This is a genomic window from Streptomyces mabaensis (assembly GCF_053763515.1).
In genome coordinates this window covers 111,747-161,402 of the sequence record NZ_JBSOPZ010000017.1, presented here as the reverse complement: position 1 = coordinate 161,402, position 49,656 = coordinate 111,747, and the positions used below count along the sequence as shown (strand labels likewise).

Annotated in this window: 38 protein-coding genes, 1 tRNA gene and 3 pseudogenes (1 of these 42 cut by a window edge); 14 read left to right on the top strand and 28 right to left on the bottom strand. The window is 69.8% G+C overall.

Going from position 1 to position 49,656, the window contains the following annotated elements; all coding sequences use genetic code 11:
• Nucleotides 1–384: 384 nt before the first annotated feature.
• The 5 genes from ACWV17_RS17675 to ACWV17_RS17655 are packed head-to-tail and all read left to right on the top strand — an operon-like array spanning nt 385 to nt 3,265.
• The gene (locus ACWV17_RS17675; RefSeq protein ID WP_455360495.1) at nt 385–615 is read left to right on the top strand and encodes a hypothetical protein; all 231 of its coding nucleotides are present in this window, start codon (nt 385–387) and stop codon (nt 613–615) included.
• Entirely contained in the window at nt 572–847 is a 276-nt protein-coding gene (locus ACWV17_RS17670; RefSeq protein WP_455360505.1) for a tyrosine-type recombinase/integrase, read from the top strand. Before ACWV17_RS17675 ends, ACWV17_RS17670 begins: the two co-directional genes overlap by 44 nt.
• Nucleotides 847–1,179 (top strand): helix-turn-helix domain-containing protein, encoded by a 333-nt coding sequence (locus ACWV17_RS17665; RefSeq protein ID WP_455360494.1) that lies wholly within the window; start codon nt 847–849, stop codon nt 1,177–1,179. The genes ACWV17_RS17670 and ACWV17_RS17665 overlap by 1 nt, the downstream gene beginning before the upstream one ends.
• Before the next feature lie 23 nt (nt 1,180–1,202).
• On the top strand, nt 1,203–2,726 hold the full coding sequence (locus ACWV17_RS17660) for a hypothetical protein (protein WP_455360493.1): 1,524 nt from the start codon (nt 1,203–1,205) through the stop codon (nt 2,724–2,726).
• Nucleotides 2,723–3,265: an SUKH-4 family immunity protein gene (locus tag ACWV17_RS17655; RefSeq protein WP_455360492.1), complete on the top strand. Its 543-nt coding sequence runs from the start codon at nt 2,723–2,725 to the stop codon at nt 3,263–3,265. The genes ACWV17_RS17660 and ACWV17_RS17655 overlap by 4 nt, the downstream gene beginning before the upstream one ends.
• Nucleotides 3,266–3,369: 104 nt before the next feature.
• On the opposite strand, the pseudogene ACWV17_RS17650 reads toward ACWV17_RS17655, so the two are convergent.
• The 8 genes and pseudogenes from ACWV17_RS17650 to ACWV17_RS17615 all read right to left on the bottom strand — a co-directional run.
• Nucleotides 3,370–3,527 (bottom strand): annotated as a pseudogene (locus tag ACWV17_RS17650) (IS5/IS1182 family transposase); the annotation flags it as partial.
• Between the two features lie 109 nt (nt 3,528–3,636).
• Nucleotides 3,637–4,392, bottom strand: coding sequence for an amino acid ABC transporter ATP-binding protein (locus ACWV17_RS17645; protein ID WP_455360491.1), 756 nt, complete (start codon nt 4,390–4,392; stop codon nt 3,637–3,639).
• A gap of 7 nt (nt 4,393–4,399) precedes the next feature.
• Nucleotides 4,400–5,188 (bottom strand): amino acid ABC transporter permease, encoded by a 789-nt coding sequence (locus ACWV17_RS17640; RefSeq protein ID WP_455360504.1) that lies wholly within the window; start codon nt 5,186–5,188, stop codon nt 4,400–4,402.
• A 41-nt stretch (nt 5,189–5,229) separates the two neighbouring features.
• A complete protein-coding gene (locus tag ACWV17_RS17635) occupies nt 5,230–6,060 on the bottom strand; it encodes an ABC transporter substrate-binding protein (protein WP_455360490.1) in 831 nt (276 codons plus the stop codon).
• Between the two features lie 142 nt (nt 6,061–6,202).
• Nucleotides 6,203–7,624, bottom strand: coding sequence for an AAA family ATPase (locus tag ACWV17_RS17630; protein ID WP_455360503.1), 1,422 nt, complete (start codon nt 7,622–7,624; stop codon nt 6,203–6,205).
• Between the two features lie 155 nt (nt 7,625–7,779).
• On the bottom strand, nt 7,780–8,559 hold the full coding sequence (locus ACWV17_RS17625; RefSeq protein ID WP_455360489.1) for a hypothetical protein: 780 nt from the start codon (nt 8,557–8,559) through the stop codon (nt 7,780–7,782).
• 77 nt (nt 8,560–8,636) lie between these two features.
• Nucleotides 8,637–9,209 carry a hypothetical protein gene (locus ACWV17_RS17620; RefSeq protein WP_455360488.1) on the bottom strand — a complete coding sequence of 191 codons (573 nt, stop codon included), beginning with the start codon at nt 9,207–9,209 and terminating at the stop codon, nt 8,637–8,639.
• A 130-nt stretch (nt 9,210–9,339) separates the two neighbouring features.
• Complete coding sequence (locus ACWV17_RS17615; protein WP_455360487.1) at nt 9,340–10,566, bottom strand: DNA sulfur modification protein DndB; 1,227 nt, start codon at nt 10,564–10,566, stop codon at nt 9,340–9,342.
• A gap of 219 nt (nt 10,567–10,785) precedes the next feature.
• Here ACWV17_RS17615 and ACWV17_RS17610 point away from each other — a divergent pair, with 219 nt between their 5' ends.
• The 5 genes from ACWV17_RS17610 to ACWV17_RS17590 all read left to right on the top strand — a co-directional run bounded on the left by ACWV17_RS17610 (nt 10,786) and on the right by ACWV17_RS17590 (nt 19,921).
• A complete protein-coding gene (locus tag ACWV17_RS17610) occupies nt 10,786–12,939 on the top strand; it encodes an N-6 DNA methylase (RefSeq protein WP_455360486.1) in 2,154 nt (717 codons plus the stop codon).
• Between the two features lie 80 nt (nt 12,940–13,019).
• Nucleotides 13,020–15,137 carry a type I restriction-modification system subunit M gene (locus ACWV17_RS17605; protein ID WP_455360485.1) on the top strand — a complete coding sequence of 706 codons (2,118 nt, stop codon included), beginning with the start codon at nt 13,020–13,022 and terminating at the stop codon, nt 15,135–15,137.
• A gap of 290 nt (nt 15,138–15,427) precedes the next feature.
• Entirely contained in the window at nt 15,428–16,420 is a 993-nt protein-coding gene (locus ACWV17_RS17600) for a restriction endonuclease subunit S (protein WP_455360484.1), read from the top strand.
• Nucleotides 16,417–16,689: an AAA family ATPase gene (locus tag ACWV17_RS17595; protein ID WP_455360483.1), complete on the top strand. Its 273-nt coding sequence runs from the start codon at nt 16,417–16,419 to the stop codon at nt 16,687–16,689. Before ACWV17_RS17600 ends, ACWV17_RS17595 begins: the two co-directional genes overlap by 4 nt.
• A 22-nt stretch (nt 16,690–16,711) precedes the next feature.
• Nucleotides 16,712–19,921: a type I restriction endonuclease subunit R gene (locus ACWV17_RS17590; RefSeq protein WP_455360482.1), complete on the top strand. Its 3,210-nt coding sequence runs from the start codon at nt 16,712–16,714 to the stop codon at nt 19,919–19,921.
• Nucleotides 19,922–19,996: 75 nt separating this feature from the next.
• On the opposite strand, the gene ACWV17_RS17585 is transcribed toward ACWV17_RS17590, so the two are convergent.
• Both ACWV17_RS17585 and ACWV17_RS17580 read right to left on the bottom strand, forming a co-directional pair.
• Nucleotides 19,997–20,185 (bottom strand): DUF397 domain-containing protein, encoded by a 189-nt coding sequence (locus tag ACWV17_RS17585; protein WP_455360502.1) that lies wholly within the window; start codon nt 20,183–20,185, stop codon nt 19,997–19,999.
• 20 nt (nt 20,186–20,205) lie between these two features.
• On the bottom strand, nt 20,206–21,087 hold the full coding sequence (locus ACWV17_RS17580) for a helix-turn-helix domain-containing protein (protein ID WP_455360481.1): 882 nt from the start codon (nt 21,085–21,087) through the stop codon (nt 20,206–20,208).
• Between the two features lie 114 nt (nt 21,088–21,201).
• Between ACWV17_RS17580 and ACWV17_RS17575 the strand changes: the two genes are divergently transcribed.
• The 3 genes from ACWV17_RS17575 to ACWV17_RS17565 all read left to right on the top strand — a co-directional run bounded on the left by ACWV17_RS17575 (nt 21,202) and on the right by ACWV17_RS17565 (nt 25,612).
• The gene (locus tag ACWV17_RS17575; protein WP_455360480.1) at nt 21,202–21,687 is read left to right on the top strand and encodes an ATP-binding protein; all 486 of its coding nucleotides are present in this window, start codon (nt 21,202–21,204) and stop codon (nt 21,685–21,687) included.
• A gap of 93 nt (nt 21,688–21,780) precedes the next feature.
• The gene (locus tag ACWV17_RS17570) at nt 21,781–23,388 is read left to right on the top strand and encodes a serine/threonine-protein kinase (protein WP_455360479.1); all 1,608 of its coding nucleotides are present in this window, start codon (nt 21,781–21,783) and stop codon (nt 23,386–23,388) included.
• An 85-nt stretch (nt 23,389–23,473) separates the two neighbouring features.
• Nucleotides 23,474–25,612, top strand: a complete 2,139-nt coding sequence (locus tag ACWV17_RS17565; protein WP_455360478.1) for a UvrD-helicase domain-containing protein — start codon at nt 23,474–23,476, stop codon at nt 25,610–25,612.
• A 79-nt stretch (nt 25,613–25,691) separates the two neighbouring features.
• On the opposite strand, the gene ACWV17_RS17560 is transcribed toward ACWV17_RS17565, so the two are convergent.
• Both ACWV17_RS17560 and ACWV17_RS17555 read right to left on the bottom strand, forming a co-directional pair.
• The gene (locus ACWV17_RS17560; RefSeq protein ID WP_455360477.1) at nt 25,692–27,752 is read right to left on the bottom strand and encodes a hypothetical protein; all 2,061 of its coding nucleotides are present in this window, start codon (nt 27,750–27,752) and stop codon (nt 25,692–25,694) included.
• Nucleotides 27,753–27,858: 106 nt separating this feature from the next.
• Nucleotides 27,859–27,943: transfer RNA gene (locus ACWV17_RS17555), tRNA-Leu, on the bottom strand.
• A gap of 190 nt (nt 27,944–28,133) precedes the next feature.
• Here ACWV17_RS17555 and ACWV17_RS17550 point away from each other — a divergent pair.
• Nucleotides 28,134–29,441, top strand: coding sequence for a DUF2254 domain-containing protein (locus tag ACWV17_RS17550; RefSeq protein WP_455360476.1), 1,308 nt, complete (start codon nt 28,134–28,136; stop codon nt 29,439–29,441).
• Nucleotides 29,442–29,460: 19 nt separating this feature from the next.
• Here ACWV17_RS17550 and ACWV17_RS17545 read toward each other — a convergent pair whose 3' ends face one another.
• The 16 genes and pseudogenes from ACWV17_RS17545 to ACWV17_RS17470 form a co-directional block, all read right to left on the bottom strand.
• Nucleotides 29,461–30,633 (bottom strand): sugar phosphate isomerase/epimerase family protein, encoded by a 1,173-nt coding sequence (locus ACWV17_RS17545; protein ID WP_455360475.1) that lies wholly within the window; start codon nt 30,631–30,633, stop codon nt 29,461–29,463.
• A 47-nt stretch (nt 30,634–30,680) separates the two neighbouring features.
• The gene (locus ACWV17_RS17540; RefSeq protein ID WP_455360474.1) at nt 30,681–32,108 is read right to left on the bottom strand and encodes an alkaline phosphatase family protein; all 1,428 of its coding nucleotides are present in this window, start codon (nt 32,106–32,108) and stop codon (nt 30,681–30,683) included.
• Nucleotides 32,105–32,665: pseudogene (locus ACWV17_RS17535) on the bottom strand (metabolite traffic protein EboE); the annotation flags it as partial. The pseudogene ACWV17_RS17535 and the gene ACWV17_RS17540, both read right to left, overlap by 4 nt.
• 216 nt (nt 32,666–32,881) lie before the next feature.
• Nucleotides 32,882–33,484, bottom strand: a pseudogene (locus ACWV17_RS17530) (metabolite traffic protein EboE); the annotation flags it as partial.
• A 3-nt stretch (nt 33,485–33,487) separates the two neighbouring features.
• Nucleotides 33,488–34,357, bottom strand: coding sequence for a TatD family hydrolase (locus tag ACWV17_RS17525; RefSeq protein ID WP_455360473.1), 870 nt, complete (start codon nt 34,355–34,357; stop codon nt 33,488–33,490).
• Nucleotides 34,357–34,959, bottom strand: coding sequence for an EboA domain-containing protein (locus tag ACWV17_RS17520; RefSeq protein WP_455360472.1), 603 nt, complete (start codon nt 34,957–34,959; stop codon nt 34,357–34,359). Before ACWV17_RS17520 ends, ACWV17_RS17525 begins: the two co-directional genes overlap by 1 nt.
• Nucleotides 34,953–35,822 carry a sugar phosphate isomerase/epimerase family protein gene (locus tag ACWV17_RS17515; protein WP_455360471.1) on the bottom strand — a complete coding sequence of 290 codons (870 nt, stop codon included), beginning with the start codon at nt 35,820–35,822 and terminating at the stop codon, nt 34,953–34,955. Before ACWV17_RS17515 ends, ACWV17_RS17520 begins: the two co-directional genes overlap by 7 nt.
• On the bottom strand, nt 35,819–37,150 hold the full coding sequence (locus ACWV17_RS17510) for a UbiA family prenyltransferase (protein ID WP_455360470.1): 1,332 nt from the start codon (nt 37,148–37,150) through the stop codon (nt 35,819–35,821). Before ACWV17_RS17510 ends, ACWV17_RS17515 begins: the two co-directional genes overlap by 4 nt.
• Before the next feature lie 35 nt (nt 37,151–37,185).
• Nucleotides 37,186–38,292: an inositol-3-phosphate synthase gene (locus tag ACWV17_RS17505; protein WP_455360469.1), complete on the bottom strand. Its 1,107-nt coding sequence runs from the start codon at nt 38,290–38,292 to the stop codon at nt 37,186–37,188.
• A 139-nt stretch (nt 38,293–38,431) separates the two neighbouring features.
• Entirely contained in the window at nt 38,432–42,136 is a 3,705-nt protein-coding gene (locus tag ACWV17_RS17500; RefSeq protein WP_455360468.1) for a ThuA domain-containing protein, read from the bottom strand.
• A 256-nt stretch (nt 42,137–42,392) separates the two neighbouring features.
• Nucleotides 42,393–43,397 (bottom strand): sugar phosphate isomerase/epimerase family protein, encoded by a 1,005-nt coding sequence (locus ACWV17_RS17495; RefSeq protein ID WP_455360467.1) that lies wholly within the window; start codon nt 43,395–43,397, stop codon nt 42,393–42,395.
• 21 nt (nt 43,398–43,418) lie between these two features.
• Nucleotides 43,419–44,693 (bottom strand): Gfo/Idh/MocA family protein, encoded by a 1,275-nt coding sequence (locus ACWV17_RS17490; RefSeq protein ID WP_455360466.1) that lies wholly within the window; start codon nt 44,691–44,693, stop codon nt 43,419–43,421.
• Nucleotides 44,694–44,778: 85 nt separating this feature from the next.
• On the bottom strand, nt 44,779–45,828 hold the full coding sequence (locus ACWV17_RS17485; RefSeq protein ID WP_455360465.1) for a substrate-binding domain-containing protein: 1,050 nt from the start codon (nt 45,826–45,828) through the stop codon (nt 44,779–44,781).
• Nucleotides 45,829–45,898: 70 nt separating this feature from the next.
• On the bottom strand, nt 45,899–46,960 hold the full coding sequence (locus tag ACWV17_RS17480) for an ABC transporter permease (protein ID WP_455360464.1): 1,062 nt from the start codon (nt 46,958–46,960) through the stop codon (nt 45,899–45,901).
• Nucleotides 46,957–48,510 (bottom strand): sugar ABC transporter ATP-binding protein, encoded by a 1,554-nt coding sequence (locus tag ACWV17_RS17475; protein WP_455360463.1) that lies wholly within the window; start codon nt 48,508–48,510, stop codon nt 46,957–46,959. Before ACWV17_RS17475 ends, ACWV17_RS17480 begins: the two co-directional genes overlap by 4 nt.
• 119 nt (nt 48,511–48,629) lie before the next feature.
• Nucleotides 48,630–49,656: the 3' portion of an ROK family protein gene (locus ACWV17_RS17470; protein ID WP_455351586.1), read on the bottom strand. Its footprint extends 155 nt past the window's final position; 1,027 of the gene's 1,182 nt are visible here — the last part of the coding sequence; its start codon lies beyond the right edge, outside the window — the gene reads right to left on this strand; it ends in the stop codon at nt 48,630–48,632.

Here is a 49,656-nt window from a genome sequence, read left to right as displayed (position 1 = left end):
CGAGAGACCGAAGTGGCCTGACGTCTGGGGACGTTCGTCTGTACACAACTGGGGAGCTAAGGCCGTACGCCGACACTCCACCTCGGACATGGGAGTCCGGCCCAGTGCCACCAGGTCTTCAAGGAGCAGATCAGCACCCGCGTCAAGATCCGGCCCGAGCTGGACAAGGCGCTCGCGCTCGCCCACCAGTTCAAGGAGGCCGCGCCCGACCGGCCCGCTCACCGGCATCTACGACCCGTCCGGCATGGGCGCCATGCTCTTCGCCGTCCTGGCCGTCGCCGCCCGGTTCGACCGCAACTACATCCGGGAGAAGACCCCGAAGGACAGGTCATCGCCGCGTCCAAGGGCAGCCACGGCGGACGCCCGAGAGTCATCGACGACGACATGCTCACCTTCGCACTCGCCCTCCAGGCCAAGGGCGCCCCCGTCCCCGAGATCGCGAAGAAGCTGATCATCAAGACCGGCAAGAACGCAGGGAGACCGCCCTCGGTCGCCTCGCTCTACCGAGCGCTGGCCGAAGCCGCCGAACAGCAGCAGGAGGAGAACGGCGCCGAGGTCATCGGGCCCGCGAATCGGGGTCCAGCGACTGGACTCCCGCTTCGCCGCCTACCGTGACGCCGCCGGCCTGGACCCCGCGCTGGAGTTCCACTCGCTACGCAGGTCCTACATCACCCATCTGATTGAGGACGGCCACGACCCGCTGTTCGTCCAACAGCAGGTCGGCCACGACCACGCCTCCACCACCGCGATCTACACCTGCGTCTCCTCCGACTTCCGCACCCGTTCTCTGCGTCGCGTCCTGGACGCCACCATCGAGGCCGCTCTGCGGCCGGGAAGGACCTCGTGATGTCACGCCAGATCAGCTACCGGTGGCGCCTGCGCGAGCTGATGGCCGCTCGTGGCACGTTCGCCGTTGCCGAGCTCATGCCACACCTGACCGAACGCGGCATCACGCTGTCCTCCTCCCAGGTCCACCGCCTGGTCTCCGGAACCCCGGAACGGCTCTCCCTCCCGGTACTTGCCACCCTCTGCGACATCCTCGACTGCACGCCCACCGACCTGATCACCACCTCGGCCCAGAACCTCCCGGCCCGCCGAGCCGCCGGCGAGGAAGCTCCGATCAACCTGGCCGCCCGGCGACCCACACGGGTCCGACTGACGCCTGAGGGTGAGCGGTGACGCCAGAGGAGTACGAGCGGTGGATGATCCGCGACTGCGCACGGTGCGGCCGTCGAGCCTCGAAGTCCGCAGAGTGGTCGGACGGCCCGATCTGCCGGACCTGCTACGAACAGGCGATGCGAGTCCGTGGCCGCTGCCCCTGTTGCGACACCGATCGGCTACTGCCGGGGCGAGACACCGGTGGCACACCGATCTGCCGGGACTGCGCGGGCATCGTCCGCGACTTCTTCTGCGATCGCTGTGGTTTCGAGGAGCTACTGCTTGGCGGACGTCTCTGCGAACACTGCACCCTCGCCGACACGCTCACCCGCCTCCTCGACGACGGCACCGGCCGTGTCGCCCCAGAGTTTCTGCCGCTGGTCAAGGTCCTGCTGGAGATGGACCGGCCCAAGAGCCGACTGATCTGGTTGCGCAACCCCAACGTCGTTCGTCTTCTCCAGGGCCTGGCCACCGGCAGCATCCCGCTCACTCACGACGGGCTGCACCAGGAAACCCCCTGGCGAACCGTTACTCACCTGCGCGACCTGCTGATGGACAGCGGCGTCCTCCCGCGAGTCGACCGGCAGCTCCTGCTCTACCAGCGGTGGCTGACCGAACGGCTCGCCACCATCGAGGAACCAGAACACCGTCAGCTTCTCCGGCACTTCGCCGCCTGGCACCAGATGCCGCGCCTGAGGGCAACGGCAGAGAAGGCACCGCTGGGACGCTCCCAGACCAACCACACCAAGCAGGAAGTCACCCAGGCCGGTGCCTTCCTCGCATGGCTCGCCAGCCAAGGCCGCGCCATCGGGCAGTGCCAGCAGGCCGACATCGACGCCTGGCACACCGAGAGCCTGGCCACCCGCCGTCCGTCCCAGTCATTCCTGCGGTGGTGCATGAAGACCGGCCGGATGCCCCGCCTTACGCTGCCGCCCGCCGTTATCACCCAGGACCCGGAACCGCTGCATCAGCACCGCCGGCTCGCGATGCTCCGCCGTGTCCTCAACGACGACTCCCTGCCCCTGCGAGCCTGGGTCGCCGCCGCGCTCGTTCTCCTCTATGCGCAACCCGTCAGCCGCATCGTTCGCCTCACCATCGACGACATCACCGACGACGAGACCAACGTCACCGTCCAGTTGGGAGACCCGCCGTCCCCGCTGCCGGAGCCCGTTGCCGACCTGATGCGGGCCTACATTCAATCCCGCCAACACCTGCCTTATGCCAGCAGCAGGAGTTCACAGTGGCTCTTCCCCGGGCGCCAGCCCGGACAGCCGATGAACCGGTCAGCCTTCAAGGCCATCTGCGTGAGATCGGCGTCCCGCCGCAGCGCGGCAGGACCTCCGCAATCCGCCAGCTCGTCCTCCAGGCCCCGGCCCCCGTCATCGCGAAGGCACTTGGCTATCACGACAAGACCACCACCCGCCTGGTCACCGAGGCCGGTGGAACCTGGAGCCGATACGCCCCCGGCGTCCACTGAGGAGTGTGTCGTCTCCGATGGGGCCACGTGTCTGTCAGCCCTGCTCGATAGGGTCCGCATCGCAGCCAGCCGCGGAAGGACTCTCACATGACAACGTTTGACGAGCTCACTGCCTGGGCCGGCGCCGGGAACGTTACAAGGGCAGACTCGGCAGTCGTGTCGGGCTGGCAGATCCCTGAGGAACAGAAGGCACTACTTGTTGATGTCGGGATTCCTATCGTTGATCAGTTGATCGAGTACGTATCATTCCAGGTGGAGGTGGCTCCCGCACTCCAGACGTCAGCTGGTAGGTCGCTCTACCTCCTCACCCAGAATCACCATGGCGACCTCGTACCGGGACTGCAATGGTCGTTCGGCGTCGAACCCGGTACAGGGACGGTCTACTACGTCCTTCCTCAAGGCGAGGCATGGTTCGCCAACTCCTCCATCGACCTGTGGCTGCGGACCCTGCACCACTACGGCCTGCACGTCAGCGAGTCCGAGATCCTGAGCGATCCGGATGACCGCGAGGACGAAGCCCTGGCCGAGCTCAGCATGCTCGCTGACGAACTCAAGCAGATCGATCCGCCTGCCTTCGATGGCTACCGCGGTTTCATCTGGGCCGAGTTCCTCGACCGCTGGCTCTGGTAGTTACCCGCGGCCGCCACGATCCCCAAGCGATCACTCACCGTGCCAAGCGCGTCGAGCGGCTCGCGAATACGCGACACCTCAACATGCGAGCCCACCAGTCCCCAAGGCCGGCCCAGGCGGGCGACGCGGATGCCTTCCATGACTGGAATAAACTGCGGTGCGTCGCCCCACTGCCCTGGTGTGATCACGAATGACAGCGGGCGGCGCTCACCTCACCGGCCAGATGGATCTTGCAGGTCAGTCCGCCCCGGGAGCGTCCGAGTCCCTCGTCGGGGCGGTGCTGTCGGGCCGTGTGTCTCTCCCCGGCACCAGTCACACGATTCGCCGGACAGGCCCCAACCAGTCGGCACAGGGTCTACTCGGCACCGGGACTACCCAACCCCTGGGTGGAGCACACGGGAGAGAAATGCCTGGGTGCGGGCGTGCTGCGGTCGGGCCAACACGTCTTCCGGGCTCCCCTCCTCCACCACTTGCCCGTCGTCCATGAAGACCACGCGGTCGGCGACGTCGCGGGCGAAGCCCATCTCGTGGGTGACGACCATCATCGTCATGCCCTCGTCGGCCAGCGTGCGCATGACGGCCAGTACGTCGCCCACCAGTTCGGGGTCCAGCGCGCTGGTCGGCTCGTCGAAGAGCATCAGCTCGGGCGCCATCGACAGCGCCCGCGCGATCGCGACCCGCTGCTGCTGGCCGCCGGAGAGCTGGGCGGGGAAGGCGGCTTCGCGGTCGGCCAGACCGACCTTGACGAGGTTCTCCCGCGCGATCCGGCCGGCCTCGTCCTTGCCGCGTCCGAGGACCCTACGCTGCGCGATCGTGAGATTCTCCAGGACACTCAGATGCGGGAAGAGGTTGAACTGCTGGAAGACCATGCCGATCCGGCGCCGTACCGCGTCCAGGTCGATGTCCGGATCGGTCATGTCGATGCCGCCGACGGTCACGGTGCCCCTGGTCGGCTCCTCCAGCAGGTTCACGCAGCGCAGGAGGGTCGACTTCCCCGACCCGGAGGGGCCGATGACGCACACGACCTCGCCGGGGGCAACGGTGAAGTCGATGCCGCGCAGCACCTCGACGTCGCCGAACGACTTGTGCAGCCCATGAATCTCGATCGCCGCGGCGGATGCACTCATCGGACTGTCACCTAGCCTTCGCATGACGGGCCTCGAGGCGCCGTACGAGATAGCCGAGCGGGATGGTGACCAGGAGGTAGCACAGGCCCGCGACGAAGATGGGGGTGGTGTTGGCCGTCGTACTGGCCAGGTCACGCCCGAACTTGGTGAGTTCGCGCTGCTGCAGCGTGACGCCCAGAAACAGCACCAGTGAGGAGTCCTTGAAGAGCAGGACCAGTTCGTTGGTGAGCGGCGGCACGATGATCCGGAAGGCCTGCGGGATCACGATCGACCGCATGGCTGTGGCGTGCGACATCCCCAGCGTGCGGGCCGCCTCCAGCTGACCGCGCGGCACGGCCTGGATGCCGGCCCGGATGGTCTCGGCCATGTACGCGGCGGAGACCAGGCCGAGGTTGCAGGCGACCTGTCCGTACGTACCTCCGGGGAAGACCACACCCGGGAAGGCGAGCGGAACGCCCACACCGACGAAGATGAAGATCAGCAGGGCGGGCAGTCCGCGGAAGAACTCGATGTACGCCATGGCCAGCCAGCGGTACGGCGCCACGGACGACAGCCGCATCAGCGCCACGAGCAGCCCCAGCACGAGACCGACGCCGAAGCCGGTCAGCGTATAGACCATGGTGTTCAGCAGCGCCACGGTGATGAGATCGGGGAACAACTGCTGGGCAACGGCCGGCTGTAGAAACTGCTCCTGAAGCCGCTTCCAGTCGGCCAGCGCCCCCACGGCCACCACGGCGACGACAAAGACGGCGTACTGCACCCCGCGGGAGACCCGCCGCCGCCGGCGCGGCGACATCCGCGACGGCGCGCGGGCCTCCTTTTCGCTGATGACGCTCGTCACTGGGCGTCAGCACCCTGCGGCATCGGCCCGATCCACTGCTCATACAGCTTCTTGTAGGTCCCGTCGGCCTTCGCGTCCTTGATGGCCTGGTCGATCATCTCCAGCAGCTTGGGATTGCCACCCTTGCGGACGGCGAAGCCGTACTGCTCGCCGGTGTCGAGGTTGCCGACGACTTCGAACTTGGCGGCGTTGGCCGGGTCCTTGAGCCAGTTCTGTACCACCGGATAGTCCTGCACGATGACATCGACCTGCCCGGTGCGCAGCCCGTTGAGCTCGGCGTCGGAACTCTCGAAGGACTGCGGGTCGGCGCCGTGCTTGCGCGCGAAGTCCTCGCCGGTGGTGGACGACTGCGAACCGAGCTTGAGCTTCTGCTTGGTGACGTCCTCGATGGTCGCCGCCTTGACCCCCTTGCGCGCCAGCAGCGCCTGCGTGGCGTCGAAGTAGGGAGCGGAGAAGTCCAGGTTCTTCTTGCGCTCGTCGGTGATCGTCATCCCAGCCGCGGCGACATCGCAGACACTGGCGTTCAGGTCGGCACCGGTCTTGATCGTCTCGAACGACTTGTCCACGATGACCTGCTCGACACCGAGGTCCTTCGCAACCAGATCAATCATCGACACATCAAAGCCAACGACCTTCCCATCCTTCTCGGACTGGAAGGGCGCGTAAGGCAGGTGCGTACAGGTGGTGATCTGCCCGGCCTTGACCAGCTTGGCACCCTTGACGGTCGCCCCTTCGCCGCTGCTACTGCAGGCACTGACCGAAAACACCAGCCCAACGGCTGTGCACAGCAAGGCGATCCGACGGGAGGGCAGGCGGGACGGGCTCATGAAGTTCCCCCTGTGCACGAGGACGGACGCGCGGATCGACGGAACGAACCGCGATCAAGGTGCGCACAGAATGTCGGAGCCCTGGCCGAAAGTCCATGGGGCGTCGAACGCCGGTCGGGCTCCGAGATCCTCGGGGCCGCTGTCACTGGCCGCCGAGTACCGGGCCGTCCCCGTACAGTGCCGCGAGGTCGACCAGCAGCAGGTCGCGGCGTTGGGCTGCGGCATGCTGTACGTCGGGGTGGAAGCCATGCAGGGAGTACAGGGCCAGCGCGGCGTCTTCGGTGTTGTGACCCAGGCCCGTCAGCAGGTCCCGGATGCGTTCCAGGCGTTCGACATCCTGCAGGCCTCGCGGCTGAATGGTGGCCTTGGCCTCGCCGATGAGGGCGATCCGGGCGTGGGCCGACTGAGGGCGCTCGCCCGGCGCGAGCGCGAGTACGTCCACCTCGTGCTTGGTCTTCGCCGAGGGGTCGGGCACGTCCGCGGAGCCCACAGCGCCGACCCGCAGCGTGGTTTCGTCAGGCGCGAAGGCCCGTGTCCAGCGACGGGCCAGCTCCTCGAAGTGGGGGCCGAGGATCTTGGAGTGGAAGGTGGGACGGGACTCCTGCCACGCCTGCTGGGCACGGCCGTGCTCGACCATGTCCACCAGGGGCAGGGTGATCAGCTGGTTGAAGCGGATCACTGGGTCGGCGACGGTGATCACCGGGTTGCGGGCCTTGAGCAGGTCCTGCTCCTTACGCAGGTAGCCGGTGGACTCCAGGACCTCGAGCGGAGCGACCACCGCCGAGCGCTGGCGCTCCAGCAGGCTTCCGATCCGGGCGGGGGTGGATGCGCCTTGGGCCACCACGGACAACAGGTCGTAGTAGAGCGTGCGATGGGTAATCCGCGGATCCTCGCGCAGCAGGAACTCCGCCTCGACCCGTGAGTACAGCGCACGGCCGGGATCAAGAAGCGTGCGCTGGACCCAGCCGTCGAACTCCGCCGCACTCTGCGGGCTGCTGCCTGGCGCGAGCGGCCGGTACCCGGGGGCGCCGCCCAGACAGGCGTCGACCAGTAGCGCCGTCCCGGGGTCGGCGACCTGCCAGTGGGTGCGGGCTGTGCGGTAGTCGAACGCCGGCAGGCGCAGGTCCAGCACGGCCCGGCCACGCAGCGGCTTGGTCCCCGACAGCAGCTCGCTCATCACACTCATCGCCGATCCGCACAGGACGATCCGCCCGCCCGGCGCCTTTCGGGACTGCGAGCGGTCGTAGAGGAGTTGCAGAAGACCCGGGATCTCCGGGGAGTGCTGCAGCAGGTAGGGGAGTTCGTCGATCACCAGCAGCGGGGCGCCGGGCGCACGGTTGACCACGTCCAGCGCGGTGGACAGCAGCTCCTCCCAACCGCCGAGCCGCAGCGCCCCTGCGGGCACCCCGGCATGGTCGGCGACCGCCTCACTGAACCGCTGCAGCGCGAGGACCCGCCCCTCCTCCTGCACCGCCGCCACGTACAGGCCCCCCACCGCCTCGGTGAGCGCCTCCAGCAGGAACGACTTGCCGTTGCGGCGACGCCCCGACCCATTTTCGTTCAGGTTGACCTATCGAGAAATCGTTCAGGTCAACCTGAACATAGTGCCCACCGACTCAATGCAGTACGGCGTACGCGACGAAGGCCAACCGGGCGGCGGTCGGCCGGCATCGAGCTGTGTGCTCTCTGCGAGAGGCGATGGGCTGCAGCTGGTACACGTCAGCGCAAGTAACCGATGCCTGCCGAAGTGATCCATCGGGCGCTGTCGGCACCAAGCTTCCAGGGATGCTGCAGGAGCGTGCGGCGCACGGTGTCGACGTCGCTCAGTTCCGCGGGCAACGGCGACAGGCGCTTCAGCCGGCCTCCGTCCCCACCCCAGTGCTCATGCTCGGGGTCGCCCACAGCCGTGAGGAACGTGTCGACAAGCTGCGGCCATCGCGGATGCCCCCACCAGTGCGTGCACGCGCCCGCTCCGTGCGCGGCCCCGCACATGAACGCGTACCGCACGCCACGTTGCTCGCCTCCGGCGAGGAAGCTCAGGAGCTGCTGTTCCGCATCGTCGGCATACGCCTCGACCGTGTCATCCGCGGCGCAGGCCAGCTCCGTCAACGTCATGCCGTTGGGGAGCATCCGGGAAGGCCGGGTGAGCCACTGGAAGAGCCGGGCAGCGAGCAACTCCAGGTCGTCGGCGTCGAGCGTGTCGAGCGCCGCCGTCCCTGCGTCCTTCTGAAGATCACGCTCTCGCAGCCAGCCCGTCAACCGCTGGCGAATGCCATGCGTAGTAGCCGAGTTGATGCGCATCATGTCGCCGTCGGACAGCGGGCCGTCGCCGGCGTGCCAGTTCTCGACACGCGTGTTGCGCCACGCGGAGTTGGCGAGGCCGAGCGCGACGAGCGTCGTCACATCGGAAAGGCTGGTCGGGTCGGCTGCGCCCCGTTCCCGGATCATCATCCCGATGACCTGGTTCTCCATCTCGGGGGTGAGTTCGGGCAGCTTCACAACGTGCTCCTGCTGGGGTTCTGGGGGGCTGATCCGGGATCTGTTGAGGTTTGGCGCGCTCTGGGCCTCTTCGTGGCTCAGCCGACCTTCTTCCACTCCTGACAGCGATTGGTCTCGAAGTACTCGCCCTTCCGCAGCGTCACGCGGCCCGGACCCTTCAGGTTGTTATTGGCGATGATCGCGTCGAACTCCCCGCTGGCGTCCTTCAGCCGGGCCCAGTAGCAGCCGAAGGAGCCGTCTGCGCCGGCGGTCTTGTAGGTGCCGGGCTTGATGTCCTCGCCGACCAGGTACTGGCCGTCTCCCGCGAAGCTCGCCGCAGGGCCGGCTTCCTCGGTCTTCGCCGGCTTGGCGGCTTCCGTCCTGGTCACGGTTTTGGTCACGGTCGGCGCGGGGGCTGCCCCCGCCTTCGCGGTGACCGTGACCGTGGGTCCCGGCTTCACGCCGGCGCCGGCCGAGTCGTCAGCGCCTCCCCCGCCGCCGGCCGACGCGGCGCCGATGACGAGGGCCACGAGGCCGACCGCGCCATGGGTGAGCCAGGCCTTCCGCCGCAGGGGCGACTTGGCGGGAGGGGGCGGTACGGATCCCCAGCCGCCCGGGGCGCCGAAGTGCGGGGCGGGCTGTCCGGGGTACTGGGGGTTCGGAGTGGTCATGGTCGTGCTCCAGTTCTGCTGCTGCGGGATCTCGCGGGAGTTGAACGGGTGTGAGGTGAGGCAGGAAGTGAGGTGAGGCAGCCGGGCCGACGGGTACAGCGGCGCGAGGGGCGGGGCGGGAGCCTCCCGGCTACTGGCCGCGGATCCTGCGGCCCGCCTCGGTGGCGGGGTAGAGGATCGCGTCGGCGACCCGGCCGCCCGAGTCCTTGACGCCGCCGCTGAAGTTGAGGCGCCCGGTGGCACCGGCCTTGGCGGCCACGCCGTCCCAGTAGCAAGCCTCTCGGTCCCACTGGATGCCGGCGAGGAGCCGGTGCAGGTCGTCGGCGCCGAGTGCGTTCATCGGGTCGGCCCACGGGGTGGTCTGATGCACGGCGATGCCGAGGCCCGCGAGCACGGCCGGTGCGGTGAGGGCACTGCGCGAGGCGAAGTGCGGGAAGTGGTCGGAGATCAGCCGGGCCAGCGTCGGGACGACGCTGCCCTCCACCTGCCCGGCGTTCGTCCCGGCGGGGAGCTCGTCCTCGTGGACGGTCTCCGCCGAGCGGGACAACCCGGCGCGCCCGTAGATCGCGGTGATGACGAGGGCGCGCAGCGCGGAGAGGGTGATGACCTCCGAGTCGGTCTTGCCGACCTGCCGCTTGCTGACGTTGACGAGCTTGGTGAACGGTACGAGCCTGCCGTCCACGTCGACCTTCACGGCATCGGCGACACGGTGCGCCAGCCGGGTCGCGAAGTCCCGCTGGTCCATCGACATGGCCAGGTTCTTGGCGACGACGACGCCCTGCACATTGCGGTCGTAGAAGATCTGCCGCGCGTCGGCGACGGACAGGTCCACGTACAGCTCGAAGGGGATGCGCACCTGGGCGAGTTCGGCGTACGTGAGCCCGTAGCGCTCCGGGTCGTCGGAGAGCTCGTGCCAGGCCGTCGTCTGCGTCTCGCCGTCGATGGCGACGACGCAGGTGCCGGGCGTGATGGTCAGGGTTCGCAGTCCGGTGCCCGGCAGCAGCTCGTCGCTGAGGGCGGCGAGCGGTCCGGCGTGCCAGAAGGTGATCGGCGGCGTGGACCAGCCGGCGCCCAGCTCTCCGTTCACACCGTCGGCGATGTACTCGGCGTACGAGCCGACGTTCTTCCCCTTCTGCGTCGACTTCAGGGCCCGCTGCACGAGTCCCCGCAGCTCGGCATGCCGCCGGACGGCGCCGGACGCGGCCTTGAGCGTCTTGGCGTCCTCCTCACGGCGGGGCGAGGGCACGAGCTGGACGAGCGTCGGCACGGACATGGTCCCGATCACGGCGTCCGCACGGAACGGCATGACGGTGAGCTGGATTCCTTCCACCACCGTGGTCGGCAGAGTGATGCGCATGGTGGGTCCCCCCTCGGGATCGGATGAGCGGCGCATGCCTCGGCGCCGCGCCCCTGGATGGTGGCAGCAAGGACCCCACAGGCTCACGCCTTGGCGAGTGCTGCCACCCGGAAGCTCAACCAGATAAGCATCATCATGAAAGCACTGTCAAACGTCTTGACGGATTTGACGGCCGCTGTAGGGTGTTTACTGTCCACTCCGGAGAGGTCCAGGAACCCCATGCCCCAGCCATCAGCCCAGGTGACCGCTGCCGAGATCTCCCGCATCGCGGGTGTCACGCGTGCCACCGTCAGCAACTGGCGCCGTCGGCACGAAGACTTCCCGGCCCCGTCCGGGGGTACTGAAACCAGTCCGCTCTACGACCTGGAGGCGGTGCGGGGATGGCTGGAGACGCGCGGGCAGTCGTCCGCCGCCACACCGTCCGAGGAGCTGCGTACGGTGCTGCGGCTCCACGGGCCGGGAACCGGGGTCGCGGCACGCCTGTTTCCGCTCGTACTCGCGGCTTCACGGCGCAGCGCGGACGAGCTCACCGCTCTTGACGCGCTGCCGGACTCCGACGTCCTCGCCCAGGCCGACAGCGCCGCGGCGGAGCTGGCCGGCTCGGTTCCCGAGGCGGACGCCGTTCAATTCCGCGCTGACGACGTCAGCGCTCTCCGCGCCTTGTTCCGCTGCGTACGTGACGACGGCGCCCAGACCACTCTCGACGTCCTCGCCGAACGCGAACTGGACGACACCGCCTCCAGCGGTACGTACCAGACACCTGTGGGGCTCGCGGACCTCATGGCACACCTTCTGCCGGCCCGCACGGTACGAGTCCTCGATCCGGCGTGCGGCAGCGGCAGTCTCCTCGCGGCAGCGGCCCGACGGGGCGCGACCGAGCTGTACGGCCAGGACTCGCTGCCTGTACAGGCCCAGCGCAGCGCCGTACGCCTACAGCTGTCGGCGCCGGATGCGCAGGTCACCGTACGCACGGGAGACACCCTGCGCGCCGACGCCTTCTCGGAGTTGAGGATCGGCGGCCTGCTCTGCAATCCGCCGTACGGCGACCGCGACTGGGGGCACGAGGAGCTCGCGTACGACCAGCGGTGGGCCTACGGTGTGCCGCCGCGGATCGAATCGGAGCTGGCCTGGACGCAGCACGCGCTGGCGCATCTGGAGCCCGGCGGATACGCGGTGATGGTGCTTCCGCCGGCCACCGCCGCCCGTGCCTCGGGCCGCCGTATCCGCGCCGAACTCGTACGCAGCGGTGCGCTGCGCGCCGTCGTCGGCCTTCCCGTCGGCGCCTCCGCGCCCCTGCACATCGGCCTGCACCTGTGGGTCCTCCAGCGCCCCGAGCCGGGGGAAACCGACAGCAAGTCCGTACTGTTCGTGGACGCGAGCGGAGACCAGCGCGAAGGCCCGCCGAACTCACCGCGCGACACGAACTCCCGGCTGCGGAACCGCCGCACGGGCGTGGACTGGAGCACGCTGGCCGACGAGATCCTCAGCCACTGGACCGCGTACACGGACGACCCGGGATCCTTCACCGACGTACCCGGTGTGGCGCGTGCCGTACAAACCATTGACCTGGTCGACGAACACGTCGACCTGACGCCCGCCCGACGGGTGCGTGCCGCGTCGGCCAACATCGATCCGGCGGAGGTGGCACAGCACGCGGCAGAACGGCGCGAACTCCTTGCCGAGTCCCTCAACGCCCTTGAGAGCGCGGCGGGTTACGGACCGTGGACGGCGGCCACGGAGTCCTCGCAGGTGTGGCGCACTGCCACCGTCTCCGACCTTGCCCGAGGCGGCGCGCTCTCCTTGCTGCGGGCGGCGGTCCCTGTCGGCCGGGGCGACTCGCGAAGCGGTGGCCCGGAGCGGGGCGGCGGCACGGAACGCCCGGTCCTCACCGCGTCCGACATCGGCAGCGGCGCACAGCCATCGGGCACGGCGGAGGACCTGCGTACCGATGCGGCGAACACCGTCCGCGCAGGCGATGTTCTCGTACGGGGCATCGCCGGCGGCAGCGGCGTCATGGCCCGCGTCGCGGACGAGGCGGATGCCGAAGCCCTGCTGGGCCACCACGTTCACCTGCTGCGGCCGGACCCGGCACGGCTCGACCCGTGGTTCCTGGCTGGCTTCCTCGGTGCCGAGGACAACATCGCCGGAGCGTCCACGGGCAGCACCATCGTGAATGTCTCGCCGGGCAGGCTGCGGGTACCGCTCCTGCCGCTGGAGGAGCAGCGTCGGTACGGGGCAGCGTTCCGCCGCGCGTACGAACTGCGTACCGCCGCCCGCCGGACGGCCGAGCTGGCCGAGGAGACAGCGCAGGCGTTGCTCACCGGCCTGACCGCCGGCGCGCTACTCCCTCCGTCCGAGGGCCCGTCGGCCTGAACGGCAACCACCGCCTTCACACATCCACCACACTGGATCCCAGCCGCCATCAGCCGGGCGGGTCCATCGAAGGGAACGCGTTGAACAGCAGTAAGCACACGGAGCTGGCGAACCACGCCTGGACCGTCGCCGACCTCCTGCGCGGGGACTACAAACAGTCCGACTACGGAAAGGTCATCCTGCCGTTCACCGTGCTGCGCCGCCTGGAGTGCGTTCTGGAGCCGACGCGCGAGAAGGTCGTCGATGTCGTCGCCGAGCTCGAAGGCCAGGACATCGACAAGGGACGCTTCCTGCGCCGGGCATCGGGCCACACCTTCTACAACACGACGTCCCTCACGTTGAAGAAGATCGCCCACGACCCGCAGAACGCGGCGAAGAACCTCCAGATCTACGTCGCGGGCTTCTCCGACAACGCCCGCGAGGTCCTGGAGAAGTACGAGTTCAACCAGCAGATCAAGAAGCTGGACTCGGCGAAGCTGCTGTACGACGTCATCGGCCGGTTCACCGACCTGGACCTGCGCCCCGAGATCGTGCCCAACCACAACATGGGTTATATCTTCGAGGAGTTGATCCGCCGGTTCGCCGAGCAGTCGAACGAGACCGCGGGTGAACACTTCACCCCGCGCGAGGTCATCAAGCTGATGGTCAACCTCCTCGTCGCGCCGGATGCGGACGCGCTGACCCTGCCCGGCTCGGTACGCACGGTGATGGACCCGGCCTGCGGCACGGGCGGCATGCTCAGTGCGGCCGACGACCACATCAAGTCGCTGAACCCGAAGGCCCGGGTGAAGGTGTACGGGCAGGAGCTCAACCCCGAGTCGTGGGCCATCTGCCGTTCCGACCTCATGATCAAGGGCCAGGACCCGGAGAACATCGCCTTCGGCAACTCCTTCTCCGACGACGGCCACGCGCGGGAGAAGTTCGACTATCTTCTCGCCAACCCGCCGTTCGGCGTGGACTGGAAGAAGGTCAAGGACGACGTCGAGGCGGAGTACGCGACGCTGGGTGACTCCGGCCGCTTCGGTGCGGGCCTGCCGCGCATCAACGACGGCTCGCTCCTCTTCCTCCAGCACATGCTCGCGAAGATGAAGCCGGTGGATGTGAACGGTGGGGGCGGCTCGCGCGTCGCCATCGTCTTCAACGGCTCGCCCTTGTTTACGGGTGCTGCTGAGTCCGGCGAGTCCAACATCCGCCGGTGGATCCTGGAGAACGACTGGCTGGAGGCGATCGTCGCCCTCCCGGACCAGCTCTTCTACAACACCGGCATCTCGACTTACTTCTGGATCCTGACGAACAGGAAGTCGACCGACCACAAGGGCAAGGTCGTCCTGCTGGATGCGCGTGATTATTGGTTGAAGATGCGGAAGTCGCTGGGTGACAAGCGCAAGGAGCTGGGCGACGGAAGCGGCAACCGCCCGAACCACATCGGCGAGATCACGAAGCTGTACGGGGAGGCGCTGCACGTAGCCGCTGACCCGGAGCATGCGGAGCACGGCAAGGTGAAGGTCTTCAAGAACGAGGACTTCGGCTACCACCGCATCACGGTGGAACGCCCGCTGAAGCTGCGGTTCGAGCTGACGGACGAGACCCTGGCGGCGCTGATTGCGTCCAAGCCGGTCCAGAAGTGGGCGGAGGAGCGGGCGCTTCCGCTCCACCCGGAGCTGGCCGCGGTGGTCAAGGCCCGCCGCAAGCTGACGGACGAGGAGGCGGCGCAGGTCCAGGAACTGGTGGACGCTGAGGCGGCGCTCTTCGCGGACGCGTTGCGCCGGCTGTTCGGTTCGACGTGGCCGACGAAATCGGAGGCGACGGTCGCACTCAAGGGTGCGGTGGTGGACGCCGGCCTGCTGTGGCCGACGAGCGCGCCGTTCGCGAAGGCGGTCAGGGACACGGTCGGGGTCCGCGACCCCGAGGGCGAGATCCAGAGGCTCAAGGGCGGCGCCCCGGAACCGGACACGGAACTGCGCGACTACGAGAACGTCCCGCTGGACGAGGACGTGGAGGACTACCTCAAGCGCGAGGTACTGCCGCACGTCCCCGACGCGTGGATCGACCACACGAAGACGAAGGTCGGCTACGAGATCCCGTTCACCCGCCACTTCTACGTGTACGAGCCGCCGAGGCCACTGGCGGAGATCGACGCGGAGTTGAAGTCGCTTGAAGCGGAGATCCAGGCGCTGCTGGGCGAGGTGACGGAATGACGTTCACTGCTGACCGTTGGATCCCCAGCGCGCCACCTCATTGGACGCGCGGACGCATCAAGAACCTCATTTCTTCGGCAGCAAACGGCACTTGGGGTAATGAACCTGCCGGAGACAAGAACGACGTCCGGTGCATCCGCGCTGCGGACTTCGAACGTGTTGGACGGCGAGCAAAGGTTGATAGTGCACCCTTGCGGAACATCGATGCATCGTCGCTACGACAGCATCGACTGCAGCCCGGGGACCTGATTCTAGAGAAGTCAGGAGGAGGCGAAAAGCAACCTGTTGGCATGGCCGTCCTATTCGAAGGCCATGAGGCGGCAGTGTGCTCCAACTTCTGTGCACGCGTCACTCCGGCTCCAGGAGTCGACTCGCGCTTCCTCACGTACGTGTTCTCTGCCGCCTACGGGCAAGGGCTAACACAGAGTGCCATCAAGCAGACCACTGGTATCCAGAACCTTGACGCTGCGGCACTTCTCTCCTCGAATTGGGCATACCCGAGCCTGGAGGAGCAGCGCCGCATCGCCGACTTTCTCGACACCGAGACCACCCGCATCGACAGGCTGGTGAGTGCGAGACGCTCACAGATGGCCTTGTTCGATGAACGCTTGGACTCCATCCGTGACCAGTTTTTCGGCAGTTCTGCGGCGCCTGCGGTGTCTAGACCGCTCATGCATCTCACCAACCCGTACCGGCCCATCGTCTACGGCATCGTGCAGGCGGGACCTGAGGTGTCCGGCGGCGTTCCATACATCAAGACCGGGGATCTAGGTAACCTGCGACCCGAGTTGCTCAGTCGGACGAGTCCTCAGATCCACGCCCAATTCCAGCGGGCTGCTGTCCATCCCGGCGACATCGTGATGGCCATGAGGGCGTCTATCGGCGCTGTTGCTGCCGTGCCCCCAGAGTTGCCCGAAGCAAACCTCACCCAAGGCACTGCAAGGATTGCACCTGCACAAGGTGTTGATGGGCGATGGCTGCTTCAGGCTCTCCAGACTCGGCAGGTCCGAGAGCAGTGCGCCTTGCGTGCAGTCGGTTCTACATTTCGCACACTCAACATCTGGGACCTTCGGCGTATCAACATCAACTCAGTACCCCCTGAGATGCAGGCATCAACGATCTCCAGGTTCGATTCCTATGCGACTACGCATGCTCGGATTCGGAATGGTTCACAACGCCAGGTAGAGCTGCTCACCGAGCGCCGCCGGGCGGTCATCATCGCCGCCGTAACCGGCCAGTTCGACGTATCCTCCGCCAGTGGGCAAGGAGTTGTCTCGCCATGACCACAGGCCCCACGCTTCGCTCCCACACCACCCCCTTCGTCACCCGCGTCCGCGTCGAGAACGACAAGTTCATCGCCCACTGCGACGTGCCCCTCGGCCTGCTCACCGGCCTCGCCGGGTACAACGCGGCCGGGAAGTCCAACTTCCTCGATGCCCTTCGCTTCGTGCGCGACGCGGTCGACAGCGGTCCGCGCGATGCCGTGGCGCCATGGCTTACACCAACTCACCCTCCGTCGACAAGTTCTGCCGAGACGTCGCCTAACTTCTGACCGGGAAACGGAGAGCATAGTCATGGCCGTTCACCACGAGTCCGCCTTCGGTGACGCCATAGTCGCCGCGATGAGCGAGCGCGGCTGGCGCGAGGCGAAGCCTCAGGACTATCAGGCTGAACTCGGCCTGGACACGAACGAGTTGTTCACCTTCATCGACGAGACCCAGATCGACGAGTGGAACGACCTCGTCGACACCTACTACCACCGTGACCCGAACGACGCCCAGCGCGGTTTCGCCAAGCGGCTCGGCCAGGCGCTCGCTGATCCCAAGCGCGGCGTCATCGACGTGCTGCGCAACGGGGTCAAAGACCAAGGCGTCCTGATCCGCGTCGCGTACTTCAAGCCGAACCTCGTCGCGGACGACTCCGTGCTCCACGGCTACCGGGCCAACCGGCTCACCGTCGTACGAGAGCTGAAGTACGCGACCAAGCAGGCCGGCCGCGACAACCGGCTCGACCTCACACTGTTCCTGAACGGAATCCCGCTCGCCACTGCTGAGTTGAAGAACCCGCTGACCCGGCAGGGCGTGGAAGAGGCCAAGGCGCAGTACCGCACGGACCGCGAACCCACCGAGCTGATCTTCCAGCACCGTGTGGTCGCGAACTTCGCGGTCGACCCGGACCTGGTCTTCGTCACCACGCGGCTGCGCGGCGACAAGACCCACTTCCTCCCCTTCAACACCGGCTCCGAAGGCCCCGGCCAGGCGGGCGGTGCGGGAAATCCGCCGCCGAGCGCGCCGGGCGCGTACTCCACCTCGTACCTGTGGGAGCAGGTATGGCAGCGGGACAACTGGCTCGACCTGCTGCACCGGTTCGTGCACATCCACAAGGAGAAGACTCCGGGCGGCGGCAGCACCAAGAAGACGATCTTCCCCCGCTACCAGCAGTGGGACGCCGTCAAGAAGCTCACCGCTCATGCCGCCGCGTACGGCGCCGGGCACAACTACCTGGTCATGGCCTCGGCCGGCTCGGGCAAGTCGAACACCATCGGCTGGCTCGCCCACCGTCTCAGCGATCTGCACACGCCCACCGATCCGCGCGAGCTGGCCACTGAGGCACTCACGGCCGGCGTACGGCCGGGGGTGCCGGTCTTCGACAAGGTCATCGTCATCACCGACCGCCGTAACCTCGACTCCCAGCTCCGCGAGACGATCGGCGGCTTCTCGCAGACCGAGGGCCTCGTCGTGAAGATCGACGAGCAGTACGGAGCGAAGGGTGCCCAGCTGGCGAAGGCGCTGTCGCGCGACACGGGCAAGATCGTCACGGTAACGCTGCACTCCTTCCCGGCGCTGCTTGATTACCTCAAGCGCAGTCCAACCGAGATCCAGGGCTCCAACTTCGCGATCATCGTGGACGAGGCGCACTCCTCACAGTCCGGCGGCGCCGCCACCGCCGTACGGGCCGCCCTCCGCGACCTCGGTCTGGACTCCGACTCCAACGACGCCGGCGCCACGGAAACGCAGGCCGAGGAGCCGAAGCTCAGCCTCGAAGAGCAGTTGGAGCGCGAGGCCAAGAACCGCTCCATGGCCGCGAACCTCTCATACTTCGCGTTCACCGCCACTCCCAAGGACAAAACCCTCCAGCTCTTCGGCACGCTCCAGGACGTCGATGGCGAGGCGAAGTACCGGCCGTTCCACACCTACTCCATGCGGCAGGCCATCGAGGAGGGCTTCATCCTCGACCCGCTGCGCAACTACGTCACGTATGAGACGTACTGGAAGCTCGTCAACAAGAACCCCGACGAGGTGGAGGTCGACCCGACCAAGGCGAACCCCCTGCTCGCCCGGTACGCGTTGATGCACGAGTACACCGTCGCCCAGCACGCGCAGGTGATCGTCGAGCACTTCGTCACGCACACCCGCGGCCGGCTCGGCGGGCGGACCAAGTCGATGGTGGTGACCGCCTCCCGGCAGTCCGCAGTGCAGATGGCCCGCGCGATCAAGAGCTACATCGAGGACCGCGATTACCACACCAAGTACCCGGACCTCGGCGTCCTTGTCGCCTTCTCTGGATCTCTCACCATCGACGGCGAGGAGACCACCGAGCCGAAGGAGAACGGCGGGATCGCAGAGAGCGCGCTGCCGAAGGCGTTCGCTTACACCCGCGCCGACGACAAGGCGACCCGCTCTGGCGGGAAAGGCCAGCAGGAGTACCGGATCCTGGTCGTCGCGGAGAAGTACCAGACCGGATTCGATCAGCCGCTCCTCACGACGATGTACGTCAACAAGACTCTGACCGGTATCGCAGCCGTGCAGACCCTGTCCCGACTCAACCGGACCGCTGAACGCAAGACCCAGGCGGACCTCGCGGTGCTGGACTTCGTCAACAAGGCGGAGGACGTCCAGGACGCCTTCCGCCCGTACTTCGAGGAGGCGATGACCCTCCCCTCCGACCCAAACCTCCTCTACCAGGCGCAGAGCCGGGTCATGTCCGCGCCGATCCTTACTGCCAAGGACATGGACGAGTTCGCCACGGCATACTTCGGCGCGCAGGAGAAGGCGGCCGGCTCGCAGGCCAAATGGGAGAAGCTGCACGCCGACCTGTACCGACTGCTCTCCCCCGCCGTCGCCCGCTTCACTGCCCTACAGGAGAGCGAAGACGAGGACGACCAGCAGACCGCCGAGGACTTCCGCGCCGACCTCAACGACTACGTCCGCAAGTACGGCTTCCTCGCGCAGATCGTCCCCTATCAGGACGCCGAGCTTGAGCGGCTGCACCTGTACGGCCGCCACCTCCTCAACCGGCTGCCTCGCAGCGCGGACGGCGGCGTCGACATAGGCGAGGTCGACCTCAGCCACCTCCGCGTGGAGCAGACCGGCGAGCACGACGTCAGCCTTTCCCCCGAGGGTCCGACCACGATGCCGGGCTTCGGTGACGGATCGGGCGGGGCAAAGGAGCCGGAGAAGTCTCTGCTGTCCGAGCTGATCGACAAGTTCAATAACAAGTTCGGCACCGACTTCACCGAACAAGACCTGCTGCCTGCCTTCAATGCGGCCATCGCCGACCGGGATGTGCGCGAGGTGGCACGCATCAACGACGAGGCGAACTTCGGCGAAGTCTTCGACGAGGTCTTCGCCAACAAGGTGGAGGAACACGTCGGCCTCATCACCGACCTCGGCAAGCGCTACTTCGCTCCGGACAAGGGCTTCCAGTCCTCCCTCAACCGCAGCGCACGCCGCGCGGCGTGGCGGATGATCCGCCGCGAAGAGGGCGTGGACGACGCGGCGTGACGGCCGACGGCCCGTATGGACGCGTGGGGGCCTGCCGCCGGCGGAGGCGGCAGGCCCCACGGGGTCGCGTACGGCTCAGGCCGGACGGCCGGCGGCCAGCCCCACGAACCCGGCCCACGCGTGGGGGGTGACGGTCAGGACCGGTCCAGCGGTGATCTTAGAGTCCCGGACACACACGATTCCCTCAGCCTCGGCGACCTCTACGCACTCACCGCCCCCGCCACTGCTGTAGCTGCTCTTGAACCATGCCGATTCCGGCACCATGGGTACGAAGCGCTGAACGGTCATCTCTCTCCCAGCAGTTTCTCAATGAAGGCCAGGGACTCACTTGGGGTGAGCGCCTGTGATCGCAGGATGTTATAGCGCGACTCAAGTTCGCGAACCTTCTGGTGGGCTGTGTAAAGGCGACTGTCGTCCTGAACCTCGGTGTACGCGATGCGTTGTCCCGTAGCAGTGTCGATCAGATTGAACGGCCCGCCGAGCCCCGCGTGATCCTCCCGATCGGTAGGCATCACCTGGATCTCGATGTTCCGGTTCTGTCCGACGAGAAGAAACTGCTCCAGCTGACCACGCAGAGCCGAACTCCCGCCGATCGGCTTGCGAAGGACTACCTCCTCGATGATGAAGCTCAGCAGCGGCGCGGGCCGTCGCGTGAGGATCTCTTGACGGGCGAGGCGCGCCTCCAGTCGCTGCTCGATCACCGCATCGTCCAGCAGTGGACGCTGCATCCGGAACACGGCACGCGCATACTCCTCCGTCTGCAACAGCCCCGGCGCCGCAAGTGCCGCGTACACACACAGCGCTACCGCTCCCGCCTCCAACCGCGCCATATCCCGGAAGAACGCCGGGTACTGCGCCCGCCCCACTTCCTCCTTCAGCGCCTTGAGGACACCACCCGCATCCAGCACCTCGTCAGCCCGGTCGATGAACCTCGGCGGCGGGATACGCCGGCCCTGCTCGAACGACGCGACCGACTGCCCCGCGTAGCCCACGCGCTTGCCGAACTCGGGCCGCTCCAGCCCCGCTCTGACCCGCAGCAGCTTCAACTGCCTCCCGAACGCGGTCACCACGCCCGATCCCGGTTCGTCCTCCGGCCGGGGCCCGCCGTCATCGCGTACGCCCAACTCGCCCTGTTCAACCTGCTCCATCGGTTCCGAAGAGTCCATCGGCCCCGCCTCCCGACCCGTGCCTCGTACACACCGCACGCCGTCGCGTACAACCAGCACCCGACTGCGCGTCACCACTGGTCACGCTACGCCACCAACGGGAGCGTTGGAGCCATGACCAGTGAGACCGACTCCCCCACCCGCATCAGCCAACACATCGCCCCCACGCACCACTTCGCCATGCGGTTCAGCTCCACCCCGCGCGGCGCCCGGCTCGCCCGACGCCTCGTCGGGCAGCGGCTCGACGCCTGGGGCATCCCGTACGACAGCGACGCGCACGACGCCCTCACGCTGATCGTCGCCGAGCTCGCGGCCAACGCCGTCCAGCACGGCCGGGTCCCCGGCCGCGACTTCCACCTCGCGCTCGCACTCACCCTCCCCCCGACCCCGGGCACCACGACCGTACGCGTTGAGGTCACCGACACCCGCAGCGAATGCGTCCCCGTCGTCCCCGCCCTCGCCGCGCCCTCCGACGACCGCGACACCGGCCGCGGGCTGCTCCTGGTGGAGTGCCTGGCCACTCGCTGGGACTGGCAGCCGCGCACGGACGGCCCCGGCAAGACGGTCTGGGCGGAGTACGTCCTGCCGACGAGCGGCTGAAGGGCTGAAGGCCCGACCGCTGGACGGACGATCAACACAGCGGCCACACTTGACCCCGTACCGTGACTGTTCATCACGCACAACGGGGGCAAGGTGCCGCAGCAGGTGATCTCTGGCCGCTACGAACTCCTGGAGCAGTTCAACGAGGGCGGCATGGGCGTCGTATGGCGCGGTTACGACGCCGTCCTCGACCGGCCCGTCGCCGTGAAGGTCATCCGGCAGGCGTCGATCACCTCCCCGCACCTGGCCGAGGAGTTCGCCAAGCGGTTCCGCCGCGAGGCCCGGATCACCGCGCGCATCCAGCACCCCGGCGTGCCGCAGGTGTACGACGCGGTCCTCGACGAGTCGTACGAGCGGCTGTTCCTGGTGATGGAGCTCGTCGACGGTATGTCGCTGTCCGCCTACCTCCACCCCGGCCATCCCCTGCCCATCAGCTGGGCGGCCGCCGTCGCCGCGCAGGTCGCGACCGTGCTGTCGTACGCGCACGAAGTGCCGGTGATCCACCGGGACCTCAAGCCGGGGAACATCCTGGTGGCCCGTGACGGCACGGTGAAGGTCCTCGACTTCGGCATCGCGGCAATCCTGCGCACCGACGTCACCAAGCTGACCGCGACCGGAAGCCCCGTCGGCACGTACCAGTACATGTCGCCCGAGCAGGTCCGGGGCGGGCGCATCACCCCGCAGACCGACCTGTACGCGCTGGGCTGCGTGCTGCACGAACTTCTCAGCGGGCGAGTCGTGTTCACGGCGGAGAGCGAGTACCTGCTGATGTTCCAGCACGTCAACGCCGCCCCCACCCCGCTGCGGCAGCTGCGGCCCGACGTCCCCGCGGCTCTGGAGGAGCTGGTGCTGCACCTGCTGCGCAAGGCCCCCGAGCAGCGGCCCGCCGACACGCAGGAGGTGTACGAGCGGCTGCTGCCGTTCCTGCCGCCACCCGGCCAGGAGCCCACCGCGGCTGAGGCCGGACCGGCCGGCGTACCCGACCCGACGGGCCTGTTCCGCCACCCGTACGCACCCCGCGCCCGCACCCGGGCGCCGGCGGCGGGGAGTCCGGCGCCCGCCGGCCCCGCCCCGCAGGCCCCGCCGGTACCTGTCCCCGCCCAGCTGCGCCAGGACATCAAGGAGGCGTACGACCATTCCGGCGCCCTGCTGGAAGAGGAACGCTTCGCGCAGGCCGCCGAGGTGCTCAGCGAGGTCATCGCACCCGCCGCACTCGCCCTCGGCTCCGAGAGCAAGCCGGTTCTGGCACTGCGCCGCCAGCGCGCCGCGATCCGTCTCCTCGGTGGCGACTACCGGGCCGCCCTGCCCGAGTTCGACAGCCTCGCCGACGCGTACGCCCGTATCACCGGCCCCACCGGTGAGCAGGCCCGGGCCTGCCGCGCGCAGGCCGCCCGCTGCCGCGCCGAACTGGGCCAGGTCACCGATGCGCTCGCCACGCTCCAGGACGTACTGAACGTCGTACGGACCCTCGACAGCGACGTCAGCGAGGAGGCCGTCGAGCTGCGGCACAACATCGGGATGCTGCTGCTCGCCCAGGGGCGGGCCGCCGAAGCCCGGCAGGTCCTCGAACCACTCCACCAGGACATGTGCGTGCTCATCGGCCCCGAGGACGAGATGAGCGTCGAGATCGCCGAGGCACTCGCCGTGATCCGCCTCGGCCTCGACGGCGACGGCACCGGCGCCGACCCCGACGCCGGATGAGCGACGCGTACACCGCGTACAGCCTGAACTCCCAGGACGCACGCAGCACGTACACGTACCCAGCACGTACCCAGAACGGAACACCATGCCGCACCTCGCCTTCGACATCGGCTTCTGCGCCCAGCTCGGCAAACTCCAAGGCACCGTCAAGCAGGGGGTCTTCGACGCCTGGGAGAAGTTCGAGCGCCTCACCCTGGACCAGCTCTTCAAGGACCAGGGTCTGAAGCTGGAGTCGCTGAAGCAGGCCAAGGATCCGCACATCCGCACCATCCGCATCGCCCAGGGCACCCGCGGCGTCGTCCTCGCCCCGGACCGTGGTGACACCTTCGTCCTGCTGCGGGTGATGCCCCACGACAAGGCCATCGCCTGGGCGATCAAGCAGAAGGCCAGCATCAACGCGGTCACCCGCGCCGTCGAGATCCGCGACATCGCGATGCTCGACGAGCTCACCCCCGCCTACGAGCGGATCGCCGCCGCACCCGACCGGCGGCTCTTCTCCAAGATCTCCGACGGCGACCTGACCGCCCTCGGCATCGACGGGACCACGCTTCGCCAGGTCCGCGCCCTCACCAGCAAGGAACAGCTGGAGGTCTTCGCGCCCTACTTCCCGCAGGACCAGCGTGAGGTGCTGGAGTACCTCGCCGAGGGCTTCAGCGTGGAGGAGGTCTGGCGCGACCTGGTGTCCGTCAATCTCCCCAGCGCCTCGGCCGATCCGGTGGACACGAGCGATTACGCGACCGCCATCGGGCACACCCGCACCCGTATCGCCCTCATCACCGCCTCCGACGAACTGCGCGAGATCCTCGACAAGCCGTTCGCCGCCTGGCGGGTCTTCCTGCACCCCTCCCAGCACAAGGTGGCCTACCGGGCCAGCTACTCCGGACCGGCACAGGTCACCGGCGGACCGGGCACAGGTAAGACCGTCGTCGCCCTGCACCGCGTACGGCACCTGCTGACGTTCCTGCGCGACGGCGAGCGCATCCTGCTGACCACGTACACCAACGCTCTCGTCGCCGCGCTGCGCAGCGGGCTCGCCGCCCTCGTCGAGGACGAGGAGCTGCGCGACCGCGTGGACATCACCACCGTCGACGCCCTGGCCAGCCGGGTCGTCCCCACGTCACGCCGTCCGCTGCGGGGCGGCGAGGAGGAGGCCCGCTGGGAGCAGGCCGCGCGGGCCACCGGCTGCACCGGCACCGCGCAGTTCCTTGCCCAGGAGTACAAGCACGTCATCCTCGCCCAGAACCTGCGGAGTCCGGAGGAGTACGTGGCCGCCGACCGGCGTGGGCGAGGCAGCCGCCTGCCTGCTGCCGAACGCCCTCTGGTGTGGCGTACGGTCCAGGAGTTCTCCGACCGGGTCGCCGCGGACGGCCTGCGCACATACCTGGGAACGTGCGCGGAGGCCGCCGACCTGCTCGAAGCGCACGCGCCGCTGTTCCGGCACATCGTCGTCGACGAGGCCCAGGACCTGCACCCCGCCCAGTGGCGGCTCCTGCGGGCAGCGGTCCCCGCGCGCCCGGACGACCTGTTCATCGCCGGCGACCCGCACCAGCGGATCTACGATTCGAAGGTGTCGCTGAAGGCACTCGGCATCAAGGTCGCGGGCCGCTCGACGAAAATGCGGAAGAACTATCGCAGCACGCACGAGATCCTCAGCTGGTCCACCGCCCTGCTCGTCGGCCGTCCCGTCGCACAGCTGGAGGACGACGGCCGCGACGAGACGCTGCTCGGCTACCGCTCGGCCCTGCACGGCAACGGACCGACCGTGCACGCGGCGGCTTCGGAGGAGGCGGAGGCCGACGCACTGGTCTCCCAGGTGCGCGCCTGGATCGACGGCGGCGTCGCCCCTGGGGAGATCGGCGTCAGCACCCGCTTCAACAAGACCTGCGCCAGGGCCGTTGAGCGTCTGAAGGGTGCGGGCATTCCGGCCGCGCCTCTCCGGGCGGACGCCGCCTCGGAGCAGACGACGGTCGTGCGCGTCGGGACCATGCACTCGTTCAAGGGGCTGGAGTTCCGGTGCGTCGCCGTCGTGGGCGTCAACGACGGGGCGCTTCCGTACTCTCGCGCGGTCACCCCCGTCGACGTGGACCGGCTCCAGCACGAGACGGACCTGATGTCCGAACGCTGTCTGCTCTTCGTCGCCTGCACTCGGGCGCGGGACAGTCTGTACGTCTCGTGGTCGGGGCAGCCGAGCCGGTTCCTGATGGAGGCGGGCGCCACGGCCTGAACGCTCAGCGGCTCCCGCCTACGACAGGCCACCTCCGTCGCCACCCTGCCGGTCGACGGCGAGGGCGTTCGAGGGCCGCTCATCGTCGCCGCTTGCCGCCCCTGCCCTCGCCCTTGCGTCCACCTCTCCGGTGAATGCGACCGACCTGGGCGGCGGGCCGCCGGGCGAACTGATCGGCCACGTCCTTCAGATCGCCCATCCCCACCCGGTCGGGGTGGCCGGAGGCCAGGGCCGCGGCCAGGGTCTCGTGGGCGGGGACGCGTTGACCGCTCAGCGTCTCCAGGACGCCGTCCGGTCCGGCCGTTTCCAGGAGCTGGAGCAGGCTCTCCGCGACCATGAGGCGGCTCTCCGGCTCGGTGAGGTCATCGGCGTCGAGGATCTCGCGCCGGACCAGGACGCTGATCGCGGTGGGCCCGAGCAGCGGGTCGCCGCGCAGGCCCCGCGTCACGGTATCGCCGTCGGGGTGCGCCTCGGCGAGCACAGTCAGCATTGCTTCGGTACGGGTACGGAAGGGGCAGGCACGCATCGCGTCGGTCAGCCGTTCCAGCGCCACGGCCGGGCTCGGCCGAGCGGTGATCCAGGCGGCGAGTTCGGTGCGGGCGGAGTCCGGATCGTAGTGGTCGGCGAGGACGCCAAGGAGTCCGGCGGCCGGGGCGTGGACGAGTTCGCCGATGAGCGGTGCGTCGCGGCCCTCGGCGAGCAGCCGGCGCCGTACCGAGTCGTGACCGAGTGCGGTGAGCCGGATCAACTCCACCGGTCCATCGGTGAGTTCCGTCTGCTGGGCACGGGTACCGGCGCGGGACTCGGCGTCGGGGCCCCGCAGTCCGGCGACCGTGCCGAAGAGCTCCGCGAGCTCGGGTGGCAGTGCGGCGGGCGGCAGCTCCGGCTCCACGCTCAGCGGTGCCTCGGCGAACACCGGGTCGGCCATCCCCTCGTACCGCTCGATAGCCCCCAGGTCCTCAAGGGCGTCGAGCACCAGGCGCAGATCCCGGTCGGCGGCTTCGAGCAGTATTCCTGACCCGTTGCCGTATCCGAGATGGATCGAGTCCCGCAGCCGCGGCCAGGGCATGGCGTACGGCAGGCTGTAGAGGGTGTTGAGGATGTCGGGCACCACCTGCTCGAAGGTGTCGCTGACCATCGAGGGGAAGTGCCATCCGCTGCGGGGGGCGACCAGCGGACCGCGGAGGTCGGTGAAGGTCTCGAAGGCGCGCCGCCAGAGTGCGAGTGGGTCTTCGAGGAGGGGCCGCGCCTTGGCGACTGCGTACATCCGTCCCTTGACGATCCGTACGATCCGGGCCTTCTTCGCCCACTCGACCGCGAGCCCGAGCCGCGGCAGTTGCGCCGACGAGCGGACTCCTTCCACGTGGTCGCCGGTGCCCAGCTCGGCCACGAGCGCCCGCGCGTCCGCGATCCGCAGCGTGCCGGTCGCGGTGACCGGCCTGCGTTCGCTGCCCGCCCACGCGCTGATCCCGCGCAGCCACGCCAGCACTGCCGACTGCTCGGCGAGCACGCGCAACTCGCCCTCCGCGGGCAGGGCGACCGGCAACTGCGGCTCTGCGCGCTCCCTTGCTCCCGGTCCGTGCGCGAGGTGGCCGGCCATCACCTGGTCCAGCACCTCTTCGTCGTACGCGACCTCCCCGCTCCGGACCCGCTCCATGAAGCCCTGCAAGGCCTCCGGGTCGTGCACGTCCGTGCCCTGCTCGGCGGCCATGGTCACCCAGAACTTCGACGGGCCCCAGCGGGTCCGGTCGGCCATGGCGGGCCCGTACTGGGGTGTCACGGCCTCGATCGCCGAGAGGTTTTCCGCGAGCGTGGCCCCACGCGGGTCGGCGAGCCCCATCGCGTCGAGGTAGCGCAGCAGGAGGGCGAGCGTGCCGGGCATGTCCCCGGGCTCGTCCCCCGGCAGCAGGGTGACCGTCCGCGGCAGCCAGTCCAGCAGAAAACCTTCGACGTGCCGGGGCTCCCAGAGCCCGAGCCGCCCGTCGCGCGTACCGCGCTGCCGGTAGTCGAGCGCCGCCTCGACGCCGAAGCCGTCCACGCGGTCACCGCGCTCGTCCGCCCACCGCCCCATCCGATGGATGAGGAGCCCGCACGTGGCCTCGAACTCGTCGGTCTCCTCGGGCGCGAAATACAACCGCATCACTCGGGTCCTGCCTGTCGCACGGTCATCACCGAGCAGCACGCTACCGGGGGGCTGCCGGGCATGAAAAAAGCCCCACAAGGGGGCTTCTCTTCAACGTTCTGTGTGTCCGAGGGGGGACTTGAACCCCCACGCCCGATAAAGGGCACTAGCACCTCAAGCTAGCGCGTCTGCCATTCCGCCACCCGGACTAGGTGGCCGCCCGGTTTCCCGTGGCGACGTGCACAACAATACCAGGGGTTCGCGGCGCCCCTCACCTGCATATCCGGTGGTCAGTGGGGTGCGGTGGGCGGGTTCGGGGCTCGACTCGGGGTGTGGGATGCGCCTGCTCACCTTCTGTTGGTGACCGCTTACGTCGCGTGCAGGACGTACCTTCGCGTCGTGAGTGATCGCAGCCACCGCCCGCCCCGTCCGCTCTCGCCGCTGCGCGAGCATCTGCGGGACACCTTCTGGTTCGCGCCGACCGCCGGGCTCGTGAGCGTGTTCGTCCTGTGGTGGGCGGCTTCGGTCGTGGATACCGAGCTGATCGCGTACCTGCAGGGCGAGCGGGCCTACGACACGGTGGCGGATCTGATCACCTTCGCCGAGGACGCCAAGACGATCATGACCACGATCAGCTCGGCGATGATGACCTTCATCGGTGTCGTCTTCAGCATCTCGCTGGTGGCCGTGCAGATGGCGAGCGGGAATCTCACGCCCCGGGTGGTGCGGATCTTCGTACGGAGCCGGATCAGCAAGCTGACGCTGACCGTCTTTCTCGCCACGTTTCTGTTCTCGCTGATGGTGCTGACCTCGTTCCAGAGTGAGACCGACCCGCGCCGGGTGACCGAGGTGCCGCTGGTGCAGAGTCTGCTGACCCTGGCGCTGGTGGGACTCAGCCTGCTGCTGTTCATCGCGTACGTGTCGTCGACGCTGCGGCTGATGCAGATCGGGCCGGTCGCCGACCGGATCGCGCGGGAGTCGTTCCGGGTGCTCGGCAGGCAGCCGGCCCGGGTACCGGACCGGGCGCCGCTGCCGGCCGAGACCTCGCGGATCGCATATCAGGGGCGGGCCGGTGTGCTGCGGGACGTGAATGTCGCCCGGCTGGTGCGGGGCGCGCGGCGCAGGGGTGTCGTGCTGCGGCTGATTCCGCGGATCGGGGACTTCGTCGTGCCCGGGATGCCCATGCTGGCTGTGCACGGTGGGGACGCGCCCGCGCCGCGGTTCGGATTGAGGTTCGCGGTCTCGGTCGGGGTCGAGCGGACCTTTCACCAGGATCTCGGCTTCGGGCTGCGGCAGTTGTCCGACATCGCGCTGCGGGCACTGTCGCCCGCCGTCAACGACCCGACGACCGCCGTGCAGTGCCTGGACCGGATCGTGCAGTTCCTGGCGGCGGTGGCGGACAAGCCGCTCGGGGAGGTGCATCACCGGGACCGGGAGGGTGAGGTACGGCTGGTTCAGGGCGGTTCCGGGTGGGCCGATCTGGTGGATCTCGGGTTCGCCGAGATCCGGGAGTTCGCGGTTGGCAGTCCGCAGGTGTCGCGGCGGCTGCTCGCCGGGATCGATGACCTGTTGCTGCTCGCACCGGAGGAGAGGCGGGAGCCGCTGGTCCGGCACCGTACGCTCCTCGTCCAGGCCGTGGAGCGTACGGTGCCGGAGGCGGCCGACCGGGCGTTCGCCCTGTCCCCCGACCATCAGGGCATCGGCTGATCTAAGGGATTCCCACCGGTCAGCGGCGGGCGCGCAGGGCGGCGAGGTTGTCGTAGCCGGTCCGGGCGTAGTCGAGAGACTGGCCGGGGACGGTGGAGCTGGGCGCGTTGTCCTGCTCGACCATCGGGTTGTGGTAGTTCTTGGCGCCCACGCGCGAGAAGAACGTCCGGTAGTCGATGTCGCCCGTGCCGAACGGCACCATGTCGTAGCCGTTGCCGCTCTGCGTGTTGACCCTGCCGTCCTTGGCGTGGAACAGCGGATAGCGGGAATTGTGGCCGGCGACGAGGCCGGCAGGGTCGAAGACCGTCTCGCGCTGCGAGCCGTCGTGAGCGGTGTACGTGTGGAACTTGTACCGGGCCACGTGTGCCCAGAAGATGTCCATCTCCAGCCAGACACTCCGCGGGTCGGTCTTCTTGAGGAAGTACTCCAGCTTGCGGATGCCGGAGCTGCGGGTCGGGCGGCCCTGAGCGTCGAGCGGCCCCCCGTCGAGCAGGAAGCCGTAGGCCGTGTCGTGGTTGTGGGTGTACAGCTTGACACCCTCGCGGCGGGCGATCGCGCCGAGCGCGTTCCACTTGTCGGCAGCCACGTCCCAGTCGGACCGGTAGGAGCTGCCGGTGGGGTCGCCGCCGGTGCCCATGTGGTCCATGCCGAGGATGTTGGCGATCTCGAGGTGGCGCTTGAAGGTGTCGAGGTCGGGCGTGCTCAGTGGCCAGGACGACGGAATGAAGCCGTGGTTGCCCTGCGCCCGCAGCCCGTAGTCGTCCAGCCAGGAGCGCAGGAGCTTGGCGCCCTCCACGCTCTCCAGGTTCGCGCCACCGGGCGCGTTGGCGTGCTGGCGGTATCCGGCGAACTCCACCTGCCGGTAGCCGTAGCGCGAGAGCTCCCTGAAGACGTCGCGGAAGCCGGAGGGCAGAGTGGTGGAGAGCGGGTCGCGGCCCGTCGCGTCGCGGACGGTGTAGAGGATGATCCCGCGCCTGCGCGACGGAACGAGGACGGGGCCGCGGCCTCTGTCGTCCCTGTCGTCCCTCTCGTCCCTGCCGTCCTGGGCCAGGGCAGGTGAGGCGCCGAGGACCGGGGCGGCGATCGCCACGGACGCGGCGGCGGTGCAGGTGCTCAGAAAGCTGCGGCGGCTGACGCCGAGTGTGCGGCGCAGGCTCTCGTCGGTGACGGATTCGTCGTTGAACGCGGTCACGATGATCTCTTTTCAGGTGGGTGCGCGGATGCGGGCGGTCTGCTGCCTCAGCCAAGGCCGGCCAGACGAAGCAGCAGGGATTTCACCTCGGTGGCCGCGACGCGGCCGGTTAGGGCGTGGGGGGTGGAGCACAGGATGAGCGGACCGTCTTCGTCACGCTCGGGGAGGCGGCCGTGGCTGCCGCGAACAGGTGAGGGATCCAGGGGCACCACGGCCATGCGGTAGCGCATGCCGAGCTTCTTGCGGGCGAGCGCCGTGGCCGCCTTGACGCGTACGTACGGGTCGAGGGGGTCCAGGAACAGCTCGACGGGGTCGTAGCCGGGCTTGCGGTGGATCTCGACGAGCTGGGCGAAGTCGGGGGCGCGGGCGTCGTCGAGCCAGTAGTAGTACGTGAACCAGGCGTCCGGCTCGGCGAGGGCGACCAGCTCTCCGGAGCGGGGGTGGTCGAGGCCGTGTTCCTTCTTGCCCTCGTCGTCGAGGAGGCTCTCGATGCCCGCGAGGTCGTGGAGTGCGTCGCGGGTGGCGTCGAGATCCTCGGGGCGGCGTACGTACACGTGCGCGAGCTGGTGGTCGGCGACGGCGAACGCCCGGGAGGCCATGGGATCGAGGTACTCCATGCCGTCCTGGGTGTGTACCTCCAGGAGTCCGGCCCGGCGCAGTGCGCGGTTGATGTCGACGGGGCGGGAGACGCGGGTGATGCCGTACTCGGAGAGGGCGACGACGGTACGGCCCTCGGCTTCCGCGTCGTCCAGGAGGGGAGCGATCACGGCGTCCAGGTCGGCCGCCGCCCGGTGGGAGCGGGGGTCGTCGGGGCCGTAGCGCTGGAGGTCGTAGTCGAGATGCGGGAGGTAGCAGAGGGTCAGGTCGGGATGGCGGGTGGCGAGGATGTGGCGGGTCGCGTCCACGATCCAGCGGCTCGACACGAGGTCGGCGCCGGGTCCCCAGAAGTGGAACAGCGGGAACGTGCCGAACTTGTCGGTGAGTTCGTCGTGGAGTGCCGGCGGGCGGGTGTAGCAGTCGGGTTCCTTGCGTCCGTCGGCGTAGTAGACGGGGCGTGGGGTGACGGTGATGTCGGTGTCCGCGCCCATCGCGTACCACCAGCAGATGTTGGCGACCGTGTAGCCGGGGTGGGCGCGGCGGGCGGCGTCCCAGATCTTGTCGCCCTCGACCAGTCCGTTGTGCTGCCGCCAGAGCAGGACTTCGCCGAGGTCGCGGAAGTACCAGCCGTTGCCGACGATGCCGTGCTCCGCGGGGGTGGTACCGGTGAGGAAGGTGGACTGCGCGGCGCAGGTCACGGCGGGCAGGACGGTGGTGAGGGGGGCCTGTGAGCCGTGCGCGGCGAGGGCTGTGAGGCGGGGCATGTGGTCGAGCAGCTGGGGGGTGAGACCGACGACGTCCAGGACGAGGAGGGGGGTGGGGGTCGGGGTGGCGGGTGTCTGACCTTGGACGTCTCTCGTGGGAGTCGTGGGAGTCATGGGAGTTCCTTGAGGCCGAGGTCGGTCAGCAGGTCGCGGACGAGGGTGAGTTCGGCGGCGATGCCGTCGGCGAGCTGGGAGCGGTTACGGGGGCGCAGCTCGGCCGGGAGCGCCTGCCAGGTGTACGTCTCGACCTCGAGGTGGTGGGTGAGGGGCGCCGGGCCACCGACGAGGCGGGCCAGGGCGTCGTGGAGTACGGGGAGGGTGGAGGTGAGCGGCGGGGCGGGCGGGGCGTGCAGCGGGACGTGGAAGTGCGAGCGCCAGGGGGCACCCTCGGGCAGGGCGCCGCCGGCGAGGGCCTCGGGGAGGTCGTCGGTGCCGCGTAGTCCGGCGGCGGTGCGGGTGCGGGTCTGGTGCAGGAAGCGGGGCTCAGCGAAGGCGGCGAGCGCGTCGCGTACCTCGGGGAGGTGGGGGTGTTCCGCGTGCAGGGCGGCGGACAGCTGGGCCTTGGTGACGGTGACGCGGGCGGCGGCGAGCCCGTCGAGCGCGGTGGCGGGGTCCTCGAAGGAGGTGGCGAGGTGGCAGGTGTCGAGGCATACACCTATGCGGTTGCCTCCGGCGGTGCGGGTGCCCGCGGCGCGGACGCTCGCCGTGCGGACGCCCTGCGAGCCGACGCCCGCCGTGCCGTCGCCCGTGCGGCGGTCAGCCGCCGCGCGGACGCCGTCCGAGCCGTCGTGGGCGATGCCGTCGTCCGTCGCGCGGGCGGCGGTGTGGGGGCTCGCCGTTCGGGCGGACGTGCCGGTGTCGCTCGGTGCGGTCTCGGTCGCCAGGCGGGTGAGGGGGGTTATCGCTTCCGCTGTTGTTTCGATTGTGCAGCCCGGTTCCGGTTCCAGGCCGATGCGGACCGATTTGCCGGTCAGTTCCTCCAGGGCGTCGAGCCGTTCCGCGAGGGTGGCCAGGGCCTGGTGCGCGGTCTGGGCCGCCGCCGTGTCGAACGGCGTGCGCCAGGCGAGCGGCAGGGTGGAGATGGTGCCCTCGGTGACGTCGTCGGGCAGCAGGCCGGCCAGCAGCCGGGCCAGTCTCGTGGTGTGGGCGAGGCGCTCCGGGTCGGTCCAGTCCGGCTTGTAGACCCGGTACTTGACCTCCTCCGCGCCGAAGCCGTCGTACGGAAAGCCGTTGAGGGTGACCACCTCCAGACCGCGCCGGTCGAGCTCCGCGCGCAGGCCGCGCAGCGCCGCCGGATCGGTGTCCAGCGCCTCTGCGGCGTCCTTCGCCAGCCACAGCCCGATGCCGAGGCGGTCGCGGCCGAGCCGTTTGCGCACCGGCTCGCAGTGGTCGCGCAGCTGCGCGAGTACGCCGTCGAGGGTTTCGGCGGGGTGGACGTTGGTGCAGTACGCGAGGTGGACCGTGGAGCCGTCGGGGTGCCGGAAGCGCATGGCTCACGCCTCCCCGGGGGTGCCCCGGAGGATCGAGTTGCCCTCGTGGGTGGAGGTGGAGGCGGACGGGCGGTCCGCGAGGTCGAGCCGGAGCCGCCCGCTGAGGCCGTAGAAGGCGACCGGATTGCGCCACAGCACCTGGTCGACGTCGTCGTCCGAGAAGCCGGCCGCGAGCATCGCGTCACCGACCTTGCGGGTCTTCAGCGGGTCGCTCTTGCCCCAGTCCGCGGCCGAGTTGACCAGCACCCGGTGCGTGCCGTGGTCCTTGAGGACGGCCACCATGCGGTCCTCGTCCATCTTGGTGTCCGGGTAGACGGAGAAGCCGAGCCACGATCCGCTGTCGGCGGCCTCCTTCACCGTCGTCTCGTTGAGGTGGTCGAGCAGGACCCGGTCCGGCGGCAGGTCCGACTCCCGTACGACGTCGATGGTGCGGCGCAGCCCGGCGAGTTTGTCGCGGTGCGGGGTGTGGACGAGTGCGGGCAGGCCGTGGGACGCGGCGAGCTGGAGCTGGGTGGCGAGGGCGGCGTCCTCCGCCGGGGTCATCGAGTCGTAGCCGATCTCGCCGACGGCGACGACGTTGTCCTTGACGAGATACGGGGGCAGTTCGGTCAGGACGGGCGCGCAGCGGGGGTCGTTCGCCTCCTTGGGGTTGAGCGCGAGGGTGCAGTGGTGGGCTATGCCGTACTGGGCGGCGCGGAAGGGTTCCCAGCCGAGGAGGGCGTCGAAGTAGTCGTAGAAGCTGTCGGGCGAGGTCCGGGGCTGGCCGAGCCAGAAGGCGGGCTCGACGAGGGCCCTCACTCCGGCGGCGTACATCGCCTCGTAGTCGTCGGTGGTGCGGGAGGTCATATGGATGTGCGGGTCGAAGATGCGCATCAGGACTCCTGCGTGCGGGCGAGGGCGAGGGCGTGGGCGCGGTGGAGGTCGGCGGGGACGTCACGGCCGGCGGCGGTGCGTTCGCTCGCGTAGTCGGTGAGCATGCGGGCCAGCTCGGCGTCGCCGCGTGCACGGGCGGCGAGGCCCGCGACGGCGTCCAGCGGCACGCCGGTGAACAGGCACTTGAGGATCGCGTGCCGCCAGGCGTGCGGGGCGAGGTGGGCGGCGGCGTACGGGCCGACGGCGGCGGTGACGAGCCGCGTGTCGTTGGTACGCAGGGCGTCCTCGACCAGGGGCACGCCGTCGGCCGGCGTGAGCCGCGTCAGGTACGGGAGCGCTCGCAGCACCGCGCGCCGCTCGGCCGCGGTGCCGTGCCGGTAGAGGCGGGCAGTGGTGGTGCCGTCCGCCGCGGCGGTGCGCAGCAGGAGGACGCGGGCGTCGTCGGCGGCGGCGTGGTCGGCGCCGCACTGCCGGCCGGCTTCGGCGAAGCGGAGTTCCCAGCCGGGCAGCCCCGCGTCGGCCTCGGCCAGGGCGCCGGCCAGCCAGGCGCGGGCCGCTTGGCCGAGTCGTTTGTCAAGGGCGGAGTGCAGGTCGGTCAGCACGGGAACCCTCCCGCCTCGCGCAGGAACCGCAGGGAACGCTCCGCCAGGTCCGGGCCCGCGTGCGAGTGGCGGGGCAGTTCGACGACGGTCAGGCCCTGGTAGCCGGTGGCGCGCAGGGCGTCCAGTACGGGTGGGAAGTCGATCTCCCCGTCGCCGAAGGGGAGGTGCTCGTGCACGCCACGCCGCATGTCCTCGATCTGGACGTGCCGCAGCCAGGGCGCCGCGTCGCGTACGCAGTCGGCGGGCGGGGCGGGCTCCAGGCACTGGCAGTGGCCGATGTCGAGGGTGAGCCCGAGGGGCCCGTCGGGTCCGGGGTCGCCGAGGAGACGGCGGAGGTGGTGGAAGTCGGCAAGGGTGGCGAGGAGATGGCCGGGCTCGGGCTCGATGGCGAGCGGTATCGCGCGGTCCGCGGCGGCGTCGAGCACGGGCTGGAGGGACTCGTGGAGCCGCTTCCAGGCGGTGTCGGGATCGGTGCCGGGCGGGGTGATGCCGCTGAAGCAGTGCACGGCGTGGGCGCCGAGGTCGGCGGCGATCCGTACGGCGGTGGTCAGGAGCCGGGTGCGGGCGGCGCGGCCGTCGGGATCCGGGTCGAGCAGGGACGGGCCGTGTTTGCGCCGGGGGTCGAGTACGTACCGGGCGCCGGTCTCGACGGTGACGCTCAGCCCGAGTTCCTGGAGCCGGCCGGCCACGCGGTGGGTGCGGGCGGGGAGTTCGGGGGCGAGGGGGTCCAGGTGCATGTGGTCGAGCGTCAGCCCGACGCCGTCGTAGCCGAGGTCGGCGAGCAGGGCGAGGGCGTCGTCGAGCCGGAGATCGGTGAGCCCGTTGGTGCCGTATCCGAAGCGGAGAGTCGGGTGGGGGCTCATGTGGGGCTCACCTTCCGTGCGAGCTTGCGGGCGAGGGGGGCGAGCGCGATGAGTGCGGCGCCGGTACGGAGGGAACCGGCGCGGGCCGCGAGGGCGGCCTGGAGCGGGATCATGGCGCGGATCCCGCCGCCGACGGCGCGCTGGGTGAGGGGTGGGGAGGGGTTGAGCGCGGCGTGCAGCAGCGGCTTGCCGGCGGTGGCGGCGTAGACGGCGGCGAGGCCGGTGGCCAGGAGCCGGGGTGCCGGGCCCGTTCCCGGGCCGGGCGCCACGCGCTCGCGGCTTGTCAGCGCTCCGAGCGCGAGGGTCGCGGCGAGCGCGCCGAGCGGTACGGCGGTCGAGCCGCCGTGCGCCTCGTGGCGCGAGACGGAGGTGACGGCGAGGGTGTGCGCCCCCAGAAGGGCGGCTGCGCCCCACGCGGAGGCTCCCATCCCGGGGGCCAGCCCCGACCCGCCGGCGGCGGAAACCGGGCCGCCGGTGGGACGGTTCATCCCCACCCACCCGCCCTGGGTTCCGGTGGTACTGCGTACCCCCGGCCCCCCAGGACGGCCGCTCGGCACCGCGCCGGCGCCGGCCCACGGCAGCGCCGCCCCCGCGGGCCAGGGCTTCCCCACCCACCCGCCCATGACCCCTGGGGTACGAAGTACCCCCGAGCCCCCGGCGCGGCTGCTTCGCGCCGCGAAGTCAGCGGGAGCCGAGCCGCTGCGGGGCCGGTCAGGTGCGGCGCGGAGCGCGGCAGCGGGCAGCAGGCCTCCGGCGGGGGCCGGGCCGCTTCGCGGCCGGGCTCGTGCCGCAACTCGTCGGCGCGGGAGCGTCCCGGTGCGCTGCCCGGCCACCGGCGCCCCGGCGCCCCGCACCGAGCCTGCGGCCGGGGCGTCCTGTGCGCCCGTTGCTGTTGCTGTTGCTGTTGCGCCCAGGAGTAGGTCCAGGGATCGGGCTGTTGCCATGGCGAGCGGGCCTGCCGGGGTGTGTTTCAGGTGCAGGTCGTACGACCAGACCGTTGCCGCCAGGGCCGTCGCCACCGCCAGGGAACGGCGGCCGGCGTGGGCGGACAGGGTCAGGCCTGCCAGGGTGAGGCCGGCCGCCGCCGTCAGGGCCGCCGGCGGGGAGATGCGGCCGGACGGGATCGGGCGGTGCGGGCGGTCGCGCGCGTCCTCCTCCCGGTCGGCCCAGTCGTTCAGCGCCATGCCGGACATGTACAGGCAGAGCGACGCGCCGACGGCCAGCGCCGTGCCGCGGTTGGGGCGCAGGCCCACGGCAGCCGCGCCCGCCAGTGCGTCGCCCGGGACCGTGAAGAGCGCGGATACGCGAAGGAGTTCCGCCCAGGCCAACCCCCGTCCGGCCCCGGCCCCACGACCGCGGCCCGTCACCTCGCCTCCCGCAGCCGGTCCGCGAAGGACAGCAGGGCCGTGTACTGGTCGGACAGGGCCGACGGGCCGCCGTCCGGGTCCTTGAAGTAGAAGCCCAGTTCCGGGCGCGGGCCCCGCAGGCCCGCTGCATGCGCGCGGGCCAGCAGCCGGGCCAGGTCCAGGACCAGCGGGGCCGCCAGGGCCGAGTCGCAGCCCTGCCAGATCGTCTGGAGAACCATCCGGGAGCCGAGGAAGCCGTCGAAGGCGATGTGGTCCCAGGCCGTCTTCCAGTCTCCGAGGGCGGGGACGTCGTCGATGTGGACGTCGCCCTCGGGGGTGAAGGCGAGCGTGTCGGACAGGACGCGGTTCTTGCCCGCGTTCTTGGCTGCCGCGGCAGCCGGGTCGGCCAGCGCCGCCCCGTCCCCGCCGCCCAGCAGATTCGTACCCGACCAGGCCCGCACGGACAGGGCGCGTTGCACGAACATCGGGGCCAGCACCGAGCGCAGCAGCGTCTGGCCCGTCTTGCCGTCGCGCCCCGCGTGCGGAAGCGCGCAGGCCGCGACGGCGTCGCGCAGGGCCGCGGTGTGCAGCCCGGTCGAAGGGGTGAAGTTGACGTACGGACAGCCCGCCCGCAGCGCGGCCGCCGCGTACAGGGAGCTGGCCGGCAGGCGCGGGTCGTCCGGCGAGGGCGCCGGTTCCGTCGAGGCCACGTTGACCACCACCGTGCGGGTCAGGCTGTGATGACGAGCGAAGGCCGTCAGGTCCGCCGCGAACGCCGCGATGAGGTCCTCGTCCGTGCGGGTGTCCCCCGGCAGCGGGCCGCCGGGGCGTATCTCCGCGTCGGCCGCGGCCAGTTCACTCCGTACCGCCGAGGCGAGACCGTGCGGCAGGACTCCCCCGGCCTCCAGCGCCTCCGCCCGCTTCGGCAGCGGGCAGCCGGCCGTGTCGTGTCCGCCGAAGACGAGGGACTCCAGCGGCGGCAGGCCCGCGCCCGCGAACGGCGGGGTTTCCGTGACCATGCCCGTCGCCGGGTGGAGTCCCGCGGTCACCGCGGCGCAGCCCGCGACCGCCGTGGTCGCGACCGAGCCGCGCGCTCCGACGAACCAGACACCTGTCCTTCCCATGCGTGGCTCGGACGGCTCGCACGGAGTGGGAGCGGATGGGGTGGTCACGGGCTGCCTCCCTGCGGGTACCGGGTGGGTGGAAGAGGTGGAAGAGACGGCGGGCGGGGTCCGGCGTGCCCCGCCCGCCGCCGATCGTGGGCTACTGCTTGGCCGGCAGCTCCTTGACCTGGATGTTGCGGAAGGCCACCTGGTCGGAGGCACCGTGGTTCTGGATGCCGAAGTGCCCCTGGGCCAGGCTGCGCACGGGATCGGTGTTGGTGAAGTCGTTGATCTTCACCCCGTTGAGGAAGACGCGCAGGCGCTCTCCCTCGACCCGGATCTCATACGTGTTCCACTCACCCGGAGGGTTGAGCGCGGCGTCACGCGCGGCGATGTCGGCCGCCTTGAAGCCGTACACCGAGCCGGTGGTCTTCTCCGGTGCGTCGCTCGCGTCGATCTGGATCTCGTACCCCTTGTTGACGGCCGACCAGGGGTCGTCGGAGGCCGGGAAGCCCACGAAGATCCCGGAGTTGTCGTCCCCGGCCATCTTCCAGTCGAGCTTGAGGGAGTACGACTGGAACTCCTTGGCCTGGTACCAGAGCAGGCCCATGCCGCCGGTCGAGTTCAGCGTTCCGTCCTTGATCGCGAACGAGCCCGGTCCGGCCTGCTTCCAGCCGTTCAGCGTCTCGCCGTTGAAGAGCGAGCGGTAACCGGTGGACGGCTTGCAGTCGGCCTTGGCGATACCCGTCGCGTACAGCAGTCCGCCCAGCAGGTGCTGCCGGAAGGCCGGCTCGGCGTAGGACTCCTTGGTGTGGCCGCCGCCGGTGTAGAACGAGCGGCCGCCCTCATACGGCTGGCACCAGGCGATCGGATGGTCACCCTTCATCGTGCCGCCGGTGTAACTGGTCTCGTCGAGGGTGGCCAGTACGCGGGCCTGGCCGCGCGGGTTGGTGCGGTAGTCGTACCACTCGTCAGTGCGCTGCCAGGTGGTGTCCAGGTGCGCGGTGGCGGGGTGGTCGTGGTCCTCGACGCGGACGGTGGCGGGCTGGATGTGCGGGTGGGAGGCGAAGTACGCGCCGACGAGGCCACCGTAGAACTTCCAGTCGTACTCGGTGTCGGCGGCGGCGTGGACGCCCATGTAGCCGCCTCCGTCGGCGACGTACTTCTCGAAGGCCGTCTGCTGGCCGGTGTTCAGCACATCGCCCGTCGTGGAGAGGAACACCACGGCGTCGTAGCGCGCGAGGTTCTCGGCGGTGAACTGACCCGCCTCCTCGGTCGCGTCGACGGTGAGGCCGCGCTGCGCGCCGAGTTCCTTCAGGGCGGCGACCCCGGCCGGGATGGAGTCGTGGCGGAATCCGGCGGTCTTGGAGAAGACCAGGACCCGCTTCTTCGGCTTGCCGTCGGTCTTGGCGGTGGAGAAGGTGAAGTCGTCCACGTCGTAGAGGGCTCCGGCGCCGCCCTTGAAGACGAGGTACACGGTGGTCGTCCCGGCCGGCGGCCGCTTCAGGCTCGCGGTGACGTCCTGGAACGTCTCCCAGCTGCCGGTCACGGGGACGGCGGTGGAGCCCAGCAGCCTGCCGCCCGGTGTGCCGGCCCGGACCTCAAGGGTGCCGCCGGCGCCGCCCGAGGAGATCCGTGCGGTGAGGGAGGTCGCGTCGCCGATCCGGTAGGGCTTGAAGGCGATCCAGTCGCCGTTGTGGATGTCGCCGACGGTCTTGCCGCCGTGGGCAGGGGTCTTGTTGACGATACTGACGCCGTTCGCCGCGTTGTAGTGCTCGGCCTGGCGGTGCTTGGGCTGGACGACGTTCTGGTCGTGGGTGGTCAGCGGGGCCTGGCCGCCGGCGCCCCGGTCGGTGTACTCGGCGTCGAAGACCCCGAAGATGTTCGCGTTGGGATCGTGTTCGCCGTCGGCGGTGGTCTTCAGGGTGCCGGTGCAGCCGTTGGCGGAGGTGACCGGGTGGCCGTGGCTGTCGTGGCCGAGGATGTGGGTGACCTTGACCTTGGCGCAGTCGATGGTCCCGTCCTCCGGGTCGGACACGGTCACCTTGAACGGGATCTCGTCGCCGAAGGTGAACAGCTGCCCGTCACCCGGGAGTTCCAGGGTTACCTTGGGCGCCGTGTTGCCGACGACGACCTGGACACTGGCCGAGCCGGTGCGCCCGGAGGGGTCCTTGGCGGTGACGGTCGCGGTGTAGGTGCCGTTCTTCCGGTACATGTACGTGGGGTTGGCGGCCGTGGAGGTTCCGCCGTCACCGAACGTCCAGGAGTACGTCAGGGCGTCGCCGTCGGAGTCCGAGGTGCCGGCCGAGGAGAACTTCACCCGCAGCGGTGCCTGGCCGGAGGTCTTGTCGGCCTTGGCCTCGGCCACCGGGGAGTGCCCGTCGGTGGCGTTCTCGATGCGGTAGAGGGCGGAGTTCTCGTTGCCGCCGAACCAGGCGGTGCCGTAGTCGAGGACGTACAGCGCGCCGTCGGGTCCGAAGGCCATGTCCATCACCTGGGTTCCCGTCCAGGGGAAGGGGTTGATGGACTGGACGGCGCCGTCCGCGCCGTGCTCGACGCGCTTGATCCAGCGCCGGCCGAACTCACCGGCGAAGTAGTCGCCGTCGTACGCCTCGGGGAACTTCACCGGCGAGTTCAGGTTCGGGTCGTACCGGTAGACGGGCCCGCCCATCGGGGACTCGGAGCCGCTGCCGAACTCGGGCACGGATCCTCCGTCGTACGGGATCCAGGCCTCCTGCGCGGGCGGCAGGTCGACCAGGCCGGTGTTGTGCGGCGAGTCGTTCTTCGGCGCCGCACAGTCGAAGGCCGCGCCGGAGGTCTTGGTGGCGAAGTCGTAGTCGACGTACGGCTCGTTCTTGCCGGTGCAGAACGGCCAGCCGTAGTTGCCCGGCTTGGTGACCCGGGCGAACTCGACCTTTCCAGCCGGTCCGCGCTTGGGGTCGGCCGCGCCCGCGTCGGGCCCGTAGTCGCCGACGTAGACGATTCCGGTGGGCTTGTCGACGCTGAACCGGAAGGGGTTGCGGAAGCCCATCGCGTAGATCTCGGGGCGGGTCTTGGCGGTGCCGGGGGCGAAGAGGTTGCCGTCCGGGACCGAGTACGACGCGTCGGCGTTGACCTTGATCCGCAGGATCTTGCCGCGCAGGTCGTTGGTGTTGCCGGAGGTGCGGCGGGCGTCGTAGGCCGGGTTGCGGTTCGGGCGCTCGTCGATCGGTGTGTAGCCGTCGGAGGCGAACGGGTTGGAGTCGTCGCCGGTGGAGAGGTAGAGGTTGCCCTGCGCGTCGAAGTCGATGTCACCGCCGACGTGGCAGCAGATGCCGCGGGTGGCGGGGACGTCGAGGACCTTCTTCTCGCTGGCGTTGTCGAGGGTGCCGTCGGCCCTGAGGACGAAGCGGGAGAGCCGGTTCACGCCCTCGTACTTGGCGAAGTCCGCGGCTGTGCCCTCGTTGGGGGCGTCGCCCGCCGGGGTGTCCATGGGCGGTGCGTAGTAGAGGTAGATGAAGCGGTTCTCGCTGAACTTCGGGTCCACCCCGACGCCTTGCAGGCCTTCCTCGTCGTGCGAGTAGACGGGGATCTTGCCGGCCAGGCGGGTGGTCCCGGCGCTGTCGGTGATCCGCAGTTCGCCGTCGCGCGAGGTGTGCAGCACATTGCGGTCGGGCAGTACGGCGAGGCTCATCGGCTCGCCGACCTCCGGCTCGCCCTTGGCGAGGGTGACCTGCTGGAAGTCCTCGGCCGCGGCCGCGGCGGACGGTTCGGGGATCTCGGCGGCGGTCACGGACGGGGCGGAGAGAGTGAGCGAGGTGGCGGCGAGGAGGCTGCCGGTGAGGAGTGCGAGTGCCTTCCGGGTTCTGAGCCTTTTCCTGTGCACGTAAGTCCTCCGGTTGAAGCCGGTTGTACGAGCGGTTGCTACGGGCGGGTGCGGTGGGCACCGGCGCGCGCCGTCACGCCGGAGGCCACTTATGTCCTGAGCACCTCAAGGACGGTAGCCGGGTTCGTCCTGAGCGGAAAGCCCTTGTGCAGCAGAGAAGTTGAACTTTCTCCCGCACCAGGACAAAGTCGGGTCGGGGCAGGTCGGAGCCACCCGGCGGCGAGGCCGCCGCCGGGCGTTGAGCTGGTACTTCTCGTCAGTCGCCGGCTCCGAACGCGGCATCGAAGGACGCCGCCGGCGGATCGAAGTCGTACCTCCTGAGCACAGAGAGCGCTTCCGGAGCACCGGTCAGCCGGTCCATTCCGGCGTCCTCCCACTCCACCGAGACGGGCCCCGCGTAACCGATCGAGCGGAGCATCCGGAAGACGTCCTCCCACGGGACGTCACCGTGACCGGCCGAGACGAAGTCCCAGCCACGCCGCGGATCACCCCAGGGCAGGTGCGAGCCGAGCCGGCCGTTGCGGCCGTCGAGCCGCTTGCGGGCCTCCTTGCAGTCCACGTGGTAGATCCGGTCGCGGAAGTCCCACAGGAAGCCGACCGGATCGAGGTCCTGCCAGACGAAATGGCTCGGGTCGAAGTTCAGCCCGAAGGCCGGCCGGTGGCCGACGGCCTCCAGCGCCCGGTGGGTGGTCCAGTAGTCGTACGCGATCTCGCTCGGGTGGACCTCGTGGGCGAAGCGCACACCCTCCGCGTCGAAGACGTCCAGGATCGGGTTCCACCGCTCGGCGAAGTCCTCGTAGCCCCGCTCGATCATGCGGGGCGGTACGGGCGGGAACATCGCGACGAGATGCCAGATGGAGGAGCCGGTGAAGCCGATGACGGTCTCGACGCCGAAGGCGGCGGCCGCTCGGGCGGTGTCCTTGATCTCCGCCGCTGCCCGCTGCCGGACCCCCTCGGGCTCGCCGTCGCCCCAGATCCTGGCGGGCAGGATGCCCTGGTGGCGTTCGTCGATGGGGGAATCGCAGACGGCCTGGCCCACCAGGTGGTTGGAGATCGCCCAGCACTTCAGCCCGTACTTGTCGAGCAGCTGCCGGCGCGCGTCCAGATAGCCCGGGTCGTGCAGCGCCTTGTCGACCTCGAAGTGATCGCCCCAGCAGGCGAGTTCGAGGCCGTCGTAACCGAAGTCGCGGGCGAGCCGGCAGACCTCCTCCAGCGGAAGGTCGGCCCACTGGCCGGTGAAGAGCGTGAAGGGACGGGGCACACGGGCCTCCTAGAACAGGGCTCAGGAAGGGACGAGGGTGTAGGCGGCGTTCTTCGCGGCGCTCTCCTCCACCGCCGCGAGGACCCGCTGCACCTGGAGACCGTCGGCGAACGACGGCGCGGGTTCGGTGCCGGCCGCGACGGCCGCCACCAGATCGCGCGCCTGGTGGACGAAGGTGTGCTCGTAGCCGAGCGCGTGCCCGGGCGGCCACCAGGCCTCCAGATACGGATGGTCCGGCTCGGTGACCAGGATCCGGCGGAAGCCGGCCGACGCGGCGGGCTCGGTGTGGTCGTGGAAGCTCAGCTCGTTCAGCCGCTCCAGGTCGAACGCCAGCGAGCCGTGCTCGCCGTTGAGTTCGAGCCGCAGCGCGTTCTTCCGCCCCGACGCCATCCGGGTCGCCTCGAAGGAGGCCAGCGCCCCGGAGACGAGCCGCCCGGTGAACAGCGCCGCGTCGTCCACGGTCACCGGGCCGCGCCCGATACCGCCGGCCCCGGTACCGCCGCCCCCGATACCGCCGGCCCCGGTACCGCCGCCCCCGGTACCGCCGCCCCCCGAGAGCCCGGTGACGGCCCCGGCGGGCAGCGGCCGCTCCCGTACGAACGTCTCGGTGAGCGCGGACACCCCCGCCAACGGCTCCCCCGCCAGGTACTGCGCGAGGTCGATGATGTGCGCGCCCAGGTCGCCGAGCGCGCCGGATCCGGCATGCTCCCGCTGCAGCCGCCAGGCCAGCGGGAACTCCGGGTCCACCAGCCAGTCCTGCAGATACGTGACCCGTACGTGCCGCAGCGCGCCGAGCCTGCCCTCGGCGACCAGCCGGCGGGCGTACGCGAGGGCGGGCACCCTGCGGTAGTTGAAGCCCACCATCGCCACCTGGCCGTGCCGCCGGGCCCGGGCGGCGGCCTCGGCCATCGCCTCGGCCTCCTCGACCGTGTTGGCCAGCGGCTTCTCGCACAGCACGTGCTTGCCCGCCTCCAGCGCCGCGATCGCGATCTCCGCATGGCTGTCCCCCGGGGTGCAGATGTCGACGATCTGCACGTCGTCGCGGGCGATGAGGTCCCGCCAGTCGGTCTCGGCGGCGGCCCAGCCGTGCTTGTCGGCGGCGGCTCTCACCGCCGTACGGTCGCGGCCGCAGACGGCCGCGAGGACCGGCCGCTGTGGCAGGTCGAAGACCCGGCCGGCGGTGCGCCAGCCCTGGGAGTGGGCGGCGCCCATGAACGCGTACCCGACCATCCCGACGCCGAGGGCTTGCTGTGGCGCCGCAGGGTCCGTCCCCTGCTTTTCCTCCGTCCGATCCATGTGATCCGTCTGATCCGTCCGGGCCATCCGGGGTCCTCCTCGTCGCTTGCTCGGTGGGGGCGTGCGGGCGCGCGGCCCAAAACGGTCAGCTGAAGCCGGTGGGCAGGTACTCGTCCACGTTGTCCTTGGTCACCACGGCCGAGTAGAGGGTGATCGAGGCCGGGATCTCCAGCTCGGACATCCCGCCGACCCCCTTGCCCTGGCCGAGGGCGCGGGCCAGGTCGATGGCGGAGGCGGCCATGGTCGGCGGGTAGAGCACGGTCGCCTTGAGGACGGAGTTGTCCGCCTTGATGGCGTCCATCGCGGACTTGGCCCCGGCGCCGCCGACCATCAGGAAGTCGTCCCGGCCGGCCTGCTGGATGGCGCGCAGCGCGCCCACGCCCTGGTCGTCGTCGTGGTTCCACAGCGCGTCGAACTGCTTCTGCGCCTGGAGCAGTTGGGCCATCTTGGCCTGACCCGACTCGACGGTGAACTCGGCGGCCTGGCGGGCCACCTTCTTGATGTTGGGGTAGTTCTTCAGCGCGTCGTCGAAGCCCTGGGTGCGCTGCTTGGTCAGCTCCAGGTTGTCCATGCCGGCCAGTTCGATCACCGTGGCGCCCGGCTTGTCCTTAAGCTGCTCGCCGATGTAGCGGCCGGCGTTGAGGCCCATGCCGTAGTTGTCGCCGCCGATCCAGCAGCGGTAGGCCTGCGGGGAGGCGAAGATCCGGTCCAGGTTGATGACGGGGATGCCGGCCCTCATCGCCTGGAGGCCGACCTGGGTGAGCGCCTTGCCGTCGGCCGGCAGGATCACCAGCACGTCGACCTTCTTGTTGATCAGGGTCTGGACCTGGCCGATCTGGGCGGCGGTGTCGTTGGAGCCCTCGGTGATCTCCAGCTTCACCTCGGAGTACTTCGCGGCACGCGACTTGGCGTTCTCGTTGATCGCGTTGAGCCAGCCGTGGTCGGCCTGGGGGCCCGCGAATCCGATGGTGACGGGCTTGCCCGGCTTGTCGTCGGCGGCCGGTCCGCTGTTGGCCGCCGGGCCGGCGCTCTTCTTCGGCTCGTTGCTGGTGCAGGCGGTGAGCAGAGCGCCGGCGGAGACGGCGGCGCCGCCGAACAGCAGTCCTCTGCGGCTGGTGCGTGGGATTTCCGGCATGGCGGATGAACCCTTCTCGTGGGGCGGTGCGAGGGGGGAACGTGGGAGGGACTTGGGAGGGACTTGGGGGTCAGGATTCGCCGTTGCGCAGGGTGCTGCGCTGGACGAGGACCGCGGCGACGATGATCGCGCCCTTGGCGATCTGCTGGACCGCGCTCTCCAGGTTGTTGAGAGCGAAGATGTTGGTGATCGTGGTGAAGACCAGGACGCCGAGCACCGAGCCGACGATGGTGCCCCGGCCGCCGCTGAGCAGCGTGCCGCCGATGATCGCGGCGGCGATGGCGTCGAGTTCGTACAGGTTGCCGTTGGTGTTCTGGCCCGAACCGGCCAGCACGATCAGCAGGAAGGCCGCGATGCCGCAGCACAGCCCGGACAGCAGGTAGAGGTAGAGGCGCTGCCGCCGGACGTCGATACCCGCGAGCCGGGCCGCCTCGGCGTTGCCGCCGACGGCGACGGTGCGCCGGCCGAACGTCGTCCGGTTCAGCAGCAGCCAGCCGACCGCGGTGACGGCCGCGAAGACGAGTACCAGCGGCGGGACGCCGAGGACGTACGCGTCGGGGACGCCGAGGTCGAGCACCGACTGCACGGTGACGATCTGCGTCTTGCCGTCGGTGATCTGCAGGGCCAGTCCGCGGGCCGCGGCGAGCATCGCCAGCGTCGCGATGAAGGGCACCATCCCGCCGTACGCGATGAGGAGTCCGTTCACGAGCCCGCAGGCCAGGCCCACCACCACGGCGGTGAACAGGATGCCCGCGAAGCCGTACTCCTGGGTGGCGACCGTCGTCGCCCATACGGAGGCGAGCGCGACGATCGCGCCGACGGAGAGGTCGATGCCGCCGCTGGTGATGACGAACGTCATGCCGACGGTGACGACACCGATGACCGAGGCCTGGGTCAGGACGAGTTGGAGGTTGCCGGAGTCCAGGAACGCGTCGGGCTTGGTGATCCCGCCGACCGCGATCAGGACGGCCAGGACGCCGAGCAGGGACAGGTTGCGGACATCGAGCCTGGCCCCCAGTTCGCGCCAGGGCGCGCGGCCGGCGCCACCGTCGGACGGCCTCTTCTCCTTCTCCTCGACCGTCCGTCCGTCCTGCTGTGCGGGCGAGGCGGGCTGTGCCCCGGGAGGGGTCATGAGGTCGGGCTCCCTTCCATCACAAGGTCGAGTACGCGGTGCTCGTCGAGCCCGCGCGCGGGCGCCGTGTGCACGACCCGCCCCTCGCGGAGCACCAGCACCCGGTCGGCGAGGCCCAGGACTTCCGGGACCTCGCTGGAGACGAGGAGGACGGCGAGGCCGTCGTCGGCCAGCCGGCGGATGACGGCGTACAACTCGGCCCGCGCGCCGACATCCACCCCCCGGGTCGGTTCGTCGAGCAGCAGGACCCGGCAGCCGCGCAGCAGCCAGCGCGCGAGGACGGCTTTCTGCTGGTTGCCGCCGGAGAGGGTGCGGATGCGGGCGTCGGGGTTGTCGGGGCGCAGCGAGAGTTCCCGGGTGGCGGCCCGGGCCGCGGCGCGCTCCTTCGTACGGTCGAGCCAGCCCCCGTACGAGAAGCGGGAGAGGGCGGAGACCGAGACGTTGCGGGTGACGGATTCGAGCATCAGCAGCCCCTGGGCCTTGCGCTCCTCGGGAGCGAGGCCCAGTCCGGCGCGGACGGCGGCCCGGACGCTGCCGGTGCGCAGGGGGCGGCCGTCCACGATGACCCGGCCGTGGCTGGGTTTGCGCGCCCCGTAGATCGTTTCCAGGATCTCCGAGCGCCCGGAGCCGACAAGTCCGGCGAGGCCGACGATCTCGCCGGGGTGGACTTCGAGGTAGACCGGCGCGAACTCGCCTTCGCGGGCGAGTCCTTCGACCTTGAGCACCGGGCGGTCCCGTCGGTCCGGCTGCCGTACGGGCCGCTGGGGGAAGACGTACTCGACCTTGCGGCCGGTCATCATGGCAACGATGTCGTGCGTGGGTGTGTCCGGGGCGGACAGGCCGCCGGCCACGGCGCGGCCGTCCTTCAGCACGGTCACCCGGTCGCCGATGCGGCGGATCTCCTCCAGCCGGTGGGAGATGTAGACGACGGCGACTCCGTCGTCGGTCAGTGCGCCGACAATCCGGAACAGGTTGGCGACCTCGTCGGGGTCGAGGGCGGCGGACGGCTCGTCCATCACGATCAGCCGGACGTCGTGGGACAGCGCCCGCGCCATGGAGACGATCTGCTGCTGGGCGGCGGAGAGCGAGCCGACGGCGTGTCCCGGATCGATCTCCGGATGGCCAAGGCGCCTGAGCAGGGCGGCCGTTGCCGTCCTGGCCTCCCGGCCGCGGACGACGAAGCCGACGGAAGTCGGCTCATGGCCGAGGAAGACGTTCTCCGCGACCGAAAGGCCTTCCACCAGGTCGAGTTCCTGGTAGATGGTGGCGATACCGAGGCGCATGGCGGCGATCGGGGTCCTGAGGGCGACCGGCTCGCCGTTCCAGGCGATCTGCCCGCCGTCGGGCTGGTGGACGCCGGCAAGCACCTTGATGAGGGTGGACTTGCCGGCCCCGTTCTGGCCGAGGAGGCAGTGGACTTCGCCCGGCAGCACTTCCAGGTCGACGCCGTCGAGGGCGCGGACGCCGGGGAATGACTTGGTGATGCCGGACATGGTGAGCAGGGGTGGTACCGGTGCGGGTGGTTCCGGTGCGGGTGGTTCTGGGGCCATGACGGATTTCCCCTCGGCGGGTGCGGCCGGTGAGCAGGGCGGACCAGGTGTGGGTGCGGTGTATGCGGTGCTGATATGGGTGCGTGCGCGGGGGTGCGTGCTGTACGTACGTACGCCGGTCAGGCCGGCGAGAACAGGTGGTCGCTGATGAGCCGGGCGGCGCCGATCACCCCGGCGGCCGGGCCCAACTCGCCCAGGACGATGGGGAGATTGCCAGTCGCAAGCGGCAGCGACCTGCGGTAGACCTGGGTGCGGACGCTGGCCAGCAGATTGTGTCCGAGGCCGGTCACCCCACCGCCGATCACCACCAGGCCGGGGTTGAAGAAGCTGACGAGTCCGGCGATGACCTGGCCGACGCGGTTGCCGCCCTCGCGGATGAGTTCCAGCGAGGTCGCGTCGCCCGCGGCGGCCGCGCCGGCGACGTCGGCGGCGGTGAGCCTGCCCGCCGCCTCCAGCCGGGCGGCGAGTTCGGGCGAGTGGCCCGAGCGCGCCGCGTCCTCGGCGTCGCGGGCGAGCGCGGCGCCGCTGAAGTGGGCTTCCAGGCAGCCCTTGTTGCCGCAGGCGCAGGCCCGGCCGGCCGGATCGACCTGGATGTGGCCGATGTCGCCGGCGCTGCCCGTCGTACCGCGGTAGACCTCGCCGCCGACGACGATGCCGCAGCCGATACCCGTACCGATCTTGACGCAGAGGAAGTCGTTCACGGAGCGGGCGACACCCGCGTGCTGTTCTCCCATCGCCATCAGGTTCACGTCGTTGTCGACCATGACCGGGCAGCCCAGCTCCTGGCTGAGGGCCTCCCGTACGGGGAACCCGTCCCAGCCCGGCATGATCGGCGGCGCGACCGGGACGCCCTCGGGGAAGCGGACCGGGCCCGGGACGCCGATACCGGCGCCGTCGAACCCCTCCGCGAGTCCCGAGGCCCTGAGTTTGGCCGCCATCGCGAGCACCTGCTCGAAGACGGCGACCGGTCCCTCCCGGACGTCCATCGGGTGGTTGAGGTGGCCGAGTACCTCCAACTCCGCGTTGGTGACGGCGACATCGACCGAGGTGGCTCCGATGTCCACCCCGAGGAAGCGGAGGGCGGGCGCGAGCCGGATGTTGTGCGAGCGGCGGCCGCCGCGCGAGGCGGCGAGACCGTCGGCGACG

Excerpts from the sequence above, each read along its gene's own strand:
- ACWV17_RS17675 (WP_455360495.1), top strand. The coding sequence starts at position 385 with ATGCTCACCTTCGCACTCGCCCTCCAGGCCAAGGGCGCCCCCGTCCCC.
- ACWV17_RS17665 (WP_455360494.1), top strand. The coding sequence starts at position 847 with ATGTCACGCCAGATCAGCTACCGGTGGCGCCTGCGCGAGCTGATGGCC.
- ACWV17_RS17660 (WP_455360493.1), top strand. The coding sequence starts at position 1,203 with ATGATCCGCGACTGCGCACGGTGCGGCCGTCGAGCCTCGAAGTCCGCA.
- ACWV17_RS17655 (WP_455360492.1), top strand. The coding sequence starts at position 2,723 with ATGACAACGTTTGACGAGCTCACTGCCTGGGCCGGCGCCGGGAACGTT.
- ACWV17_RS17645 (WP_455360491.1), bottom strand. The coding sequence starts at position 4,392 with ATGAGTGCATCCGCCGCGGCGATCGAGATTCATGGGCTGCACAAGTCG.
- ACWV17_RS17640 (WP_455360504.1), bottom strand. The coding sequence starts at position 5,188 with ATGTCGCCGCGCCGGCGGCGGCGGGTCTCCCGCGGGGTGCAGTACGCC.
- ACWV17_RS17635 (WP_455360490.1), bottom strand. The coding sequence starts at position 6,060 with ATGAGCCCGTCCCGCCTGCCCTCCCGTCGGATCGCCTTGCTGTGCACA.
- ACWV17_RS17620 (WP_455360488.1), bottom strand. The coding sequence starts at position 9,209 with ATGACCACTCCGAACCCCCAGTACCCCGGACAGCCCGCCCCGCACTTC.
- ACWV17_RS17615 (WP_455360487.1), bottom strand. The coding sequence starts at position 10,566 with ATGCGCATCACTCTGCCGACCACGGTGGTGGAAGGAATCCAGCTCACC.
- ACWV17_RS17610 (WP_455360486.1), top strand. The coding sequence starts at position 10,786 with ATGCCCCAGCCATCAGCCCAGGTGACCGCTGCCGAGATCTCCCGCATC.
- ACWV17_RS17600 (WP_455360484.1), top strand. The coding sequence starts at position 15,428 with ATGGCCGTCCTATTCGAAGGCCATGAGGCGGCAGTGTGCTCCAACTTC.
- ACWV17_RS17595 (WP_455360483.1), top strand. The coding sequence starts at position 16,417 with ATGACCACAGGCCCCACGCTTCGCTCCCACACCACCCCCTTCGTCACC.
- ACWV17_RS17590 (WP_455360482.1), top strand. The coding sequence starts at position 16,712 with ATGGCCGTTCACCACGAGTCCGCCTTCGGTGACGCCATAGTCGCCGCG.
- ACWV17_RS17585 (WP_455360502.1), bottom strand. The coding sequence starts at position 20,185 with ATGGTGCCGGAATCGGCATGGTTCAAGAGCAGCTACAGCAGTGGCGGG.
- ACWV17_RS17580 (WP_455360481.1), bottom strand. The coding sequence starts at position 21,087 with ATGGACTCTTCGGAACCGATGGAGCAGGTTGAACAGGGCGAGTTGGGC.
- ACWV17_RS17575 (WP_455360480.1), top strand. The coding sequence starts at position 21,202 with ATGACCAGTGAGACCGACTCCCCCACCCGCATCAGCCAACACATCGCC.
- ACWV17_RS17565 (WP_455360478.1), top strand. The coding sequence starts at position 23,474 with ATGCCGCACCTCGCCTTCGACATCGGCTTCTGCGCCCAGCTCGGCAAA.
- ACWV17_RS17560 (WP_455360477.1), bottom strand. The coding sequence starts at position 27,752 with ATGCGGTTGTATTTCGCGCCCGAGGAGACCGACGAGTTCGAGGCCACG.
- ACWV17_RS17540 (WP_455360474.1), bottom strand. The coding sequence starts at position 32,108 with ATGACTCCCACGACTCCCACGAGAGACGTCCAAGGTCAGACACCCGCC.
- ACWV17_RS17525 (WP_455360473.1), bottom strand. The coding sequence starts at position 34,357 with ATGCGCATCTTCGACCCGCACATCCATATGACCTCCCGCACCACCGAC.
- ACWV17_RS17515 (WP_455360471.1), bottom strand. The coding sequence starts at position 35,822 with ATGAGCCCCCACCCGACTCTCCGCTTCGGATACGGCACCAACGGGCTC.
- ACWV17_RS17505 (WP_455360469.1), bottom strand. The coding sequence starts at position 38,292 with ATGGGAAGGACAGGTGTCTGGTTCGTCGGAGCGCGCGGCTCGGTCGCG.
- ACWV17_RS17490 (WP_455360466.1), bottom strand. The coding sequence starts at position 44,693 with ATGGATCGGACGGAGGAAAAGCAGGGGACGGACCCTGCGGCGCCACAG.
- ACWV17_RS17485 (WP_455360465.1), bottom strand. The coding sequence starts at position 45,828 with ATGCCGGAAATCCCACGCACCAGCCGCAGAGGACTGCTGTTCGGCGGC.
- ACWV17_RS17480 (WP_455360464.1), bottom strand. The coding sequence starts at position 46,960 with ATGACCCCTCCCGGGGCACAGCCCGCCTCGCCCGCACAGCAGGACGGA.
- ACWV17_RS17475 (WP_455360463.1), bottom strand. The coding sequence starts at position 48,510 with ATGGCCCCAGAACCACCCGCACCGGAACCACCCGCACCGGTACCACCC.